General features: G+C 49.7%; 45 protein-coding genes (2 of these 45 cut by a window edge). 20 read left to right on the forward strand and 25 right to left on the reverse strand.

Annotated features, from left to right (window positions below; all coding sequences use genetic code 11):
• From BWI97_RS00220 to mtgA, 3 genes are all read left to right on the forward strand, one after another.
• On the forward strand, positions 1–521 hold the 3' portion of the coding sequence (locus BWI97_RS00220; RefSeq protein ID WP_094809834.1) for a bifunctional 2-polyprenyl-6-hydroxyphenol methylase/3-demethylubiquinol 3-O-methyltransferase UbiG. 250 nt of this gene lie to the left of the window's left edge; only the last 521 of its 771 coding nucleotides appear in the window; its start codon lies off the left edge, out of view; the stop codon is at positions 519–521.
• Between the two features lie 182 nt (positions 522–703).
• Positions 704–1,843: a radical SAM family heme chaperone HemW gene (gene hemW, locus BWI97_RS00225; protein ID WP_102199603.1), complete on the forward strand. Its 1,140-nt coding sequence runs from the start codon at positions 704–706 to the stop codon at positions 1,841–1,843.
• A 125-nt stretch (positions 1,844–1,968) separates the two neighbouring features.
• Positions 1,969–2,679, forward strand: coding sequence for a monofunctional biosynthetic peptidoglycan transglycosylase (gene mtgA, locus BWI97_RS00230; RefSeq protein WP_094816722.1), 711 nt, complete (start codon positions 1,969–1,971; stop codon positions 2,677–2,679).
• Here mtgA and BWI97_RS00235 read toward each other — a convergent pair.
• Complete coding sequence (locus tag BWI97_RS00235) at positions 2,676–3,263, reverse strand: Maf family nucleotide pyrophosphatase (RefSeq protein WP_102199604.1); 588 nt, start codon at positions 3,261–3,263, stop codon at positions 2,676–2,678. The genes mtgA and BWI97_RS00235 overlap by 4 nt on opposite strands.
• A 110-nt stretch (positions 3,264–3,373) precedes the next feature.
• On the opposite strand from BWI97_RS00235, the gene BWI97_RS00240 reads away from it, so the two are divergent.
• On the forward strand, positions 3,374–3,913 hold the full coding sequence (locus BWI97_RS00240; RefSeq protein WP_141217604.1) for a GNAT family N-acetyltransferase: 540 nt from the start codon (positions 3,374–3,376) through the stop codon (positions 3,911–3,913).
• A 3-nt stretch (positions 3,914–3,916) separates the two neighbouring features.
• Positions 3,917–5,824 carry a hypothetical protein gene (locus BWI97_RS00245; protein WP_102199605.1) on the forward strand — a complete coding sequence of 636 codons (1,908 nt, stop codon included), beginning with the start codon at positions 3,917–3,919 and terminating at the stop codon, positions 5,822–5,824.
• On the opposite strand, the gene BWI97_RS00250 is transcribed toward BWI97_RS00245, so the two are convergent.
• From BWI97_RS00250 to BWI97_RS00270, 5 genes are all read right to left on the reverse strand, one after another.
• Positions 5,825–6,694 (reverse strand): TraB/GumN family protein, encoded by an 870-nt coding sequence (locus BWI97_RS00250; RefSeq protein ID WP_158242650.1) that lies wholly within the window; start codon positions 6,692–6,694, stop codon positions 5,825–5,827.
• Positions 6,695–6,782: 88 nt separating this feature from the next.
• Positions 6,783–8,936, reverse strand: coding sequence for a S9 family peptidase (locus BWI97_RS00255; protein WP_102199607.1), 2,154 nt, complete (start codon positions 8,934–8,936; stop codon positions 6,783–6,785).
• A 147-nt stretch (positions 8,937–9,083) separates the two neighbouring features.
• Complete coding sequence (locus BWI97_RS00260) at positions 9,084–11,099, reverse strand: plastocyanin/azurin family copper-binding protein (protein ID WP_102199608.1); 2,016 nt, start codon at positions 11,097–11,099, stop codon at positions 9,084–9,086.
• 49 nt (positions 11,100–11,148) lie between these two features.
• A complete protein-coding gene (locus tag BWI97_RS00265; protein ID WP_158242651.1) occupies positions 11,149–12,981 on the reverse strand; it encodes a DUF1080 domain-containing protein in 1,833 nt (610 codons plus the stop codon).
• Between the two features lie 98 nt (positions 12,982–13,079).
• Positions 13,080–14,750 (reverse strand): sodium/sugar symporter, encoded by a 1,671-nt coding sequence (locus BWI97_RS00270; RefSeq protein WP_102199610.1) that lies wholly within the window; start codon positions 14,748–14,750, stop codon positions 13,080–13,082.
• Between the two features lie 222 nt (positions 14,751–14,972).
• Between BWI97_RS00270 and BWI97_RS00275 the strand changes: the two genes are divergently transcribed.
• Positions 14,973–15,587, forward strand: a complete 615-nt coding sequence (locus tag BWI97_RS00275) for a DUF4230 domain-containing protein (RefSeq protein ID WP_094816705.1) — start codon at positions 14,973–14,975, stop codon at positions 15,585–15,587.
• A 205-nt stretch (positions 15,588–15,792) separates the two neighbouring features.
• Here BWI97_RS00275 and BWI97_RS00280 read toward each other — a convergent pair whose 3' ends face one another.
• The gene (locus tag BWI97_RS00280) at positions 15,793–16,338 is read right to left on the reverse strand and encodes a hypothetical protein (protein WP_102199611.1); all 546 of its coding nucleotides are present in this window, start codon (positions 16,336–16,338) and stop codon (positions 15,793–15,795) included.
• Entirely contained in the window at positions 16,335–17,798 is a 1,464-nt protein-coding gene (locus BWI97_RS00285) for a M17 family metallopeptidase (RefSeq protein ID WP_102199612.1), read from the reverse strand. Before BWI97_RS00285 ends, BWI97_RS00280 begins: the two co-directional genes overlap by 4 nt.
• Positions 17,799–17,885: 87 nt before the next feature.
• Here BWI97_RS00285 and BWI97_RS00290 point away from each other — a divergent pair, with 87 nt between their 5' ends.
• The 3 genes from BWI97_RS00290 to BWI97_RS00300 all read left to right on the forward strand — a co-directional run bounded on the left by BWI97_RS00290 (position 17,886) and on the right by BWI97_RS00300 (position 22,907).
• A complete protein-coding gene (locus tag BWI97_RS00290; RefSeq protein WP_102199613.1) occupies positions 17,886–18,182 on the forward strand; it encodes a hypothetical protein in 297 nt (98 codons plus the stop codon).
• A gap of 133 nt (positions 18,183–18,315) precedes the next feature.
• Positions 18,316–21,294, forward strand: a complete 2,979-nt coding sequence (locus BWI97_RS00295; protein ID WP_102199614.1) for an FAD-binding and (Fe-S)-binding domain-containing protein — start codon at positions 18,316–18,318, stop codon at positions 21,292–21,294.
• Between the two features lie 314 nt (positions 21,295–21,608).
• Positions 21,609–22,907, forward strand: coding sequence for a hemolysin family protein (locus BWI97_RS00300; RefSeq protein WP_102199615.1), 1,299 nt, complete (start codon positions 21,609–21,611; stop codon positions 22,905–22,907).
• Positions 22,908–22,946: 39 nt separating this feature from the next.
• Here the strand turns inward: BWI97_RS00300 and BWI97_RS00305 are convergent, their stop codons facing one another.
• Positions 22,947–23,204: a hypothetical protein gene (locus tag BWI97_RS00305; RefSeq protein WP_094816697.1), complete on the reverse strand. Its 258-nt coding sequence runs from the start codon at positions 23,202–23,204 to the stop codon at positions 22,947–22,949.
• 202 nt (positions 23,205–23,406) lie between these two features.
• Positions 23,407–24,615, reverse strand: a complete 1,209-nt coding sequence (locus BWI97_RS00310; protein WP_102199616.1) for an acetyl-CoA carboxylase biotin carboxylase subunit family protein — start codon at positions 24,613–24,615, stop codon at positions 23,407–23,409.
• 134 nt (positions 24,616–24,749) lie between these two features.
• On the opposite strand from BWI97_RS00310, the gene BWI97_RS00315 reads away from it, so the two are divergent.
• Together BWI97_RS00315 and BWI97_RS00320 are read left to right on the forward strand one after the other, a co-directional pair.
• Positions 24,750–25,928 carry an MFS transporter gene (locus BWI97_RS00315; protein WP_094816693.1) on the forward strand — a complete coding sequence of 393 codons (1,179 nt, stop codon included), beginning with the start codon at positions 24,750–24,752 and terminating at the stop codon, positions 25,926–25,928.
• A gap of 4 nt (positions 25,929–25,932) precedes the next feature.
• Positions 25,933–26,112, forward strand: a complete 180-nt coding sequence (locus tag BWI97_RS00320; RefSeq protein WP_102199617.1) for a hypothetical protein — start codon at positions 25,933–25,935, stop codon at positions 26,110–26,112.
• 3 nt (positions 26,113–26,115) lie between these two features.
• Here BWI97_RS00320 and BWI97_RS00325 read toward each other — a convergent pair whose 3' ends face one another.
• Positions 26,116–26,916 carry a TerC family protein gene (locus BWI97_RS00325; protein ID WP_094816688.1) on the reverse strand — a complete coding sequence of 267 codons (801 nt, stop codon included), beginning with the start codon at positions 26,914–26,916 and terminating at the stop codon, positions 26,116–26,118.
• Between the two features lie 144 nt (positions 26,917–27,060).
• On the opposite strand from BWI97_RS00325, the gene BWI97_RS00330 reads away from it, so the two are divergent.
• Complete coding sequence (locus BWI97_RS00330; RefSeq protein ID WP_102199618.1) at positions 27,061–28,080, forward strand: SDR family oxidoreductase; 1,020 nt, start codon at positions 27,061–27,063, stop codon at positions 28,078–28,080.
• Between the two features lie 73 nt (positions 28,081–28,153).
• Here the strand turns inward: BWI97_RS00330 and BWI97_RS00335 are convergent, their stop codons facing one another.
• The 3 genes from BWI97_RS00335 to BWI97_RS00345 form a co-directional block, all read right to left on the reverse strand.
• A complete protein-coding gene (locus BWI97_RS00335) occupies positions 28,154–29,086 on the reverse strand; it encodes a homoserine kinase (protein ID WP_094816684.1) in 933 nt (310 codons plus the stop codon).
• 322 nt (positions 29,087–29,408) lie between these two features.
• Positions 29,409–30,272 carry a transglutaminase family protein gene (locus tag BWI97_RS00340; protein ID WP_102199619.1) on the reverse strand — a complete coding sequence of 288 codons (864 nt, stop codon included), beginning with the start codon at positions 30,270–30,272 and terminating at the stop codon, positions 29,409–29,411.
• The gene (locus BWI97_RS00345; protein WP_102199620.1) at positions 30,262–32,820 is read right to left on the reverse strand and encodes a circularly permuted type 2 ATP-grasp protein; all 2,559 of its coding nucleotides are present in this window, start codon (positions 32,818–32,820) and stop codon (positions 30,262–30,264) included. The genes BWI97_RS00340 and BWI97_RS00345 overlap by 11 nt, the downstream gene beginning before the upstream one ends.
• Positions 32,821–33,296: 476 nt before the next feature.
• Here BWI97_RS00345 and BWI97_RS00350 point away from each other — a divergent pair, with 476 nt between their 5' ends.
• Entirely contained in the window at positions 33,297–34,838 is a 1,542-nt protein-coding gene (locus BWI97_RS00350) for a SulP family inorganic anion transporter (protein ID WP_102199721.1), read from the forward strand.
• 132 nt (positions 34,839–34,970) lie between these two features.
• On the opposite strand, the gene thrA is transcribed toward BWI97_RS00350, so the two are convergent.
• The 4 genes from thrA to BWI97_RS00370 all read right to left on the reverse strand — a co-directional run bounded on the left by thrA (position 34,971) and on the right by BWI97_RS00370 (position 40,472).
• Entirely contained in the window at positions 34,971–37,424 is a 2,454-nt protein-coding gene (gene thrA / locus BWI97_RS00355; RefSeq protein ID WP_102199621.1) for a bifunctional aspartate kinase/homoserine dehydrogenase I, read from the reverse strand.
• 339 nt (positions 37,425–37,763) lie between these two features.
• On the reverse strand, positions 37,764–39,530 hold the full coding sequence (locus tag BWI97_RS00360) for an ABC transporter ATP-binding protein (protein WP_102199622.1): 1,767 nt from the start codon (positions 39,528–39,530) through the stop codon (positions 37,764–37,766).
• Positions 39,531–39,570: 40 nt separating this feature from the next.
• The gene (gene tsaE / locus BWI97_RS00365; RefSeq protein WP_094816674.1) at positions 39,571–39,996 is read right to left on the reverse strand and encodes a tRNA (adenosine(37)-N6)-threonylcarbamoyltransferase complex ATPase subunit type 1 TsaE; all 426 of its coding nucleotides are present in this window, start codon (positions 39,994–39,996) and stop codon (positions 39,571–39,573) included.
• A 14-nt stretch (positions 39,997–40,010) separates the two neighbouring features.
• A complete protein-coding gene (locus BWI97_RS00370; protein ID WP_094816672.1) occupies positions 40,011–40,472 on the reverse strand; it encodes a YkgJ family cysteine cluster protein in 462 nt (153 codons plus the stop codon).
• Between the two features lie 144 nt (positions 40,473–40,616).
• On the opposite strand from BWI97_RS00370, the gene BWI97_RS00375 reads away from it, so the two are divergent.
• Together BWI97_RS00375 and BWI97_RS00380 are read left to right on the forward strand one after the other, a co-directional pair.
• Positions 40,617–41,660 (forward strand): Gfo/Idh/MocA family oxidoreductase, encoded by a 1,044-nt coding sequence (locus BWI97_RS00375; RefSeq protein WP_102199623.1) that lies wholly within the window; start codon positions 40,617–40,619, stop codon positions 41,658–41,660.
• Between the two features lie 155 nt (positions 41,661–41,815).
• The gene (locus tag BWI97_RS00380; RefSeq protein WP_102199624.1) at positions 41,816–43,045 is read left to right on the forward strand and encodes a chorismate-binding protein; all 1,230 of its coding nucleotides are present in this window, start codon (positions 41,816–41,818) and stop codon (positions 43,043–43,045) included.
• Between the two features lie 57 nt (positions 43,046–43,102).
• Here the strand turns inward: BWI97_RS00380 and BWI97_RS00385 are convergent, their stop codons facing one another.
• Positions 43,103–47,893, reverse strand: a complete 4,791-nt coding sequence (locus BWI97_RS00385; RefSeq protein WP_102199625.1) for a translocation/assembly module TamB domain-containing protein — start codon at positions 47,891–47,893, stop codon at positions 43,103–43,105.
• 142 nt (positions 47,894–48,035) lie between these two features.
• Here BWI97_RS00385 and tsaD point away from each other — a divergent pair, with 142 nt between their 5' ends.
• On the forward strand, positions 48,036–49,034 hold the full coding sequence (gene tsaD, locus BWI97_RS00390) for a tRNA (adenosine(37)-N6)-threonylcarbamoyltransferase complex transferase subunit TsaD (RefSeq protein WP_102199626.1): 999 nt from the start codon (positions 48,036–48,038) through the stop codon (positions 49,032–49,034).
• A 2-nt stretch (positions 49,035–49,036) separates the two neighbouring features.
• Here the strand turns inward: tsaD and BWI97_RS00395 are convergent, their stop codons facing one another.
• Positions 49,037–49,375, reverse strand: a complete 339-nt coding sequence (locus BWI97_RS00395) for an ArsC family reductase (RefSeq protein ID WP_094816664.1) — start codon at positions 49,373–49,375, stop codon at positions 49,037–49,039.
• Between the two features lie 264 nt (positions 49,376–49,639).
• Positions 49,640–50,773: a bifunctional histidinol-phosphatase/imidazoleglycerol-phosphate dehydratase HisB gene (hisB, locus tag BWI97_RS00400; RefSeq protein WP_094816662.1), complete on the reverse strand. Its 1,134-nt coding sequence runs from the start codon at positions 50,771–50,773 to the stop codon at positions 49,640–49,642.
• A gap of 497 nt (positions 50,774–51,270) precedes the next feature.
• On the opposite strand from hisB, the gene BWI97_RS00410 reads away from it, so the two are divergent.
• The 3 genes from BWI97_RS00410 to BWI97_RS00420 all read left to right on the forward strand — a co-directional run bounded on the left by BWI97_RS00410 (position 51,271) and on the right by BWI97_RS00420 (position 54,655).
• Positions 51,271–53,007, forward strand: coding sequence for a DEAD/DEAH box helicase (locus BWI97_RS00410; RefSeq protein WP_094816658.1), 1,737 nt, complete (start codon positions 51,271–51,273; stop codon positions 53,005–53,007).
• Between the two features lie 318 nt (positions 53,008–53,325).
• A complete protein-coding gene (locus BWI97_RS00415) occupies positions 53,326–53,742 on the forward strand; it encodes a hypothetical protein (RefSeq protein WP_146010831.1) in 417 nt (138 codons plus the stop codon).
• Between the two features lie 298 nt (positions 53,743–54,040).
• Complete coding sequence (locus BWI97_RS00420; RefSeq protein WP_141217601.1) at positions 54,041–54,655, forward strand: outer membrane beta-barrel protein; 615 nt, start codon at positions 54,041–54,043, stop codon at positions 54,653–54,655.
• Positions 54,656–54,672: 17 nt separating this feature from the next.
• On the opposite strand, the gene BWI97_RS00425 is transcribed toward BWI97_RS00420, so the two are convergent.
• Positions 54,673–55,437, reverse strand: coding sequence for an O-methyltransferase (locus BWI97_RS00425; RefSeq protein WP_102199628.1), 765 nt, complete (start codon positions 55,435–55,437; stop codon positions 54,673–54,675).
• A gap of 89 nt (positions 55,438–55,526) precedes the next feature.
• Positions 55,527–55,913, reverse strand: a complete 387-nt coding sequence (gene apaG / locus BWI97_RS00430; protein ID WP_094816650.1) for a Co2+/Mg2+ efflux protein ApaG — start codon at positions 55,911–55,913, stop codon at positions 55,527–55,529.
• Positions 55,914–56,079: 166 nt separating this feature from the next.
• Between apaG and ung the strand changes: the two genes are divergently transcribed.
• On the forward strand, positions 56,080–56,745 hold the full coding sequence (gene ung, locus BWI97_RS00435) for a uracil-DNA glycosylase (RefSeq protein WP_102199629.1): 666 nt from the start codon (positions 56,080–56,082) through the stop codon (positions 56,743–56,745).
• A 231-nt stretch (positions 56,746–56,976) separates the two neighbouring features.
• On the opposite strand, the gene BWI97_RS00440 is transcribed toward ung, so the two are convergent.
• A complete protein-coding gene (locus BWI97_RS00440) occupies positions 56,977–57,345 on the reverse strand; it encodes a cyclic nucleotide-binding domain-containing protein (RefSeq protein WP_094816646.1) in 369 nt (122 codons plus the stop codon).
• Between the two features lie 130 nt (positions 57,346–57,475).
• Positions 57,476–57,671: the 3' end of a Crp/Fnr family transcriptional regulator gene (locus tag BWI97_RS00445; RefSeq protein ID WP_102199630.1), read on the reverse strand. It continues 512 nt past the right edge of the window; the window shows 196 of its 708 coding nt (coding positions 513–708); its start codon lies off the right edge, out of view; its stop codon occupies positions 57,476–57,478.

Genomic DNA, 57,671 nt, shown 5'->3' on the forward strand with positions numbered 1-57,671 from the left:
TTCTGCCGCCACTCAAAGACCTGCCTGACAATCATTTTGACTTCATCGTCACGTTTCAGGTTATTGAGCACATTGAAAACGATGACTTTTTTATTCGGGAAGCCCACCGCGTTTTGAAGCCCGGCGGAAAATTGCTGCTGACGACCGTCAACAGGAAATACTCCCTGACCCGGAACCCCTGGCACGTGCGGGAATACCTGGCCTCGGAACTCAAAAACCTGATCCTAAAATACTTTCCGACGATCGATACGCAGGGTGTACACGGCAACCAGAAAGTGTGGGAGTACTACGAGCAGAATAAAAAATCGGTGGAGAAGATTACGCGGTTTGATATTTTCAATCTCCAGTATCGCCTGCCCCGCCGCTTGTTGCAGGTGCCTTACGACGTAGCCAACCGTCTGAGTCGTAATCTGATTCAGAAGTCAGCCACCGGACTGGTTTCCGACATTACGTACAAGGATTATTTCCTCACCAACGACGCCGAGAATTGTTTCGACTTTTTTTACGTTGCAACGAAGTGAGTTCTGAGTTTGATGTTTAGGGTTTTGAGTTTAATGTTTGATTACCACAATCGAATTCTTAACCACAGGGCAATCAGTTTCATCAGGCTGATTACTCTGTGGTTACTACATTATGAGCCCTGGTCAGTGGTGACTCCTTCCATCCAACTCAAAACACGAAACACCTAAACACGAAACGCTTCATGCACTTATATATCCACGTTCCTTTTTGCCGGCAGGCGTGTTATTACTGCGACTTTCATTTCAGTACTTCCCTGCAAGGGCGTACGGAGATGGTAGATGCTATTTGCCGGGAAATCGAACTGCGGAAAACGTACCTGCCAGATTCATCGCTGGATACCATTTATTTCGGCGGCGGTACGCCTTCACTGTTGGAAGAAGCGGATTTTCAGCACATTTTCCAGACCATTCATCAGCATTTTCGGGTACATCCAGGAGCAGAAATTACGCTGGAAGCGAATCCAGACGATCTTTCGCGGGAGAAATTACAGTTGTTTCACCGCATGGGAATCAATCGGCTGAGCATTGGCATTCAGTCTTTCCATACGCCCCATTTACAACATCTCCACCGAATTCACTCGGCGGAGGATGCCCGTACCTGCGTGCGGATGGCCCAGGAAGTGGGCTTTGAAAATATTACGATTGATCTCATCTACGCCATTCCTTCTTCTGAAACCGATCCGCATGCCATCTGGCGAAAGGACCTGGCGGAAGCGATGGCTCTAGGGGTACCGCACATCTCAGCCTACTGCCTGACCATTGAGCCCCAAACGGTTTTTGGTAAATGGCTGAAAAGTAAACGGATTGCTCCCATTGATGATGAATTTGCCGCCGAGCAATTCCAAATCCTGCGGGATACCTTACGGGAGTACGGGTATGAACAGTACGAAATCTCCAACTTTGCCCGGCCCGGACGGCATAGTCAGCACAACAGCAGCTATTGGCTTCAGCACCCGTATCTGGGCGTGGGGCCTTCGGCTCACAGTTACGACGGACTTCGCACGCGTCAGTACAATCGCTCAAACAATCCGCAGTACGTAACGGCCCTTCAGCAAGGCCTGATTCCGGCCGAAATCGAGAACCTGACCGAACAGGATCTGGTGAATGAATACGTTTTAACCAGCCTGCGTACGCACTGGGGAACGGACGTCGAACGTATTCGTCAGCTTTCAGAAACCGGCTTGAGCGTGATTGAAGCTGCCCTTCCCGCACTCCAGCAGAACGGCTGGATTCGTCGGGAAGGTTCGATGCTATTTTTGACGGAAACGGGCAAATTATTCGCGGATCGCGTGGCCGAGGAGCTTTTCTGGGTGGAGGCTTAAGGGGCTTTTTTATGATCCCTTACTCGAAAACCGTCATTGCACTACTATTTTTGTTTCAACCCCTTGGTTGCTTTCGAAGAGAAGTACCAGTACAACCACGGGTTTGATCCACTAGCTATTGACGTATGCCCGCCTCGAAAAGCCCTGATACCTATCGTTCCTGGCCTCAACAAGTCCTTCGATTTTTCGGCAAAATACTGTTCTATTTTATTGTCCTTTCGATTGGCGGCACGCTGGTCTTTCGTTTCGTTCCCATTCCCATTACCTGGACGATGCTTGACCGAAAGATTACCAACGGAGGAAAATTATATTACGACTGGACTTCTTACGACGAAATTTCTCCGGAAATGGCTCTGGCCGTCGTCGCTTCAGAAGACCAGCGATTTCCGCAGCACTTTGGCTTCGACTTCGAAATGATGGGCAGTGCGTTCAAAAATAACCTGAAAGGCCGCCGCATCAAAGGAGCCAGTACCATTAGTCAGCAGGTGGCTAAAAACGTGTTTTTGTGGCAGGGCCGTAGTTATTTCCGCAAAATGCTCGAAGCCTGGTTTACGCTGCTTATTGAAGTGATCTGGGGTAAACAGCGAATTCTGGAAGTGTACCTCAACGTAGCCGAAACCGGCCCCATGACCTTTGGCGTCGAAGCCGCCGCTCAACGATACTACGGTAAACCGGCGGCCCGACTCACGCGGACCGAAGCGGCCCGCATTGCCGCCGTATTACCCAGCCCCAATCGTTTTCTCATTGCCCGGCCGTCGAGTTACGTGCAACGACGTACCAACAGTATTTCCCGGCAAATGCGGGCACTGGGCGGTAAATCTTACCTGATCTTCTAAACCGTTTGCAGAAAACCTGCTTCCACCAGCTGGGCGTATACCCGATGAATAGGCAGGCCCATTACGGTGAAATACGATCCTTCGATGCGATCGATGCCAACCATGCCGATGAAATCCTGTACGCCGTAGGCCCCGGCTTTGTCGAAAGGACGGCAGGCTTCCAGGTAGTAGTCGATCTCCCATTCGGTCAGTTCGCGAAAGTGAACGCGGGCAGTATCGGCAAAGCTCCAGGTTTGCTCGGCACTCATCAGGCATACCCCCGTGGTTACTTCGTGCGTCTGGCCGGAAAGCAGGCGTAACATTCGCCGGGCATCGGCCTCATCTATAGGTTTATTTAATATTTTTTCGTTGATTCGGACTACGGTATCCGCCGTCAACACCAGATTATTCTCCAGAAGGGAACGAAAGGCTTCTGCCTTTTTCAGAGCCAGAAAAACGGGTACGTCCTGGCTGGGCATATCCTCCGGAAAATCTTCTTCAGTGGGCAACACCTGTACCTGAAATGAAAACCCCGCATCCCGTAAGATTTGCTGACGACGCGGTGAATTAGACCCTAAAATCAATGGTTTGGAAAGAGAAAGCATCCTGTGTGTTTTTCTTTTAGCCGTATGATACCTGCTAACATTGGCCAGCCGTACGCTAAACAACTTATTGGATAGAACCGTTGTACTACGGTTCAGAACTAAGCTTGGTTATGATTGATATTGCAAAAGTACCGGTTCAGCTCCGACTGGGCACTAAAGACGATACAAAGGTTTTAACAAAACTCGCCAGTGAGACCATGCGGGAAGCCTTTGGTGAACAGAACGAGTCCAAACACATTGACGCCTATATCAGTCAGGCCTTTCACAAACTCAGCGTACAGGCTGAACTGGCTGATACCAAACATAACACCTTCTGGCTGGCATTTCAGGGCGAAGAACTGGTAGGGTACTGTAAACTTAACCGCAAATCCGAAAAGCCCCGGAACCTGAAAGGATACAAGGCCGTAGAATTACAGCGAATCTACGTGTATGATCAGTACAAAGGACAGGGCATTGGCAAGCAGCTACTCGACGCCTGTCTGGAACAAGCTCGTCAGGAAAAATACCAGGCCGTGTTTTTAGGCGTTTGGGAAAAGAATGAATCGGCCATTCATTTCTACGAACACATGGGTTTTGAAAAGATGGGATGGCACTACTTTCTGTTTGGCTTCGACCGCCAGCGAGACTATTGGATGGTAAAACATTTATAACCCTTGATCACTACGTTACGCATCGGATTGCTGGCTCTGTTTCTACTCGGAACTGTGGCTATTCCCTTTGCGTGCCGGGCTCAGAAACCCGTTCCTTCGGCGGCGGATTCGGCCAAAATCCTCACTCCCATTCAGCGGGACAGCATCCGGTTTACGAGACTTCGGAACTCCATGAAAAAGCGGAACTGGACGGGCAGTATCTACGATTTCCTGTTTAAGTACCCCTACAACACCAACGCCCAAAGTCAGGCCGTTTCTAAAATTGAGGACAACCCCTTCAAGCCCTATGCGGGAAAAACGATTCGTAACGTTGACATCAAGCAACTGGATGTATTCGGTCCTACCGTGTATGATACAGCCCGCGTAGCTACGCACTGGGTGGAGCGGCTGGGCAACCGACTGCACCACGATACCCGCGTTAACACCATTCATAAATCGCTGCTATTCTTCAAGTCTGGCGATCAGGTACAGCCCGACGTCCTGAAAGATAATGAACGGATTCTGCGGCAAACGCCGATTTTCCACGATGCCCGGATCTTTGTTTTTCCGGTGAAAGGCGAACCGAATCTGGTCGACGTACTCGTCATTACGCAGGATGTCTGGTCGCTGTTACCCGACGGTGGCGTAGGTGGGCCTACGAATTTTAACCTGGGTTTTGAACAGAAAAATGTACAGGGACGGGCTCATGCCTGGAAAACCTGGGTTTCATACAACGGCGAAGCCCCCTACCAGCCCTTCGAGTTTTACTCCCGCTACACCTTGCCATATATTGGCAGGTCGCTGACGACTACGCAATTCTACGCTGATTACTTTCGGGATCGGAAGCAGTTTGGAGGCCGTATCCAGAAGGATTTCATTCGCCCGGAAATCAAGTATGCGGGAGCCTTCGAAGTATCGTATTACGTTGAAAATAAGTTTGTTTTCATTGATCCCAACTCCGACACAACCGTTAAGTCGCACATCAAATACGCCTATCAGGATGCCTGGTTTGGTCGAGCCATCCGGCTGGGCTTCAAAGACAAGAAGCTCGACCAGCGGTCGCGTCTGATTGTGGCTTTACGAACCAGTGGCTATGGGTATACCAACCGGGATAATTTACCCGAAGGAGCCAAAAACCTCTTTCCGGGCTCACGGCAGTATCTGGGCAGCATTGGTTATTCCAACCGAAATTACCAGCGGGATGTGTTGATTTACGCCTTTGGACGCACCGAGGACGTTCCGGTAGGATTTCTGGCCTCGCTAACCTGGGGTAAGGAAAAATCGGATCTGGGATTACGTACCTATTCGGCCTTACGCCTGGCTCATGGCACCTACCTCAAGAACAAAAAAGCGGGCTACCTGTATATGCTGGGTTCGCTGGGCGGTTATCTGGAAGATGGCGAGATTCAGCAGGGCACCTTTAATCTGGAGGGCAATTACTTTAGTCCGCTAATGTCGGTCAAACGATCGCAGTTCCGGCATTTTATCACGGTTCGCTATACCGCAGGCATTAACCGCTTCCAGTATGAATATTTGACGCTCAACAATCAGGAAGGCCTTCGGGGCATTCGTAGTAACTTTTTAAGGGGTGATAAACGGCTGGTCATTAACCTGCAAAGTGTGTTTTTTTCCCCTTTTCAGATCTTTGGTTTCCGTACGGCCATGTTCCTGCAGGCGGATTTGGGCTTTCTTTCCTTCTCCAATAAGAATTTGTTCGCCAATACGTACCAGGGTTATGGCATCGGCTTTCGCTTCCGAAACGAAAACCTGAACTTCAACACCTTCCAGATTCGCATGGGTTATTACCCCAACATTCCCGGCAACCGCTCCCCGATCCGCCTGGAGGGCAGTGGCGAGTCAGTTCTACGCATGCCTGATTTCCGGATTGAAGCACCGGACCGTACGGATTTGTTCCGTACGTCCCGGCAATAGTTATTTAACGTTAGTATCTACAGTTTTTACCGTATATCCCTGCTCTCTAAGCAAAGCCAGTACGCCTTTCGGTCCACCCAGGTGGGCGGCTCCGACAGCGATGAAACTAGGTTTTTCGTGAATGGACTTCGTAATGACAGGAATCCAGTTGCTGTTTCGCTGCCAGAGCAAATCCTGTAGCTGATCTTTGAAATCAGGATCTTTTTCGCTGGCTTCGTACAGAGCTTCGATGTCCTGCTTGCGGTACAGCTCCAGCATGGCATTAAATTCTTCCTGCGAATGTCCGTACTCCCGAACGTATTTAACCAGTTGTTCAGCTCCCTTTTTAGGCCCGGGTTTGTCAATAACCGCGAATTGATCGGCCGCTTTTTCCAGGCCTAAAACGGGTTTTTTATCCGTGGTTGCTTTCTGCATGAAGACTATTTCTGGCGACCCGGGCGTACAGCCCAGCATTTTCGGATAGATCATGCTCATCAGTACAAAGGGCTTCATCTGCTTCATGCTTTCCAGATTCGTTTTCAGGGAATCTTTGAAAAACTGATTGAGGTAGTCGTAATCCGCTTCTGAAACCAGGTCTTTCAACGTTTGGCCTTTTAGGTACATGCTACTCATCATCGATGAGAGTTCCTTCGGATCATCCATGTCGATTTCGAGGTACAGTTGTTCGGTCCCCTTGAGTTTTTCCAGGGCTACCGGACTGATCTGTAAATCTTTCTGACACAGCAAGTGAAAGGTTCCGTAGAGGTACGAGGGTTTCGTCAGGCCCTTCCCGGATACCTCATAGAGTAATGAAGGCGTGGTTTTCTGACTGAACGCGTGGGAAGAAAGCAGCAGGAGCAGGCCCGCTCCGAGTTGTTTCAGGTACTTCATGGTGGGATGTTTAGGCGGTACTACTTCGAGCAGTTTAGCAGGAAAGATACGCCAGAAACGTTGCTCTCCTGCTAAACTCAAAATCATATTATTGCAAAGGCCAGCCAATCCGATCCAGGATAAAAGCGTACTGAAAAGCCACTTCCTTGAGGTAATCAAAGCGTCCGGTAGCCCCGCCGTGACCCGAACCCATATTGATTTTCAGTAGCGTCAGGTTCTGGTCCGTTTTGAGGGTACGCAGCTTGGCGACCCATTTGGCGGGTTCGTGAAAACCTACCTGGGAATCGTTCAATCCGCCCGTAGCCAGAATATTCGGGTAAGCCTGAGCTTTCAGGTTATCGTAAGGCGAATACTGCCGGATGTAGTCATAATCCGCCTTGACGGTTGGGTTGCCCCACTGCTCGTATTCCTGCGTCGTCAGCGGCAGACTGGTATCCAGCATGGTATTGATGACGTCCACAAACGGTACTTCGGCAATCACCACGCGGAACAGCTCGGGCCGCAGGTTCACGACGGCACCCATCAGAAGTCCTCCGGCACTACCACCCTGAATGACGAAACGGTCGGAAGCCGTATACTTTTCCCGAATCAGGTACTCGGCACAGGCGATGAAATCCGTGAAGGAATTCATCTTTTTCTGGAGTTTCCCATCTTCGTACCACTGCTCGCCCAGATCACTACCCCCGCGAATCTGAGCAATGGCATACACGAATCCCCGATCGACCAGACTGAATACATCGGAATCGAAGTACGCATCCGAAGAATACCCGTACGAGCCATAGCCGGTCATCAACACCGGATTTTTACCGTCCAGCTCCAGTCCTTTTTTGTGGACGACGGCCATCGGCACCTTCACGCCATCGGGAGCCGTGGCCCAGAGGCGTTTCACTTCGTAGGCCTCGGCATCAAAACCACCGGGGACTTCTTTCTCCTTGAGTTTCGTCGTAGCTCCGTTGGTCATGTCGTACTCGAACGTACTCATGGGCCGGTTGAGCGAAGTATACCCGTAGCGAATTTTGGTTGATTTGAAGTCGGGCAGGCCCATCGAAAAGGCCGAATACACGGGCTCCGGAAACTGGATGGATTTCGTTGCACCGGAAGTTAACTCCCGGATTCGCATTTCCAGCAAGCCTTCGTTACGTACTTCAATCACCAGGTAATTTTCGTACACATCCGTATCCTCAATTTTCACTTTCGGATCGTGCGGTACGATTTCCTTCCAGTTTTTCCGATCCGTATAGTCCTTGCGGGGCAGTTCGTAAATTTTCTGATTGAGATTCTGCTTGTCCTTGTACGTCAGATAAAAGTGCTGCGGATGGACATCGACCCCGTACATCACGTCTTTCTGACGCGGCATGAATACTTCAAACTTGCCTTCGGGCTGACTGGTCGGCAGTAGTTGTACCTCCGAAGTCGTATAACTGCCCGAGGAAAGGATGATAAATTCCTTCGATTTCGAACGACCGACACCCAACGTAAAAAGGGCATCTTTCTCTTCGTACAATAGCACATCCTTGGTTTTGGAACCCAGCGTGTGCCGATACAGCCGATAGGGCCGCAGAGCTTCGTCGTACCTGAGGTAATAGATGGTTTTGTTGTCCGTACCCCAGACGAAACCACTGATGTCTTCGATTTCGTCCGGCATGATCTGGCCCGTGCGGAGGTCTTTAATTTTGAGCGTAAACTCGGCGTAAGAGCCCGTGGTATTACTTTGGAAAGCCAGCAGGTTCTGGTCTTCGCTCATCTGGATTCCCGCCAGAATAAAGGCTTCGTGCCCTTCAGCCAGTACATTGCCGTCGAGCGTCACCTCTTCCGCAGCCGACAGACTGCCTTTTTTCCGGCAATTGATGGCGTACTGTTTGCCCGTTTCGGTGCGGGAGTAGTAATAGTATCCGTTGATGAATACGGGAACCGACTGATCATCTTCCTTGATCCGGCTCCGCATTTCCTTGTATAATTTTTCCTGAAAAGGCTTGGTGGGTGCCATCACCGTATCGGCGTAGGCATTTTCTGCTTTCAGGTACTGAATCACTTCTGGATTTTTCTTGTCCTTTAACCAGAAAAAATCATCAACCCGCTGGTACCCGTGTTCAGTAAACGATTGGGGTTTCTTGGGGGCGATGGGTGGTTTAGGATAAGCGTCTTGATTAGCCACGGGATTTAATTCTTTAGTGGATGAAGAGGTACAGGAAAAAAGAGCTGCACCCAAACTTAAAGACAGAGCAACGCAGAAAAGTTTCATGGGGGTAAGGTTTGACGAGGAGCACTACGAATCAGTACGTTGAAAAGGTACGTAGATTTTCCACTTCTGATAATTCCTTACCCTATTTATACAAAAAGGAGCCCTTTCACGGGGCTCCTTTTTAATGGGTATTACTCGAATCTAATGCTATTTCACTATCACTAGTTTCCCCTGCATCAGCGTGTGGTGACCGGGATACGTACAAACGTAGGTATACGTACCGGGCTGCGTGGGAGCCGTAAAGTACAGGCTTTCGGAGCTTTCCGGTTGCAACAGATTCGTGTGGAAAAGCACCTTGGGCGAGTTGGGTACGTACTGCATGTCGGGACCTTTCAGGCCTAAACCGATGGCCTTCTGCCCTACTTCGTCTACCGAACCCGGAGCGACGATAACGCAGTTGTGCGTCATGTCGTCGTTGTTGTTGAAGACGAGTTTCACCTTCGAACCCGCTTTTACCTGTAATTCCGTGACGTCAAATTTCAGTCCGGGTTTCGTACCAATCGTCAGTACCTGATCGGGTGCGGCCCAGTCAGCGGGCATTTCCGTCACGCGTTTTTTCGAATTAGTAGTCGCTTTTCCGGTCGAAGCCGTTTTGCCCGTACTGGCCTGCATGGCCCCGTGCTCGTGATTCATTGGAGCAGCCGTAGCTTTAAAAGGCGTAAACTGCGAGGCAGCTACCTGATCACCCGGAGCAACCGCATTCAGCGTATAGTAACCTACCGGGTGCAGAACCGATTCCTGATCAGCCGATTTCACGCCTTCGGGCTTGATTTCGTAAATGTAATGCTTGCGGAAACTACCGTCCAGTACCAGTCGGGCCTTGCGACCGTCCGCCGATACGACAATGCCTTTAATCCCACTTTCTTCGGTATTAATGATCGGACTGCCGTACTGATGGTGGTACTTGTAGGTAAAGCTGGCCACCTTGTAGTTGGCCGGATTAGCGGCCGTTTCCTTATCTACGGGTTTCGTAAATACAATCTCGAACCCATCGGGTTTGGAGTGAATCTCCTGCATTTCGAAGGGCGTTTTTCCCGACCATACCAGTCGCTGAATGGCGTACGGAGCCTTTCCGGTAGAAGACCAGCCCCGGCTCGTCATTCCGCCTACCAGCGAACCATCCAGTCCCCATTCCAGTCGCAACAGACCCGAAGCCCAGCCTTCCCGGAAGGGGAAACAGGCCCCCTGGTACTCTCCATTTACTTTTTCGAGTTGCATCCGCATCACTTTCGAGTGCCCCTGGTCACCCACGAAATACTGACCTTTGAAATGCGGTCCCAAATAGCCGTTCACGTCTTCAACCATACCTGCGGTCGAAATACCCATCAATACGTGTGGAAACCAGCAGGCCGGATACTGATAATGCGGGATTTTCTCGCCCGCCGTTGCTACTGGCTCGCCCGTATCAGGAAGCTGGTCTTTGGTGAGTTTCAACGGAGAAGCCGGATCAGAGGTCCATTTCAAACTCTCGCCGTGACCGTTGAAACTGCCTTTTTTCAATTGCGAAACTTTTCCCGAAGCGACCCAGTCGCCCTGGTTTTCTGAATAAAACAGATCGCCGGAAGAGTTGATCAGGTAACTCGAAGGTGAGCGAAGACCCGCCGAAATCGGCTCAATTTTACCCTCGGGTGAAATCTTGACCAGCCAGCCCCGCCACTTGGTCAGACTGGCTCCGTACCCCACCCAGCCTACGTTCAGGGTTACGAGCATATTACCGTCCGCATCAAACACGGGGCCGTAGCTATACTCGTGGTAGTTACCTACAATGGGCAACGACGTTACGGCTTCGTAAACGTCGGCCCGGCCATCCCCGTCTTCGTCCGTAATTTTCGTGAGTTCGCCGCGGTTCGAGGTATAGAAGGAGCCGTTGCGATAGGTCAGTCCCAGGGGTTCGTGCAACCCCTGAGCGAAGCGTTTGTAGTACGGTTGCGTTCCGTCTTTCTGGTACGGGTTTTCGATCATCCAGATTTCGCCCCGTCGGGTGGCTACGGCCATACGTCCGTCGGGCAGAATGGTCATACCTCCTACTTCCAGAATGGCATCTTCGGGCAGGGGCAACGTACGTAACTGATAGAAATCGTTTTCAGTTAAGGGTTTTTGGGCAAACGAAGCGTTTACCGCAAGTAACGAAGCTATGGCTAGGGAGCAGAATATCTTTTTCATAGGAATGCGTAAGCGATTACTAATGATCCTTTTGTCGGGGTCCGATGTCTTACCAAATCAATTCGTATTGCACGGATGGACTGCCGGACACGCGTAATTCCTGCCCGCCGTTGTTGGGCACTACCTGAGCTTTCGCTCCCGTTTGAACGTAGTAGTTACCATCAATCAGGTACAGGCCTTTGCTAAGAGCGGTAATCGTTTTTCCCTTCGCCAGTCGGTACGCCAGATTCGATCCATCCTTGAGCGAAACGGTGCGGCTCAAGCCCCGTCCATTTTCGTAAGGACGAATGAAATCCGTAAATTCTCCACCCGCCAGTTGGTACCGGAAGGTGGGATGGCCCACTTCGTCGAGTTTATAGCCTTTGTACACCAGCCCCGCCGTTGAATCGGGCGTGGTACTGCCCGCCATTCCCAGCGGACTTGTTCCCCACAGAGCCAGTACGGGTGATCCCAGCGGACTAGCCGTCTGGGCTTCACCGCGTTCGTGCCAGGCGTCGCTCATGTTGATAAACGCACCCCGCCAGCTCATCAGTACCGTGGCCTGATCGAGATCATAGCTGTAGTGTACACCTGAGGGATCGCCTAAATGCAATACGCGAAGTTTCTTGTGCCCATCGCCTTCATTGTAACCCGGCATGTACACAAACGAACGCACCTGCTCGACCTGATCGCGGGGGTGTACCGTAATGACGGGCACGGGGTCCGTATCGGGTACGGAGCCAAAGCCGTGTAATTCCTGCAAATGAGACCCTTTCCGCTGTACATACAATCCGAGTACTTTGGGGAGCCAGGATTTATTTTTGGCGTGGAGTAAGGTAAACTTATGTTCCCCGGCAGTCAGCGGTACATCGATAGTACGGGGCTTATCGAAGGACAATTCGCCATCGAACACCGTCCGGCCATCAATGATGAGTTGCCCCAGTTCCATCCATTGCAGAATAAACTGGTAATTATCCGCTTCGGGAGCCTGAATCGTTCCGTTGAATACAATCAGAAAATCGGATCTTCCGTCGGCCAGTACGCTGCTGAGTTTTTCGGCAGTACCCGTCCGTACGGGTTTCGCTTTCATCGTATCCAGCTTGGGAATGGTATTGAATTTACCCGTATAGAATGTATACTCAACCGGACCCACCGTGACGGGGGCCTTGTCGAGTAATTCCATCGTAATATTTCGCAACGCTACCGGACCATGATCGCCCTGGAAGGCCAGCGGTCCACGAGCTTTTTCATCCGTAAACAAAGCGGCCCGCGTGGGTCCGAATACTTCCAGATTCTGGTGAACAATCGTACCATTCAGTACTACTTTCACAAACCGGGCATTCGCGATTTTCTTGCCGGAGCCATCAAACTTCGGTGCCTCGAACTCTATTTCCAGGTGTTGCCACAGGCCGGGAGCTTTGGCGGCATTCATGCGGGGCGGGTGACCTTCGTAGCCGTTGGGCTTGCGGTTTTCATCCCAGCGTTCGTAAATACCCCCGCAGTCCGAAGCTTTCGGGTGTTGCACACCCCAGCTATCGTACAGCTGAACTTCGTAACGACCCATCAGGTACACGCCTGAGTTGGAACCCTGTGGTAACATGAAATCCAGACTCAGTTTCAGATCGCCGTGTTCGGTATTCGTCACCAGATAATCGGACTGACTGCTTCCCTTACCCGGCGTTCCCAGCAGTACGCCCGTTCCCTTTTGTCCTTTCAGAGCCGCTTCTTTGGGTGACCCCGTTACGCCTCCGACAATACTCCAGGTTTTGGTAGGGTTTTTAAAGGCTGATACGTCCGTCAGCGGTAAGGGGGTCTGAGCAGAAAGAGCCGTCCAGCAGCCCATACTCAAGCCCAGCATCCACCGCCACTTGGTCTCATTTTTCGGTAAAAAGTTAATTTTCATTGTAACTAGGTTTTTACAAAACGAGTATAATTTCATTTTACGCACGAACACCCCAGGTCATCCGGGGTGTTCGCAACGTTTGAAAACGAATTTATTCTTTACCAGAAGATCGCGTATAGAATAACGACCAACAGCATAATAATTGTAGCTCCAACGGCAAAAGTCGAATTCACTCTGAACATTTTGGAGTCGATCTCCAGGCCTTTGTTACTTGGTTTTTGCAGACCCAGCAGAATCATCACCGCCACGCAAATCAGGAATACAAAGCCCATCGTATCCAGGAACGGAATGGTATACACGCCGTCGGCCCCTTTCACGGCGAAGCCCAGCGGAGCCAGGAATTCCAGGTTTACCAGATTCGGCAGCGAGTACTTAAAGAACAACGAAAGCAGGAACCCGCCCACAATGGCGAATAAGGCTCCGGCTGAGTTCGTTTTCTTCCAGAAAAAGCCCAGAATAAAGGCAGCAAATACCCCCGGAGAAACCAGACCGGTCATCTCCTGAATAAACTGGAAGCCCCCTTTTTTATCGATACCCATGTACGGCGAAACCAGAATGGCGATAACCATAGCGACCCAGATCGTTACGCGACCTACGCCTACCAGTTGCTTTTCACTGGCTTGAGGAGCAATGTACTTTTTGTAAATATCCAACGTAAAGATCGTTGAAATCGAGTTGGCTTTACCGGCCAGCGAGGCTACTACGGCCGCCGTCAGAGCCGCAAAGGAAAGACCTTTTAAACCCGTAGGTAAGAGATTCAGCAGTACGGGGTAGGCGTGATCTTTATTGACTTCACCCGTGGCATCGAGCATTTCCTGCTGGAATAACCCCTTCTGGTACAGCGTATACGCCGCAATACCGGGCAGTACCACGATGATCGGCATCAGTAACTTCAGGAACGCGGCAAACAGGATACCCTCACGAGCCGTTTTCAGGTCGGCTCCCAAAGCCCGTTGGGTAATGTACTGGTTACAACCCCAGTAGTTCAGGTTAACAATCCACATCCCACCAATCAGTACCGTTAAACCGGGCAGTGAAGCGTAATGCGGGTGATCTTTCGGGAAGATCATGTGGAAGTGATCCGCTGATTGCGTCAGCATCAGATCGAAACCCTGCAATAGCCCTTCCGTACCGTTTTCCGTTGATACCAGGTTGATAGCCAGGTAGGTTGTGGCCAAACCACCCATGATGAGGAAGAACACCTGAATTACGTCGGTAAAGCCGATTACTTTCATCCCACCGATGGTGATGATGACGGCGAAAACAGCCAGCCCAATCATACAGGCCGTGAAATTCAGACCCGAGATCGTAGATACCGCTAAAGCACCCAGGAATAAAATCGATGTTAAGTTTACGAGCACGTACAAAAACAGCCAGAAAATGGCCATAATCATGGATACCGTGTTGTTGTACCGTTGCGTCAGAAACTGCGGCATCGTGAAAATCCGGTTCTTCAAATAAATCGGCATGAAGAAAACGGCGACGACAATCAGTGTAGCAGCCGCCATCCACTCGTAGGTGGCGATGGCCAGACCCATGGCGAATCCGTCTCCGGAAGCTCCGATGAACTGCTCGGCTGAGATGTTAGAGGCGATGAGCGAAGAACCGATGGCCCACCAGGTCAGCGACCCTTCGGCCAGGAAGAAATCAGTAGTAGAAATGTTGGCGGATTGCTTCTTTTTGTAGATGTAATAACCATATCCGGCCACAATCAAAAAGTACACCAGAAATACTATATAATCGAGGGCTTCCAGCTGTTTGTTGGGCATTAGTAAAGAGCATTAAGAAGTACAGTAGCATAAAAAATCCTCGAAAATTACTCTTTTCTCGCTGTTTCGCTTTATAGTAATAAGGATTTCGCGGAATAAGTCAATTATCACCGCTATATAACTGTATTTCCCTGCGTTTTGTACTATCATTTTTTTTACGAACCTTGTGAGGTGATAAGGGAACATTACCATTTTTCAAGTCATTCTATCCAACCTTCACCCATGGAATTTATCTCAATCGCCTTCATTGGTCTGCTCGGAGGTGCCGCTGGTTTTGGCGGAGCTGCTCTACTTGGCCGTTTTCGGAATGTTCGGGAAAAAGAAATCCGATCGGAATCGACGGTACTGCTCGAACGAATTGAGAAGGTATTCAAGGTCGTGCTGGCCGAAGGTCATTTCTCCGAAATTCACGACTATACGGACCGGAAAGACCTGTTTATGGGTCTGAAGGCGGGTTCGAAAAAAGCCCTGATTGTTACCAAAGCCAAGGTACTGGTCGGCTACGATTTTAGCAAAGTGCTGATTCGTTGGGAAGATGGCGAACGCCGAATGGTCATTGAATCGCTACCCGAACCGGAGATTCTCAGTATCGACTCCGATTACAACATTTACGACATTGACCAGGGCATGTTTAATCGCTTTAACAAAGAAGAATATACGAAGCTCCTTTCGGATGCCAAGCAGGTGATTCATAATAAAGCCGTCGCTTCGGAATTGCCGCAGGTAGCCCAGCGACAGATTCGGATTTTACTTAATCAACTGGCCGATACGTCGGGTTGGAAAATCGATTACCAGTTGCACGAAGCTCCAGCTTTGTTAACACAAAAGCCGCTCTGAAACAGAACGGCTTTTGTCTTCCCACTTGTTACGCGGAAAACACTGCTCCCAATTTCCGGTACAGAGACCAGCACACCGAAAATCGATTCCTTCCTAACGTAGCCATTGTTACGAGTGAGCACTGTTTTCACTGCAAAAGTCTCACCGAATCCCTGACTATCTCATGAGATCACTCGTGACACGGACTGACTTTTATCATTGAAAGCTATTCGATGGTATTGGCTCGCTGTACGTACTGACGAAGCGTTTCCCGCTGGGCCTGATAGGTTTCAACGCTTTTGTTGAATACTATTTTTTTAGAACCACTTCCGAGGATCGCCCCAATGATGGCTCCGGGGAGTAGACAGGCCGTTCCCAAAAACACCGACTTTGTATTCGCCGTCAGGCTAAGCAGACCTCCTTTTCTATCATCTCCCAACGCCTGGCCCCAAATGATCCCGGTGGCTACTCCTCCTAAAATGCCCAGTACAATCCCCCGGCCCACTTTTCCTTTTCGACGGATGCGTACGAACTCAAGCTGCTCGACGGGCATTCGAATCAACACCTCGGACGACCTGCGTCTTTTTAAATTCAACGTTGAGTCGCCCAGGCTTTGAAAAATGTAAGGGGTGTAGGGCCTGACCTCTGGTGATACGCGGGCATAAAACTGAACGATATACGGAATACGACTCTTCGCCAGTGAATCGGTGTACACCTGAGCCCAGGCCGTACTTCCCCCAAAAAAGAATAGTAATGAAATAATCACTCTCATACGGTAGCGGACGCCTCCTCTCCAGCAAATCGTTCCAGAAATTCAACCAATAGTCGTACGCCATAAGCTGTGCCCGCCCGCTGTGGAGCAAAATCCGTATCGCCATACGCCGTACCGGCAATATCCAGGTGAACCCAGGCGGGATGCTCATTGGTGAATACTTCCAGGAATTTGGCGGCAGCAATGGCCTGTGAATGCGGCAGTCCCGAGAAATTGCGGATGTCCGCTACATCGGATTTCAGGTGATCGGCGTATTCTTCCCACATCGGTAACCGCCAGAGCCGCTCGCCCGTGTGTTCGCCTGCTCGCTTGAGCTTTTTGCCCAGCGAAGTATTTTCGGTAAACATCCCCGCGGCATGATACCCCAGCGTACGAATAATACTGCCCGTTAGCGTAGCCAGATCAATGATCACATCGGGATTATAATTTTTGATGGCGTAGGCCAGACCGTCCGCTAAAATCAGTCGCCCTTCGGCATCGGTATCGGTTACTTCGATGGTCTTTCCGGCGTAGGAAGTAATCACGTCGCCGGGTTTCATGCTTTCGCCATCCACGCTGTTTTCGGTGGTGGGCACAATACCGATCAATCGAACGGGTAGTTTCAGGCGGGCAACGGCTTCCATCGTACCCAACACGGCGGCCGCTCCGCCCATGTCCGATTTCATCAGGTGCATATTTTCGGAGGGTTTGATGGAAATCCCACCCGTATCGAAGGTAACGCCTTTCCCCACCAGAGCAACGGTTTGACTGGCTCCTACCCCTTCATACTCCATGACAATGAATTCCGGTTCATTCCGACTCCCCTGCCCTACGGCCAGCAGAGCCATTAGCCCCAGCGACTGACATTCACCCGCATCGTATACCCGTACTTTAAAACCGTGAGCATCGCCCGAGTGCATGGCCCAGCTCGCCAGGGTTTGGGGCGTTTTAAAATTCGCCGGAGCATTGAGCAAGGGAAATACCCGTAGCTGCGTCTGAGCCAGGATTTCTCCTTTCTGGATAAAATCCGAAAGGTCTTCCGAATGCCGCAATTCAAGGGTTCCCGAGAATAACGGTGTCGGTTTCACTTCGTCCGTTTTATACAGCCCAAAATTGTAACTGGCCAGCCAGATGCCATTCACGACAAATTCGGCCCAGGCAGCTGGCAGGCTACTCAAATCCACGCCTACCGTTTCGGGCAATCTGGCTTTTTGCTTGAATACCAGCAAACGAAAGGCTTTGATCACTTCCGCTGAACCCGGATTTGTACCCAGACCCAACACGTAAATGCGAAGGCCCGTTGTCGTGAAAAAGGTGTGTACCTCTCCCTTTTTACCCGTTACTTCAGCCTGAAGAAGGGCCAGAGGTACCGCAGTTTGTTCGGTCAGTACGGCGAGCGTAGCTTCCAGCGTTTCACTCTGGACGGGAATAATCAGCGTCTGGATAGTCGCTGAAAAGTCAGAAACGGTCTGTATCTTCATAAATCAATTAGCATCGGGCAGAAAATGGGTAGTTACGCAGGTTTGCCTCAGACTTTCTGCCATATCCCGACAAATCTAAGATACTTTATGACATTCGAGGAATTTCAGCGTTCCCTGACGAACGATACGCCGCCCGCTTCACTACATCCGATTCTGGAAGGCCTCTGGTATGACGGAAAAGACGACTGGGAAGCTGCTCACAACATTGCCCAATCCGCCGAAGGCACACCCGCCTACGATCGGCTCCACGCCTATCTGCACCGTAAAGAAGGCGACACCTGGAATGCCAACTACTGGTACCGGCGGGCAGGAGCGGCCACCTATACGGGCAGTCTGCTGAGTGAATGGGAAACGCTGGTACGGCAAGAGCTTCAGCGGGGCTGATTTACTGGCTTACTTTTTTCAATTTTGCGAAGTCCCTTGGTATGCCAACGCGTAACTTTGTCTAAACGGATGAATTTTATCAGCCACTCACGCCGAAAGCAATACGATCGGCCTGGAGTTAAGTGAAGTAACCATGTCTGAAAAGATTGAAGCCTCCAGCTTCGGAGCGTTGCAACAAGCTTTTGAAGGGGAATTATATTATACCAAATCAACGGTACACGAAGCCCAGCGAATCCTGTATTCCACTGACGCCTCGGTATACCGGGAAAAACCGCTGGCCGTCGCCATTCCCAAATCCGTTACAGATTTAAAACATCTGCTGACGTTCGCCCGCAACCATCGAACGACGCTGATTCCGCGTACGGCGGGTACTTCGCTGGCGGGGCAGGTCGTGGGTTCGGGGATTGTGGTGGATTTATCGAAATATTTCACGCAAATTCTGGAAATCAACGCCGAAGAACGCTGGGCCCGCGTACAGCCCGGTGTCATTCGGGATGACCTGAATAAAGCACTGGCTCCGTACGGTCTGATGTTCGGCCCGGAAACGTCTACAGCCAACCGGGCGATGATTGGGGGCATGGTGGGAAATAATTCCTGTGGCTTACACAGTATCGTCTGGGGTAACACCCGTGATCACTTGCTGGCGGCTAAAGTATTACTATCGGATGGATCGGAAGCGGAGTTCAAAGCCTTGTCACCCTGGCGGTATGATTTAAAACGGGAGACTACTGAAACCTCGCTGGAATCGGATATTTACCGGGGTATTCATGACCTCTTATCCAATCCGCAGCATCAGCAAAACATTGCCGAGCGTTTTCCCAAACCTTCGCTCAGCCGTCGCAATACGGGTTACGCTCTGGATGCTTTGCTGAATCAGGAGCCGTTTACAAGTGGGTCTTCTGACTTCAACCTCTGTGCTTTGCTGGCGGGCTCGGAAGGGACGCTGGCATTGGCAACCGAACTGAAGATCAACCTCCTTCCTTTACCTCCCTCGGAAGTAGCGGTGGCCTGCGTACACTGTACGTCCATTCAGGAATCCCTTCAGGCGAACCTGGTAGCCCTCCAACACCGGCCCCTAGCGTCGGAACTGGTGGATAAATACATTCTGGATTTTACCAAAGACAATCCCGAACAGAGCAAAAACCGCTTTTTCATCGAAGGCGATCCCGCGGCCATTCTGATGGTGGAATTCATGGCCGAAACGCCGGAATCGCTTCAGCAGCAAGTCGACCAGTTGGTAAGCGATCTGCAAAACCGGGGACTAGGCTACGCAGTACCTGTCATCTACGGTGAAAAAACCAAACAGGTCTGGGACGTTCGCAAAGGGGGTCTGGGACTGATCCGGAATTTACCCGGGGATACCCAGCCCGTGAATTTGATTGAAGACTGTGCCGTAGCTCCCGAGGAACTTCCCCAGTACATCGCTGAACTCGAAGCTATGTTACGGCGGCATAACATTCACGCCAGCTACTACGCCCACGCCGGAGCGGGGGAGCTGCACGTGGAGCCCATGATCAACCTGAAAACGTCAGAGGGACAGGCCTTGTTCCGGCAAGTACTGGCCGAAACAGTCGAGCTGGTGAAGAAATACCGGGGTTCGCTGTCGGGAGAACACGGGGATGGACGCTTACGAGGCGAGTTTATTCCGCAGATGATGGGCGAAGAAGTATACGATCTTTTCCGCCAGATCAAACGCCTCTTTGATCCGATGGGCGTACTTAACGCGGGAAAAATCGTCGATACGCCGCCCATGAATCAGTTTTTACGGTACGAGGCCGATAAGCCCGTTCGCAAAATCAATACCTATTTCGATTTCAGTGCTCAGGAAAATATTCTACGGCTGACGGAAAAGTGTTCGGGTTCGGGCGATTGCCGGAAAACCGAGCTATCGGGTGGGACGATGTGTCCCAGCTTTATGGCTACCCGCAGCGAACGCGATACGACCCGGGGCCGGGCCAACGTCTTACGGGAATTTCTGACTAATTCAACGAAGAAAAATCCTTTCGATCATCCGGAAATCAAGGATGTGATGGACTTATGCCTGAGTTGCAAGGGCTGTAAATCCGAATGCCCGAGTAGCGTGGACGTTTCCAAGCTGAAAGCCGAGTTTCTCCAGCATTACTACGATGCCCACGGCGTACCTTTCCGCTCGAAAATGGTGGGGAACTTTACGGCTCTCTCGCGTATGGGCAGTCGGATGCCACGCCTGTACAACTGGGCCATGCAAAGCAAATTACCCTCGCTGGCGATTAAGAAAGTCATGGGGTTTGCCCCGGATCGCTCCATGCCGACCATTGCGGCTCAGACCTTGCGACAATGGTTTGCCGAACACGAATTCCGACTCAATACGACGGGCCGGGTGAAGTTCAAGCGTATTCTGTTCTTCTGCGACGAGTTTACCAACTACAATGATGTAGAAGTAGGTAAGAAAGCAATTCTGCTGCTGAGCGGACTGGGGTATAAAATCGAAATTCCCTATCACGTGGAATCCGGACGTACGTACCTCTCGAAGGGGATGGTGAAAGAAGCCCGGAAGATTGCGATTAAAAACGTGACCTTGCTGGCCGAAGTCATCAAGGACGGAGCACCCATCGTAGGATTGGAACCCTCGGCAATTCTTACCCTACGGGATGAGTACCTGGAGCTGGTCCCTACCGAATTGAAAGCTCAGGCTCAGGAAGTAGCCAGTCGGGCGTTTATTTTCGATGAATTTTTATCGCAGGAACTGGATAAGAAAAATATAAAATCCGATCAGTTTACGTACGAAAAACGACTCATCAAGCTGCACGGCCACTGCCACCAGAAAGCCCTGTCGAGCCTGACGCATACCAAGAAGATTCTCTCCTTACCGAGTCAGTACGAGGTTCACCTGATTCCTTCCGGTTGCTGCGGCATGGCGGGCAGCTTTGGCTACGAAGCCAAACATTACGAGGTTTCGATGCAAATTGGAGAACTGGTCCTTTTCCCAACCGTTCGGAATCAACCCGAAGAAGTAACCATTGCCGCTCCCGGAACCAGCTGTCGCCACCAGATTAAGGATGGAACGGGCCGCATTGCCCTTCACCCGGCGGAGATTCTTTGGGAAGCCTTTGTACGCAATGAAATTCAATAAAGGATTCAGGCCCTGAAATGATAAGCCGGACTGAATTCCGAAGCTCTGATTAGCCCCCTGAAAAATTCCCGAAATCAGGATTTTTTAGGGGGCTACTGCTTTCATTCAATGCCGAAAAAGCCTGAACTGGGGGTCTTTCATTGGGGATGTTTCATCCTTTGTCCGGTAAGGCTTCAACCTTCCAAAATTCTTGAAACGTTAAACCATTCAAACTGCCAACGCTTCCAGCCTTAAACTTTTTCAACCATTCCACCCTAAAATACATCTGGCAATGTTTTTTAGCGGATATTTGGCCTGAACTTTCCGGCTCATCCATGACCGAACTACTTATTTTATTTCTCCTGATTTTACTTAACGGTGTTTTTTCAATGGCAGAAATTGCTCTGGTTTCTGCCCGAAAAATACGTCTGAAAAACGACGCCGAACGCGGTGATAAACAAGCCCGCCACGCCCTTCAGCTCGCTGAAGCACCTGACACTTTTCTCTCTACAGTACAAATCGGAATTACGCTGATTGGTATTCTGACGGGTATCTACTCCGGCGAAAAGCTGGAAGGCGATCTATCGCTGTGGCTTCAGCAATTTACGTTTGTGGCCCCGTACGCCAATACTGTTGCCCGGGCCTTACTGCTGCTGATGATCACCTACTTTACCTTGGTCATCGGCGAATTGGTACCCAAACGGATTGGTCTAACCCGGGCGGAAAGCATTTCCAAGACGCTGGCCTTGCCGATGTCGTTGCTCTCCCGTATAACCTATCCGTTCATTTGGTTACTGTCTACTTCCACCAATCTGATCGTCAAAGTACTGGGCATTCGCCGGGGTGATGACAGTATGGTAACCGAGGAAGAAATCAAGGCCATCGTGAATGAAGGGCTGGAGCAGGGTACCATCGATGAAATTGAACAGGAAATTGTAGAAAACGTGTTTAATGTCAGCGATCGTCACATTGTATCGCTGATGACCCACCGTAGCGATTTAGCCTGGATTGATTTGCACGATAACGTCGAGCAGGTGCGAAAGAAGATTGAACTCGAACGACATTCCGTTTACCCCGTTGGGGATAAGTCGCTGGACCGGATGGTAGGCGTTATTACGGTGAAAGATCTGTATCTGGCCACGCCCGACACTCCGCTAAAAACGCTCATTCATAAGCCTTTGTTCTTACCGGAGAATATTTCGGCGTATCAGGTGCTGGATGAATTTCGTAAGTCCAAAGTACACCACGGTTTCATTGTGGATGAGTACGGTGTTCTACAGGGGATGGTAACGGTGAATGATATATTCGAAGCCATCGTCGGTCACATGCCCGATGCCGAAGTCATTGATTTTACGTTTGTGAAACGGGAAGATGGTTCATTTCTGGTGGAAGCCCAGATGCCTTTCATTGATTTTCTCAGTCGCTTAGGTCGACGGGACATTCGTGATTTTCTGGAAGAAGATTTCTCAACGGTAGCGGGCTTTATGCTCCATCACCTCCGCCGCATTCCCGTGGAGGGCGATCACATCAAATGGGATAACCTGACCTTTGAAGTCGTAGACATGGATGGCCAGCGAATTGACAAGATATTAGTTACGGAAGAAGATTCGGAGCGGAAAAATGAAAAGGGCTGAAACATACGTCTCAGCCCTGGGCAACCCTAAAATTTTCTGTTAGTGCGTATGTACATTAGAAGCATTCAAAAAAGCTTCCAGAGAAATGCCTTCACCTTTAAATCCGAAGCAGGGATACGCCGCAATGCCGCCTTCGGCATACAGCCGGGCCTGCAGGTACTTTTTGGTAGGATAATACGTCTCTAGTTCGGCTAGTCGTTCCTGGGAATCTACAATACCAAACCATAGATTTCCATCAAAAAAGAAAGCATTCGCGGGAATATTACTTCCGGGTGAATTAAGTAAGGCAGAACTCATATCTTTAACTGGTTGGATTTATAAAATATGCTCTTATAATAGGATAAGCTTATAGGACTAAGCTTCTATAGTTAAAGGAGTGCAGGTTAATTTCTGATACGAATAACCATAAACCTCTCAGCTTCAACTGAGCATTTTCTATTAACAACCTGTTTTACCCGTTATTTGGTAGATATTTCTGCCTTTTTGGTAAGCGTACGGTTTAATGACTGGGTGTATCCCGAACGGGAGCCGAAGCGTGCACTTCCGCGTAGATTTTCGTTGTGTACTGATCCAGTAATTCCAGAATCCGATCGCGGTTTTCGCTTTGTACGATCAGACCCACATGATATTCTTCCTGCATTCGCCACCCGATTTCAGGAGCTACATACTCACTCAAATCGGGCCACTGCTCACGGGCTAATGAAATGATAATTCCGGAGTACGCAGGCTTTAGTTCGGGCAATTCATAGGGCGTGCCTTCAACCGTAGCCGTTTCAATCCGGGCCCATTCCCGCCACAGGTTAATGCCACTGGCGGCTTCCACCATTTCGGCCAGATGGGCTCCTCCGACTCTGGAAGCTGTTTCGAGAAAGTAAAATTCTCCGTCTTCGTGGCATTGAATGAATTCGGAATGGCTGGCCGAGTATTCCAGGCCAAACGCCGTTAGCAGTTTTTCGTTGAAGGTTCGCAGGGCTCTCTCTTCGGCAGAACCAAAAGGGGTGGTAACGGAGCGGAAGACGCCCCCCCCGTGAGCGACCTCCATCGGTGTACTCAGGTATTGGCTGACCCAGTTGAACAGTACTTTCCCCTGATACGTCAGTGCATCGACGTGGTAGACGTGACCGGGCTTAAACTGTTCGACGAGAAACTCATGTCGTCGGTCGCCCAGGCTATGGATGACCTGCCAGAGTTCATCCTTATTCCAGACTTTCCGAATGCCCGCGGTAGAGGCTTCCCCCCGGGGTTTTACGACGACGGGAAAGGTGACGGAATCCGCAAAGGCATTGACTTCCGCATCGTTGAACAGGGCCGAAAACGTGGGTACCCGCAAGCCCGCTTCGGCGGCTTTCATTCGCATCGCCAGCTTATCCCGAAAGTACCGGGCGACGGTTTGCCCCATACCCGGCAGACGAAACGTTTCCCGGAAAAAAGCTCCTTTTTCAACATCGAAATCATCGAGAGCTACGATCCGGTCAATCTTGCGACTTCGAAGGACATACGCTAGTCCCTTTGCCGTCTCATTCAGATCCAATACTCCCTGATCTGGCGTTTCCACAAAAAATAACTCGTCAATATGGGATCGAAGCCAGGGTTTATGTTCGAGTTTTTTCTCCGTCAACAGGTACACCGTATTTCCGGCTTCCTTGCAGGACTTTAAAAATTCGTTTCCTTTAAAATACGTAGCAATACAGAGAAAGGAGAAAGGCATACGGAATGAGAGATTGAGGTTTTGCTGAAACGCGGCTCCCTGAATATACTGATTTTAGGTAAAAACTGTATCGATTCCCTAAAAAACCCGAACCGGGCTTCCCGGCCCTTGGGCATTTCAGTTACCTTTGCGGTATGGATTCCAGCCCCGGTCAATCAAGTATTTATAGCTTCCAATTTTGGCTTCTATGTGCCAGTAACTTCCTTTTCACCGCCAGCTTTAACATGATGATTCCCGAGTTACCCGGGTATCTTTCTGCACTGGGTGGCCGGGAATACGTGGGCCTGGTCATCAGTTTGTTTACGCTTACGGCCGGGGTTTCAAGACCTTTTTCGGGCAAACTAACCGATACGGTGGGTCGGGTACCGATTATGGCCTTTGGGTCGCTGGTGTGCTTTGTCTGTGGGTTGCTGTACCCCTTCATGAGTAGTGTATATGCCTTCTTACTACTACGGCTTTTTCACGGCTTTTCGACGGGTTTTAAACCTACGGCTACCTCGGCATACGTAGCGGATGTCATGCCCGAGGACCGGCGGGGTGAAGCCCTGAGTATGCTCGGTATTTCGGCCAGCGTTGGTATGTCGGCGGGACCACCGCTGGGGAGCTGGCTGACGGCGGCTTTTTCGATTGATACCATGTTTTACGTTTCGTCGCTGTTTGCCTTTCTGTCGATTGGTATTCTGACGAACCTGAAAGAAACCCTTGAGCGGCGGCAACGCTTTTCGCCGCGACTGCTACTCATCAAGAAAAACGAAATCTTTGAACCTCGCGTACTGGCTCCTGCGGTGGTGATGTTGCTCAGTAGTTACGCGATTGGATTAATTCTTACCATCGGTCCGGATCTATCACTTTCGGTGGGCATTTACAATAAAGGTCTGTTTTTCATGACCTACACCATTTCGTCACTGCTGATTCGGCTGGTAGCGGGGAAAGCCTCCGACCGCTTTGGTCGCGTCAAAGTATTACGGATGTCGATTCTGGTGCAGGTTATCGCGATGTTAGGCTTGGCCTTTGCGGATAATCTGTACATGGTACTGGCCATGGCCTTTCTCTTTGGCGTTCCCTGGGGACTGAACACGCCGGCTCTACAGGCCTGGACCGTCGATTTAGCCAATCCCCTGTACCGAGGTCGAGCCGTAGCCACCACGTATATCGCATTGGAAGTAGGCATTGGTATCGGAGCTTTAACTTCGGGCTGGCTACACAATCATTTACGAAACAGTTATCAGATCAATTTCCTGATTTGCAGCGTGATTACCTCGGGAGCGTTGGTGTACCTTACCTTCCGCAAATCACCCGCCCTGACGATGTAACCGTATGACTTTCACGGAATACCTTACCCAGAAAAAAATAAACGCCCAGGCATTTCAGCAAGCTGAACCTGAGCGTTTTAAAGAATGGGAGCAACTATTTGGACAAGTACATCCCGATAGTTTTACAGCCCAGAAGAAGTTCCTTATCAATCCGATTCGCCGCAAGTATGGCCTTTCGGCGTAGGCGTTATTCTTTCTCGCCCGTATCGGCATAGTCCGGCATTTCCTGATCATTCAGCCGGACCATTTCGGTATTCTTCCGCAGTCGCATGTTGATCAGCTCGACCGTCAGGGAGAAGGCCATCGCTACGTACAAATACGCTTTGTTGACTTCCTGGTGAAAGGATTCGGCCACGAGCATCATTCCGATGGCAATGAGAAAGGACAAAGCCAGGATCTGCAAAGTCGGATTTCGATTGATGAAATCGGCAATAATGCCCGAAAAGGCCAGCATGATGCCCATCGAGATGACTACGGCAATAACCATGATCCAGACATTTTCCACCAGGCCCACGGCTGTCAGGATACTGTCAATTGAGAATACCGCATCGACCAGTACAATTTGAATGATCGTCGCCATCAGACTGGAGTATTTAGCAGCCCCCAGCGAAGACTCCGATGATGCCTGTAACTTGTGATGAATTTCGAGCGTACTTTTCCCCACTAGAAATAATCCTCCACCCAACAAAATCAGGTCTTTCCAGCTGATTCCCACGGGTTCGGTCGTGCCATGTTCATGAATAAAAGGCACTTCAAACAATGGCGTCGTTAGTCGTAGCAGAGAAGTAATACCGAAGAGAAGAATAATCCGAAATACCATCGCCAGTAAGAGACCAATCGTACGAGCCTGCTTTTGCTGAGCCCGTTCAAGTTTGTCGACAATGATGGAGATAAAGATGATATTATCTACCCCAAGTACAATCTCCAGAAACGATAAAGTCAGCAAACTAATCAATACGGCCGGTTCGGCCAGGTTCGGGAATTCCATGATTCAGATGAATGTAATGCAAAGATTGGGGACGAAGTTTCATTAAAAGCTTTATTCCAGCAGCAAGATATGGGACTGTCGGTACAATTTAGGTTTGGAATGGATTTTTCATTCAGGAAATGGATATCAACCTTGGATTTATACATGGCACGCAAATCTCGTTTCTTCTCTCTGGCCCTGGGCGTGGGTCTTGTATGGGCAGCCCGCCAGTTGGTACGCTATAGCCGACGTTTTGACGTTCGCAATAAAGTAGTACTCATTACGGGAGGTTCGCGGGGCCTCGGCCTGGTACTGGCACGTCAATTAGCCACCCAGCAGGCCAAATTAATCTTGGTCGCTCGCGATGCAGACGAACTTCAACAAGCGGAAGAATCGATCGCCGACTTGGGAGCGGAAGTCATCTCCATTGTCTGTGATATGACGAACCCTGCCGAAGTGGAGGATATGATTGAAGAAAGTCTCAATTACTACGGTCGCATCGATGTACTCATCAATAACGCGGGTATTATTCAGATTGGCCCCGTAGATAACATGACGCTTCAGGAATACGACGAAGCCATGGAAACCCATTTCTTCGGTCCACTTCATGCCATTCGAGCCGTATTGCCGCACATGAAGGCCCGTCAGGAAGGGCGTATTGTCAATATCTCATCCATCGGTGGAAAAGTGGCCGTACCGCACCTATTGCCGTATTCGGCCAGTAAGTTTGCCCTGAGTGGACTCTCCAAAGGGTTACGTACGGAACTCCTGCATCAGAATATTCACGTAACGACCGTATATCCGGGTTTGATGCGTACGGGTAGCCCACGACATGCCATCGTGAAAGGAGAACATCAGAAAGAATACGCCTGGTTTAAAATCGCGGATTCACTTCCCTTGTTAACGGTCAGTGCTGAAAATGCCGCCCAGCAGATTATTGAAGCCTTAAAGCAAGGAAGAGCGGAACTAACGGTAAGTGTACCCGCCAAACTGCTGGCGGCTTTGGATCATCTGTTCCCGGAGCTGGCAGCCGACATCTTTGGCATTACCAACCGATTTTTGCCCCAGCCCGTACCTGAAGCGGCCAATCCCCGCAAGCACGGGTACGAAGTGGAGTCAAAGGTTACGCACAATGGCATAACCCAGCCTACCGATGAAGCCGCTGTGAAAAATAACGAGTTTTAGAAACTAGTTTTCAACACATAAAAAAGGAGAAACGGGTCTGCCGTTTCTCCTTTTTTGTATACCTATCGATTCGTTAACCAATTACAACCGGACCATTCTGGTTGATGCTGGAAACGTAAATTTCACTTTCAATTTGTACGCTGGCAAAGGCCCGTTGCATCGCCTCTCCCACTTTTTTAGCCGTATCCCGATCTTTGCTCAAGGCAAACATGGATGGACCTGCTCCAGAGATACTACAACCCAGAGCCCCCGCTTCAATCGCCGCGTGTTTCACCTCATCAAAACCTGGAATCAGGATGGAACGTACCGGTTCGATGATTACATCAACCAGACTGCGGGAAATCAGGCCGTAATCGCCCTTCATCAGTCCGGCTACCAGCCCCGCTACGTTACCCATCTGGGTGATGGTATTTTTCAGCGACGTTTCTTTGCGGAGAATATTGCGGGCGTCTCTGGTATTCACCTCGATTTGTGGATGGACGATGGTCGCAAATAACTCGGCGGGGGTATCAATCTTCACCACGTCGAGTTTAGGTTCGTAGCTGCGAATGGCAATAAAACCACCCAGCAAACTCGGAGCCACGTTATCGGCGTGGGGCGTACCGCTGGCAAACCGCTCGCCTTCCATGGCGAAAGGCAATAAATCAATCTGATCCATGGGTCGACCCATGAGTTCATTCAGAGCGAATACACCCGCTACGGAACTCGCAGCCGAAGAGCCCAGACCGCTACCCAGGGGCATTTTTTTCCGTAACTCGATACTAATCCCTTGGTTGGCATTGAGATGCTTGAGGTACGCCAGCATCGAAATACAGGCCGTATTTTTTTCCGGATCGAGTGACAACCGTCCCTGATCGCCTTCAATTTTTACGATTTCCAGGCCGGGCGTAACTTTTTTGCGGAGAATAATCTCATCGCCGGGGTTATCGACGGCAAAACCGAAAATGTCAAATCCGCAGGCCACGTTGGCTACGGTCGCCGGAGCGAAGACTTTGATGGATTCCATGAAGTAATTGAGCAAAACGGCCTTTTCAACGCGAGCCGTCCCAAAGATAGAGGGTGAGAAACTTCAAACAAAGGTATGGGGAAGGTTTGGGGGAGTTTGATAGGGTTTGAGAAAGTTTGAGGTTTGATACGGTTTAAGGTTTGAAAAAAGTTTAAGGCCGTTTAAGTGTGTTTAAGGTTTGAATCAATTCATCGTAGTACTAGCCTCAACCTCTAGACCTTTTAAACCTACTCAAACCACATTCAAACTACTTTAAGCTTTAAACCCTTTTCAAACCTTAAACCGTATCAAACCTTAAACTCTTTTCAAACTTCAAACCCTATCAAACCGGAATCACATCCACGCCTACTTTAAACGTCTGTTTTCCCGTACTGAAAACGATTCCCCTTAGCGGAGAGACGTCCCCGAAATCGCGACCCCAGGCGGTGGTGATGTGTTTTTCCTGCGGTACCAAGTCATTGGTAGGATCAAAATCGCACCAGCCTACACCCGGAGCGTATACCGAAACCCAGGCGTGCGTGGCATCCGAACCCTGTAGTTTGGTTTTGCCCGGCGGGGGCTGCGTTTCCAGATAACCGCTAATGTACCGGGCCGCAAAACCCAGACTGCGAAAACAGGCAATGGCCAGATGGGAAAAATCCTGACAGACCCCCTTCCGCTCTTTCAGCACGGTTTTGAGCGGCGTATGAATCGTCGTAAAGCCAGAGACGTATTTGAACTCCGTGTAAATTTTATGACAGAGCTGCCGGGCACTCTGGTAAAAGGACTGATTTTCAGAAAAACAATCGGCCCCAAAGTTGCGAATTTCTTCATCCCACTGCACAAACGAACTCGGAATCATGTATTCCAGCAACTGCGTTTTCAATGCATGATTCGTGCGTAACTGCTCCTTCACCTCCCGATTGGTCATGAATAAATCGGTAATGATCGACGAGCGGGTTTCGATCATACTCGTCGCCAGCACGGTCAGCTGCGTATGCGGCTGATGGATGGAAAAGTGGTGCAGGGTATTACCAAAGTAATCCGTCCGCTGACTAATCTCATCGGGCATCGGCGTAATCTGCAAAGCGAAATTTGTACAATTCTGACGCGGTGAAATCTTTGGCATCAGGCAGGCAATGCCGTGATAGTTATTCACATTACCCGTATACGTATACTGCGTTTGATGAACCAGTTTATAATTCATTTTCAAGGTCCATTATCGTTTCCGTAATCGAATGCTGCGTAGCCGTATGGTTAAAGTACAGATTGGCCGTAAAATCCGATACCGACAAAATCAATCCGTATACTTCCGCTAGCAGTTGATCCAGTTTTTCGTAGGGCATGGCATCGCCACTCACGGTACTCAGCTCGGCTACATCGATGAGTTGAATTTGCGTGGAAGCTCGCAATACAGCTTTCTGAGCATCATTCAACCGCTCGGAAGCGTGGGGCAACTGAGCAATGGTCTGTTCGAGGGTCTGTAACAGGTACGCTAGTGAGGAAGGCACCTGTTTATCCAGCAGAACCATATCCAGCATGTATTCCATCTCGTAATTGGACTTGTAGGCCGAACGGTAATTGACCAGAGCAAAGTGGTTCATCAACGTGGCTTCAATGAGTTCGTGCTCAATAAACCGTTCGGTTCGGGCACTGAAGATGGAACGCATGATCACAATCTTGGACAAAATGCGTTCAATCAGTTTGCCCGTTTCAAACAGTAAAAACCCGTTGTTTCGCGGTAACGATTCACTCACAATTCCATAGAATGTGAACAGGCTGTATTGCAGCGTATTCAGGGTATTCTGAATGTCGTTCGGATTCTGTTTGGGCTGAATCTGCTTGAGTTTCTGAGCAATATTTTCGATCACGTCGATGGTACGCCAGGTTACCTGATTCCAGCGTTCGCGTACGACAATCATGGCTTTCAGGAACGAGTCAATCGTGGAAGCGATCGTACCGCGTTTAGCCTCGTTGGCAATACTGTCCGTAATAATCGCAAACGGATGCTTGTATGATTCTGCGTTTTCGTTCGAAAAACCGGGCTCAATTCGAATCAGCCGGGATACGGTTTTGAGCAGGATTTCAATGTGCTCAGTCTTGGTCGTCGTCCCGAAATTCCGCTGCAGATTCAGGGAATTAAGCGTAATGATCAGAAACGTGGTTGCCGCCATGGTTCGCTCCCCGTAGCGAGCCGCCCAAAACAGATTTTCGGCACTACGACTGGGCAGGGACGTCTGGGATTTCTGGAATAACTGCCGGGGCAGCCGAATACGATCCGGAATGATTTCCGTTTCATCCGACACAATCCAGGTATCCTTGGCGATTCCGCCGTACTGATTGGAAAAGGTGAATTTATCTTTCACCGGTGAACTTCGCGTCAACCCGCCCTGCATCACCTGATACCCCGCCGGAGTGGCCGTCAGAAAGGCCCGAATGGCCGCGTACCGGGGTTCAATTCGGTCATTGACGAAAGCAGGTGTCGTTGAGAAACTGATCTCTTCCTGAGCTACGTATTCGCTCGGGTGTTGGAGGATCTGGGTTCGTAATTCCTGTAACTGATCGAACGTAAGCTGTCGTCCGTACACGGAACGGAATACCTGTTTGCGATTGGCTTTTTTAATGATGAGGCGGTGTAGATTCTCCAGCACATACTGCCGCTCTTTGGTCTGCCCACACCACCAGGTTGCTACGGACGGTAACAGCAGTTCTTCCTTCAAAAAGTACCGACTGACCGAGGGTAAAAAGGAGTTGAGAGCCGTATTCTCCAGAATACTACTTCCCGGCGGGTTAATCACCATCACATTACCATTCCGGATGACCTGTAGTAAACCGGCTACGCCCAGTTTAGAGCCGCCACGTAGTTCCAGGGGATCGCACCATTCATCGTCCACCCGGCGAATGATGATGTCCACCCGCTGCAAGCCCTCAATGGATTTCACCCAGACGTAGCCATTCTTGACGGTAAGGTCATTGCCTTGTACCAACGTAAAACCCAGGTACGAAGCCAGATACGCCTGCTCGAAGTACGTCTCGTTATTAGGGCCCGCCGTGAGATACACCACATTGAGCTGATCCGTTTTTTCCCGGAACACCCGAAAGATGGCCTGCTGAATGTGCGTAAAAAAGGGTGAAAGTCGACTAACGTACTGTCTTTCGGCTAGCTCAGGCATGACCTTGCTAATGATCTGCCGGTTTTCCAGGGCGTAACCCGAACCCGAAGGAGCCTGCGTACGGTTGTCGAGTACCCACATTCGACCGTCCGGACCACGGGCCATATCGGCGGCGTACATCACCAGCTGGTGTTCGGTGGGCAGTTTTACATCCTGACAGGGACGGAAAAAACCCGTATTCTCAAACACCAGCTCGGCGGGTAGAATCCCATCTTTCACCAGCTTGCGTTCGCCGTACATATCCCGGAAGATTAAATCCAGCAGGATGGCCCGTTGCTGCAATCCCTTCGAGATGGATTCCCATTCGGACTTCTGAATCAAAAAGGGAATGGGATCCAGTTTCCAGGGACTATTCATTCCTTTGGGATCTTCGTATACATTATACGTTACCCCGTTTTCCCGAATTTTATTCTTGATCTCCTGTAAGCGGTTCTTGAGCTCCAGGTTTCCAATTTTCTCCAACGACTGAAATAATTTCTCCCAGTGCGGCTTAATACTACCGTCGGCATTCAATATTTCATCGTAAGAACTCAGCTGCGTTCGGTATGAATCCAGCAAGGAGTGAATCGTATCTGCTACCATAATGTACACGGGCTTCTGGCCTTACTAACTGTCGATTCCAGCCCTCACCTCTGCCTTATGCCCGGCCAAAGGTACGAGTTTCCAACTACATGGTTCTGTTTCGAAACCTAGGATAAAACCAGATGTCGAAATTTTATTCTACACTCATACCATTTATTGATATATAATTTTGATTTACAAGAATATACAGGCATTTACCACTAAATCACTAGTTTGATCTGTACGTACCTACCCTTCATTCATCAATAGAATTATACCAGGGATTTTGTAAATACTTTGGATGAATGGGCCAACTAAGCCGTATCGGTTTTGATTTTGCTTACCTTTGTCGCGAATGACATCGCACGTATTTCCTGCTTCCCCCATCGTAACCCTTACTCCACCCTGAAGTAAGGCACTCCCCTTTTCTATACCCTTCCTGGATCACTCATGCCGTCGAAGCTGCTTTGCTTCGTCCGGTTTACTATTCATTTCCCATGACTACCCGATTAAACCTGTTCGACTTATCGCAAAAAGTCGACTACAAAACGGAATTGCTTTCGGGCCTTACCGTAGCCCTGGCCCTGATTCCCGAAGCCATTGCCTTTGCCCTCATTGCGGGCCTTTCACCCCTCACGGGCCTCTACGCGGCCTTTACCATGGGTTTCGTTACGTCGATTTTTGGGGGCCGCCCCGGTATGATCTCGGGAGCTACCGGAGCCGTAGCCGTGGTGATTGTCAGTCTGGCGAAATCGCACGGGGTTGAATACATTTTTGCTACCGTCGTGCTGGCCGGAGTTATTCAGATGGCGGCGGGGCTATTACGGCTGGGTAAGTTCATTCGGCTGGTACCGCACCCGGTCATGTTCGGGTTTGTGAACGGGCTGGCGATTGTGATTTTTCTCGCTCAGCTGGATCAGTTTAAAATAAGCGATGCCAGCGGCACCCTACGGTGGATGCAGGGACCAGCCTTGTGGCTCATGCTGGGACTGGTAGTACTGACCATGCTTATCATGTGGGGACTACCCAAACTTACGAAAGCGATTCCCGCCTCACTCACGGCGATTGTAGTCGTGTCGGCGGCCGTTATTGGCTTACAGATCGATACCAAAACCGTAGGCGATATTGCTTCGGTACAGGGAAGTTTGCCGCCCTTTCATATTCCGGCGGTACCTTTTTCGCTGGAAACGCTGCAACTTATTCTACCCTACTCGTTCATTGTGGCGGGTGTAGGGTTGATTGAAAGCCTGCTAACGCTTAATCTGATTGATGAAATTACCGAAACCAAAGGTCGTAGCAACAAGGAATGTATGGCTCAGGGACTTGCCAATATTGTCACCGGATTATTCTCGGGCATGGGCGGCTGTGCGATGATTGGTCAAAGTCTGATCAATATTTCTTCGGGAGCCCGGGCCCGACTATCGGGAATTGTTGCATCCGTGATGCTGCTGGTATTCATCATGTTCGGAGCCAGTTTGATTGAGCAACTACCGATGGCGGCCTTAACCGGTGTACTGATCATGGTTTGTATCGGAACCTTTGAATGGGCCAGTTTCAAAACCATCGGCAAAATGCCCACTTCCGACGTATTCGTTATCGTAGTGGTAACGCTGGTGACGGTTTTCCTGCACAATCTGGCGTTGGCCGTTGGCGTAGGCGTTGTGATTTCGGCCCTGGTGTTTGCCTGGGAAAACGCCAAACGCATTCGGGCCCGGAAGTACGTGGATGAGCAGGGAACGAAGCACTACGAGATTTTCGGTCCACTGTTTTTTGGTTCGATTCACGCCTTTAATGAAAAGTTCGACGTCAGCTCCGATCCGCAGGAAGTGGTGATTGATTTTGCGGAGAGTCGCGTAGCGGATATGTCAGCCATTGAGGCCCTGAATACGCTGACGCGTCGCTACCGGGTGGCGGGTAAAACGGTACATCTACGCCATTTGAGTCCCGATTGCCGAAAGCTTCTACAACAGGCGGAATCGATGATTGAAGTGAATATTCTGGAAGATCCGACGTATCGGGTGGCTTCGGATTTAGAGTAGAATTAATGGTTGATAGTTATTAGTTGGTGGTATGTTTCCGCTTTCGTGCTAGCGAATGAAAATGACTTGGTAGATTCCATAAAAAAGCGGGCTGATTAGAAATCAGCCCGCTTTTTTATGTTTCACTTTTTCTTAGGAAAGGTAACTGCCGATGGAAACGATGTCGGCGAATACACCGGTGGCGGTTACTTCCGCACCGGCTCCAGGACCTTTGATGACCAGCGGTCGATCGTGGTAACGCTTGGTTGTGAAAGAGATGATGTTATCGGCTCCTTCCAGCGAATACAGCGGATGCTGGGGTCCTACGGATTTCAGTCCAAGTTTGATTTTTCCGCCTTCCAGCGTCGCGATAAACCGGAGCTTCTCGCCTTTGGCATCGGCGTCATCGACCCATTTTTCGAAAACGGGATTACAGTTTTCCAGTTCAGCGAAGAAGTCGTCCACGGAGGGAGCCAGTCGGCAGCTTTCGGGCAACAGCGGCGTAATTTCAATGTCTTCGAAATCCGCCTGCATTCCGATTTCCCGGGCCAGAATCAGGATTTTCCGGGCGACATCCTGACCACTCAAATCATCGCGGGGATCGGGTTCGGTATAGCCTTTGGCTTTCGCTTCGCGAACCACTTCGGCAAAGCGTAAGCCCGGACGGAAATTATTGAAGATATAACTCAGCGTACCCGAGAATACGCCTTCGATTTTCAGGAATCGGTCACCCGAAGCAATGAGTCCCTGCAAGGTGTTAATGACGGGCAAGCCCGCTCCCACGTTGGTTTCATACAGGAATTTCACCCCTTTCTTCAGGGCCATGCGGTGACGGCGGGCGTACTCCTCGTACGGAGCGGCGTTGGCCGTTTTATTGGGCGTAACGATGGATACCGATGCTTCCAGCAATCCTTCATAGTAATCGACAATGGCTTTATTAGCCGTACAATCCACGAAGATACTGTTGGGCAGGTTCAACGCTTTTATTCGTTCGATGAAGGCCGACATATCCGCCTTTTCACCGTCAATGTCCAAACGTTCTTCCCAGTGTTCCTTTGAAATACCCCCTTCGTCAATAACCATTACCCGACTGTTCGTTACGGCAATGAGGCGAAGTTTCAGATTCCGGTATTTCCGCAGGTAACTTTCCTGCTGCGAAAGCTGATGCAACAGCGTTTTACCAATCAGTCCCGTACCCATCAGGAAGAGGTTCAGGGTTTTGACCTGATCGGCGAAGAAGCTTTCGTGAATGACATTCAGAGCTTTCGATAGATCTTTCCGCTCGATTACTACGGAAATGTTCAGCTCCGAACTGCCCTGAGCCGTTGCCACGATGTTAATCCCGTTCTTTCCGAGTACCGAGAACAAGCGACCCGACACACCCGTGTGTTGCCGCATGCCTTCACCTACGACAGCAATGACGGAAAGGTCTTCCTGAATGTCGATTCCCTCCACGTCACCGATACGGAGTTCACTGGCGAATTCCGTTTCCATGATTTCCCGTACTTTACCGGAAAACTTGGGATCAATGGCAAAGCAGATCGAGTGTTCGGAAGAGGCCTGCGAAATCAGAATCACCGAAATTTCGTGGCGGGCCAGTACCGTAAACAGCTTGGCCGATACCCCGGCTACGCCAATCATACCCGACCCCTGCAGGTTGACCAGAGCCAGATTGTCGATGGAGCTGATTCCCGTGATGGTGTACTCGTGCGGGGGAGCCTGCCGGGTTACGATGGTTCCCGGATGTGAGGGATCAAAGGTATTGAGAACCTTGATGGGAATGTTGGCTTTGAACGCCGGCGTCAGGCTGGGCGGATAAATCACCTTGGCACCAAAGTGCGTCAGTTCCATCGCCTCGGCGTAGCTGACCACCGGAATGGTAAAGGCATTGCGTACCTTCCGGGGATCGGAGGTCATCATACCCGGTACGTCCGTCCAGATTTCAATGACACTGGCGTTGAGAGCCGAACCGAAAATACTACCCGTATAATCGGAGCCACCGCGACCGAGCGTCGTCGTCACGCCATCTTCGGTTGAGCCGATAAAGCCCGTAATGAGCTGGAGGTTTTTATTCTTGGTAAAATGATGCTGAATCAGATGATTCGTCAACTCAAAGTTTACTTCGGCCTGCTGAAACGAAGCGTTCGTTTTAATCAGCTTGCGGGCATCGAGAAAATCGCAGTCGACCCCCTGATCTTTCAGCACTTCGGTCACCAGCGTCGTCGACAGGCGTTCACCGAAACTCACGAGCAGATCGGACGTACGCGGTGAAATTTCCCGAATCAGGGTAATTCCCCGCAATAAGTCTTCGAGTTCATTGAATAAACCCATGACATCGGCAATGACCCGACTCCGAAAACGTGGTCCAATGAAATGGTTAATGACTTCGAGGTGACGATCAGACGCCTTTTTCAGGACGTCCCGGTACTCGTCATTACGGGCGGCCCGGTTGCCCATTTCCAGCAACTGGTTGGTAAAGCCACCCATGGCTGAGAAAACCACGGCTATTTTTTCACCGCGTTGAAGACTATCATGAATAATGCCCAAAACCGACTCTATGGCTTTGATGCTTCCTACGGAGGTGCCGCCGAACTTTAGAACTTTCATACGCTAATCAACGACTTTACAGCCGTGCCGGATAAGTAGAGGAGCCCTTGGGGGTGACTCATAAAATAAGAGAATCGCAAAGATAACCGAGACGATTGGTTCGCAGCTGAAGAATTCTAAAAACTACGCGTTTGCCGGTACTAAACGTAGGAGAATGCGGGAGTAGAGCAAATTTCTTAGGCTAAACATCGCCTACAAATTTGGGCATCCGTAGCAAATGCTACGGATAACTTGGGAAGGCGGGATTTTTAAGGTAAGGCGATGGCTGGCTATTATTAAAAAGAAAACTTCCCGGAAGTAATGACTCCCGGGAAGTCCGTACTGGTTATGAAACGGGGCTTACGCCACTTTCTCCATTTTTTCCTCCTGATGCCACCACAGTTCCATAAAGCGGGGACCATTGTAGCGTAACCAGTCAAACGAACCTTCTTCAATGATTCGGCCCTTGTCCATGACGTAAACGTAATCGAAGTCGCGTAAGAGGTGCAGGCGGTGCAGCGAGGAGACGATCGCCTTTTCGGGAAACGCCTCGAACATCCGCTGATAAATCAACGCTTCCGTTTTTGGATCGACGCTGGACGTCGGTTCGTCGAGCAATACTACGTGACTGTGCTGAGCGGCCAGAATTCCCCGGGCCAGAGCCAGCCGCTGTTTTTGTCCACCCGACAGGTTGACTCCTTTTTCCTGAATCTGCGAGTCGAACCCCTGCGGCAGTTGCTTCACGATTTCGTGGAAATGAGCAATTTCACAGACTTCCCGCAGTTTCGCTTCCTCGAACGGCAGACCCAGCGTGATGTTATAGGCAATCGTATTTTCGAAAATTTCCGGCTCCTGCGGGAAAAGCGTTACGGAATCGTACAAGGCTCCCAAATCCGGATACAGCTCGCCATCGATGGCCATTTCGCAGCCGGGCTTGGGCTGGTACAATCCCCGCAACAGGGCGAGCAAAGTACTTTTGCCACTGCCACTTTCCCCGATCAGGGCAATGCGTTGTCCCCGCTGAATTCGCAGGTTCAGGCCTTTCAGACCCGTCACGCGTTCGTCAGACTGGTGGGAAAAATGAATATTTTTTAGCTCAATCGCCTGCCAGTCGGGAGGTATCGTTTCAATGGCTTCCGGACGGTGATTATTTTCGTAGGCCTCGGCAATGTCGTTGGCCGTTTGCAGGTCGGTATTGTAGCGAACGATGTCCGTATACTGCCAGGCTACATCCTGAAATACGCTCGTAAACTGGTTCACGTAGCCGAGCAGCGTGACCAGTCCACCCACGTAAAAAGCCTGTGACGGATCGCTGTTCTGATAAATGTAACCCAGCGTAATGACACCGTAAATCAGGCTAATCATCATTTCAGCCGTGAACCATTTCCATTCATTAATTACGACGTTTTTACGAAAGGCTGGAAACAGCTTCGATACCTTTTGCATTAGTCCGGTTTCCATACTGTTTTCCAGCCGTAAGGTAATCACGGTAAGAATGTTGGAAAGGCTGTCAAAGAGCGTGGCAGATACCTCGTGTTCACCCTCGTTGACTTCATTCAGCGTCCGAACGAAAGGCTTATCAAACATAAAAATGATGCGTAGCGTCACGATACCAATGCCTACCCCGATCATGCCAAATAGCGGGGAAAAGTACAGCATGGCTCCCAGTGACAAGGCAAACTTCATCAGGGCGTGCAGGTACGTAAAGCCGTTCTGGAAAAAGAGACGCAGGGCTTCGTAGGCCTTCCGAATCCGGTTGATCGTGGCTCCCGAGTGGTGATCTTTATGCCATTTGACGGGCAAATGCAGGGCCTGGTGGTATCGTTCCTGTAGAAAGTTACGGCTTAGATTAAAAGCCAGTTCCCGCTCTACCACGCGGGCCGGACCGTGAAACGCCCAGAAAACCAGCCGCAGACCGATATACCCCAGGATGTACCAGAGGGAATACCGCAGGGCATGCACACCGTCTTTTTGAAGCTGATTAACCAGCCAGCCCAGCATCAGGGGTAAACTGGCATTGACTAAATTGGAAAGAATAAACAGCGTATACACGCCTACATACCGGCCTCTTTCATGCCGGGCATACTGCCACGCGGTACGCAGCAGCGAAACATAAGGATTACGCATGGGGGAAAAAAGGATACCTTAAAAACGGAACGTCCGCGTATTAGCTCTGCACGCGAATCGTTCGGGAATCGTCGGGGTTAGGGATGATGGACACCAATAAAGCATCGGGGGGCCACAGGTTCGGAATCAACGAGGGCCATTCAACAAAACAGTACGCTCCTGAATCAAAATACTCTTCTACGCCCAAATCCAAGGCTTCAATTTCTGACTTAATCCGATAGAAATCAAAGTGGTACACCGTTTCACCCGCTTGGGTGGCATATTCATTCACCAAGGCAAAGGTCGGACTCTGTACGGTCTGGCTTACGCCCAGTACCCCGCACAACGCTTTGATAAAAGTGGTTTTGCCCGCTCCCATCTCGCCCTCAAATAGCCACACGGTACGCTCCTTCCCATACGCCAGCACCTGACGGGCGGTTTCTGAAAGTTCCGAAAGCGAAGGGCAATGAAATTCCTGAATCTGCATGATGGGAAAGGGCCTCAGGCCGGTACTAGGTGCTGTAAACGATCAACGATGGTAGCCACAGCCGGACAAATCGTCGTATTTGCTAACGTCAGATCCAGAATCTGAACCATTCGCCGTCGGTCGGTATGGGGGTACTCCCGACAGGCTTTGGGGCGTACTTCGTAAATCGAACAGTAGTTATCGCTGCCTAAGAAGGTACAGGGCGAACTATTGAGTACGTAGTGCCGATCTTCGTCCAGGTGTAAATATCGGTCAATCAAATCCGAGGGGCGAATCCGCAGGTGTTTGGCGATGCGGTCAATATCCGTATCCGTAAAAATGGGACTGGTCGTCTTACAGCAATTGGCACAGGCCAGACAATCGACTTCCTCAAAAACTTCTTCGTGCAATTGCTCAAAAGCTTCGTCTAATTTTTTAGGTTTACGGGCCTTGAGCCGATTTAAATACCGCTTATGTTCCGCGTAACGCTCATTCATTGTACAAAAATAATAGATTAGTTTTCAGTTTATTGTTTTCGGTTTACAGTTATTCTTTGAAAATCAGTGGCTCCTTTTCCCCAGGCCCGGGGGTATACTTTTACTAACTGAACACTGTAGACCGAAAACTGACCACTTACTGCCATGATTCGTACTGCTCTTGCTGGTTTCGGAGATTCTGCTCATTATCTCCACGCCCCCTTTATTCTGGCGAATCCCGCCTTTCAACTTACGCACGTCTTCGAACGTTCCAAAAACCGGGCAGCGGAGGCTTATCCTTTTTTGCAGACGGTACGTACGTTTGAAGCTCTGCTGGAAAACCCGGAGATCGATCTGATCATCATCAATACGCCCAACGATACCCACGCGGACTATACCCGAAAAGCGTTGCAGGCGGGCAAACACGTCGTTGTGGAAAAGCCCTTCACGCCTACTGTCGAAGAAGCCGAAGAACTGATTGAGCTGGCTCGGGAACAAAACCGGGTACTCAGCGTATACCATAACCGTCGCTGGGACAGTGATTTCCGTACGGTCCAACAGGTACTGGAATCCGGCGAACTGGGCGAAGTGCATACCTACGAAGCTCACTTCGACCGGTATAAGCCCGTTTTAAATCCAAAAGCCTGGAAAGAAACCAATTCTGCCGGTAGTGGAACTCTTTACGATCTGGGTTCGCACATTCTGGATCAGGTTCTGGTACTGTTCGGTCGTCCGCAATCGGTATGGGCCAACATTTGGACGCAACGGGAAGGCTCCCAGATTGATGATGCTTTTGATTTACACTTGAATTACGGTCGGTTACGGGTACGCTTACGTTCAAGTCTGCTCGTGCAGGAGCCTGCTCCCCGCTATACGCTGCATGGTACGCACGGGAGTTTTCTCAAACCGGGTATTGATATTCAGGAAGATCAGTTGAAGGCGGGTGAGATCATGCCGGGTCACCCCAACTTTGGTGTAGAACCCGAATCACTCTGGGGCTTGCTGCATACGGATGTAGACGGACAGAGCATTTCCCGAAAAATGGAAAGCTTACCCGGTGACTGGGGCATTTTCTACCAAAACGTAGCGGATGCCATTACCGATGATGCCGAATTGTTTGTGAAACCCGAGCAGATGGTTACGCAGTTGAAAGTCATCGAAGCGGCTTTTCAAAGTACACAAACGGGCCAGACCGTTCATTTGTCCTAAATTTTATTTCCTTCCCGAAAGTGCTGACTTTCGGGGAGTTACTCTTCTTGAGCGTACTCTTTACACACATCCCTACGTCAATTAATGACTTTTTAAGGAATTCCCAGCACCATTTCGCACTGCGAATAGTTATACTTATATCGTGAAATGGAGTTATGGAAACAGTTCATACTGAGAATATTTCAATTCGTACCCACTCATTATCCAATCTTTGGCGTACGGCTGAGCGTGGCGGTTATCCGGCAGCCTTGTGGCGATTACCGCGAGCTTCAGAAAAACAGCTGATTATTGATTTATCGAGCGAAGACCGTCGTCTGAAAGCCGATCTGGAAGAATTGCCTGCTGGGTTTGCCATCAGTCCTTTTCTAAATCCGGAAGGCGAGCAGACGCGTTTTTTGCGGGCTGATCTTTACTTTTCGTTTGATGCGGAAGAAACCCTGATTGCCGAAGAAATCACTGCATCGGCAGATTTCTGGCGTATTCAGGCGTTTGAAGATGATGCCGACGATGATTCCGAAGACGTACCCGAGTATCACCTGAAACCCATTCCAATGGACGGAAATGCGGGTTCGGAACGGGAGAAGTTCGAGGAAGCCGTTCGGCAGGCCGTTACGGAAATGAAGCTCGGAGCTTTTCAGAAGGTCGTCCTTTCCCGGCGTAAATGGGTGGAACTGCCTGCCCGTTTTGATCACGTGGCTGCCTTTCATCGACTTTGCGAAACCTATCCTAATGCGTTTATTTCGCTCGTTTCCTTACCGGAGTCGGGTTGCGTCTGGCTGGGAGCAACGCCCGAAGTGCTCGTCAGTCAGGATCAACAGGGCATCTTTCGAACGATGTCGCTGGCGGGTACACAATCCGCAACGGACGCTCGGCAGCAACCCGTTTCCCTGGAACATGCCCGGTGGTCGGACAAGGAGATTGAAGAACACGCGTTGGTGAGCCGGTATATCATTGAGTGTTTTAAGAAAATTAGGTTGCGGGAATACCAGGAAAGTGGCCCCAAAACGGTCAAAGCCGGTAACCTCCTGCACCTGCGTACGGATTTTCAGGTGGATACCCAGGCCGTTAATTTTCCGCAGTTGGGCACGGTTATGCTGGATTTGCTGCACCCCACTTCGGCGGTTTGCGGTACGCCGAAATCCTCGGCCCTTCGCTTCATCGAACATTACGAAAACTACGACCGAAGCTATTACAGTGGCTTCCTCGGTCCGATTAATATTCACAACGAATCCCATTTGTTCGTCAACTTACGGACCATGCAGATGGAAGGCGATCAGGCCGTTTTATACGCCGGAGCGGGCATTACAGAAAACTCAATTCCGGAACAGGAATGGCACGAAACTGAAATGAAATGCCAGACCTTACTCGCCGCCCTGGCCTTGTAAGTACCTTACGATTTTAACGCAAAGCGGCCCGAACCAAAGTTCGGGCCGCTTTTATTTTCAGGGCTTATAGGCTTCCGTCGTACGGGCGGGTTGCCGGGTCGTATCGGGTCGGGTTGTATCCGTTGGAGTCACGGCGGACGGTGTTACTTTTTTCTTCGGGAAGAAATAATTGAAGCTTTTCGTATACAGTACACTACCCCCTACCGTCGGCGTATTCTGGTTGATGGTACTTTGCAGGAATGTGTTTTGCGGGAAACGGCTAAAGGCTTTCAATCGCCAGCGGGCGTCGGGTGTTACAGTCCATTCCGCGGCCCAGTCGCCAATGAGGTTCGCATTCTGCGTGCTGTACACCGATGAAAACCCACCGTCCCGACTAATCGTCAGGCCATTCCCGAAATTATACGATACGCGGGCCCGAAGCTGATCGGCCAGGTTTTGATTCGAACCAATCACGTTCACGGTATTGATATCCACTTCCACGCCATTGGCTACTTTGGAAAGGATGTCACTCAGCACGCTGGTACCTGTTTCCGCCAGCAAATTCAGTACGTTGATGTCGCGGAACGCCTGCGAGTTCTGCGGAATCAGTCGTCCCGAAAACAGGATACTACTCACCTGATTGTTTAGCTCCTGCTCATCATTGGCAATGCGGGCTTCAAAAGCCTGTACTGAACCGGAGAACTGTGGTTCCAGTGGGTATTCTTTAATTTTTAACCCAAAGCCAACGTTTGGCTTCATCAGCCGATCTTTCAAACTGATCGTCACCTCCACCGGATACGCCCGCCGGGCCTGAGCCGAAGAAGTCTGATCATTGCTCAGGTTCATGATGGGCGTCAGGGAAGTGAGTTTGGTATACGAAGCTTTAACGTCCACGTAGGCTTCATAGGGATCGCCGTACCAGCTAATGCGACTGTTGGGCTGAATGGCAAATTCCTTGGAAACCAGTGCTTCGTACTTGTAATAGTACTTCCCTTTTTCCAGCTCATACGTTCCCCGCATGGCGAATTCGCCTTTCGTATCTACTTCCAGATTCAGGTTACTGTGTCCGTAGGCCTCCAGTCGGTCACCCGTTCGACGATCGAGTAGCAGAATACATTTGGCATCGGGCGTAATATTGAAGTTGAAGTCCATTCGAATGCCCGTACGCACCTTACGGGGCAAATTCAGGTCCTCTTCCTTCTTCTTAATGGCCAGATTTACAAACTGGATGTAATCCGTGTTACTTACCTCCGAAGCATTATCAATCGGAATGGTGATTTCTGTACCGGGTCGAGTGGTGGCGTTGGATTTTACGATCAGGTTATCCAGTGAACCCACACTTTCCACGCTCACATCGCCCGTTACGTAAGCTTTACCATAAAAAAGTTTGTTATCCTTACTGGTCGTATTGAGCACTTTAAAGTTTTTCAGATTAGCCTTTAAATCCATGGCGTAACTGCCATTACCGCCCGAATACATGCCCAGCCGGAGCTTACCCGTATTGCCTTCTTCGTCACTTATGCCCATCTGGGCCTGAATTTCGCCCCCCCGGAAACGGATGGTATCGGAAAAAGCCAGCCGTACGCCCAGATAATCGAAGCGAAGTTGTCCACGTTTCACGTCTACCAATCCCCCCAGTTTCGGATCGCGGGGGGTACCACGGATCAGGAGTTTCCCACTGGCCTGTCCTTTGATTTCCGAGAAAAGGTCTTCCGTAAACGGTTCAAAAATCTGTAAGTCAGTTCGGTTCAGCGTGGCAACGAGGTCAAGCGAATTGTCATCCTGCTCGGGCGAGTACGTCCCCTTTACGTTTAGAATCGGGTTGTTCATCCGATCGACGCCCATATTGATATTTACCCGTTGATTGGTACGGTCCCACTGCGACGAAGCCGTTACGTTGCCAATCAGAAAACCTTTATATACGAGTTCATCCACGTTCAGGTTACCGTCCAGATTAATGTTTTCGTAGGCATCTCGCATGGATAATTCTCCATTGAGCGTCCCTTTCACGTTTACCTGTAAAATCGGTTGGAGCGTAGCCAGGTTAAAGTCCTGAGCCTTGAGGGAAAGGGTTTGTAGTGGATCCCTGGAAACCAAGCCGTTAATGGCAATCGACTGCTCCACATTGCGGAAGGTCAGATCACTGACCTGAATAGTTGAACCCGTCAGCCGAATCCGGTTCTCTGTATTCACGTTCCAGTCCTGATCCAGAATCCGGACCCGGGAACGGCGAAAGTGCAGATCGGTCCCTTCCGGCCGGAAAAAAATATCCCCGTTCAGGTTAAGTCGGTTGGTACTTTGCTGTTGCCGTAGACGACTGGTAAAGGCAATGTGATCTTTTTCCCAGGAAGCTTCCACCTGTAAGGCTTCCGTTGGGGCCGCTGAATAGATTTGCTGCTGTTGGGAGGTAATGACTGCTGAAGCCAATACGTCGTTCTGATTAGCGTATTTGGACGTGTTGAGGTCTACTTCGGAGTGGTAGAACTTATACTTTTCAATCAGTAACGTATCAACTTTGGCGTTCAGCGAAAATACCGATGTCGCTCCCATCGTAAAGGCTCCTTCTACCCGCGTATTCGGCGAAAGATAGCCGCCGGGATACAGAAAAGCCATCAGCGGTCGGGCGTCTTTAAAGTCAACGGAGTAATCCAGACTGTAGCGGTCGATGATGGACGACTTTTTGGCTTTTCGGCGGTAATAGTCCTGTCGGGTGGAGTCCAGTTCCGTGAAATAAATTTTGTACTCTTCTACCAGATTGGGTAAGTCTTTCAGGGCTTGTGACAAGGCAAAGGGCCCCTCGACAGTGGCATTCAGAATATCCGTTTGCAGGGAAATATACCGACTGCTTACGGGTTTGGGTACGAAGAGATACAGCGTATCAATGAGCAGGTTCCGGTCGCCTTCTTCGAGCATTCGCGTCAGATACGTATTTTTCAGGCGGGCGACGCCGTACATCTGATCCAGCTCAAGCCCCGTCCAGACGACGTGCACTTCCGATTGTAACCGCATGTCTTCTTCGGATACACCCAGCGGATGCAACATGGCCCGGCTGATGGTGCCGTCAATGTCGAAGTAGTTGCGTTTCTGACGCAGGTCGGCTTTCCCTTCCAGATCGAATACCAGATTGGTATCCTTCATGGCTACTTTTCCCTCAAACAACCCGAGTTGCAAGGCTCCGTCCACGCGGATATTCCGGTAGTTATAACCCTGGAATCCAACCTGTTTAACGTCCGTATTAAGCCTGACTGTTGCCGTTTCTTTATCGAATCCGGCCCCTTCAATCTGGCCCTTCAAATCAATCGTTTGGAGCAGTTTGGGATCTTTAATTAAATCGCCCAGGGCAAAATCGGCGAGTTCAATATTGCCTTTGTACGTTGAATTTTCGATGTCATCGGCAATCTTCATACTCAGGTCAGGCACGATCGTGCCGAGTCCGGTTTTCAGGATTCCCTTCGCCCGAAAATCATTGTAACGACCCGCGAAAAGTCCCTGATAATCCAGCGTACCAAATTCTTTAATGGTTTCTTCGGCGGTTTTTCCCGTATACTGAGCCAAATCCTGAGCGTTCGTTACAAACTGACTCAGGCGAAAATCCATATCCGACGTTTCAAAATCGGGTAAGCCTTTAAAGGCAAACGTACCCGCCGCCCGACTTTGCTTGCCGTAACGCAGGTCGGTAGCGTTGAAAACAAAATCCCGAACGGTTCCGTCGAAGTGTCCCGACGCCTGCCAGCGGTCGTTAAACTGGTATAAGGAGGAGGCAAAGCGGGCCAGGTCATTGGCATAAACGACGCTTTGACTGAGATCGGCAATGATGCGTACCTTCTCGTTAAAGTCACCTAAATCCCGGCTTCTTTTGTATCGGAATTCGATATGTTTACGCAGCGTCGAACGATTGACGTGTACGAGTAGATTTTCAAACCGCATCTGCTGGGCGGAGAAAAAGAACTTCGTATCGAACTTATGAATACGCAACTGAGCGACGCGGTCAATCCCCCGTAACTGCGTAATGTCGGCAGCAATGGTATCTGCAAAAACCAGGAAGTTTTTAACGTTGCCGTTTAGCTCATGAATGACAAAGTGATTGTAATCAAAGGTGCCTTTTCGTCGGAAAGGTTCTTTGCGGGGATCGTCGTAGTGAAATTCTCCCCCTTCCACCAAGCCCTCGCCAATGGTGAAGGGAATTACTTTCGGCGGGCCTTTCCGAGGCGTTTTAGGAGCCGTAAGCCGGTCGATGGCATTGATGAAACCATCGATGTTTAAATCCCCGTTGGGTTGTACGACCAATCGGACGTCGGGACCCACCAGTTTGACCTGATCGAGATGGATGTTGGTACTGGCCGAATCAATGAGTTTGAATAACGCCAGATTGACTTCTAATCGCTTGACGTCAATCATGGGTTTACGAAGCGTATCCGGAATGGAAACCTGTTCCAGAATAAGATTATCGGGAAAGCGATAATTCACGCGGCCAATGCTAACGGGATAGTGCGTCTGCTCGTAGAACCACTCCGTAACGTATCGCGTCAGCCTGGTCTGAATGGCTGGAATGCGTAGAAAGGCCATCAGGCTAATCGTAAACCCAAACGCCAGCGTGAGGATTATGGTCGCGTTACGGAGTACAATGGGGGATTCCCGGGCGATGCGAGGCAGGACCCAGGCCCGTAGCCGGGGAACAAAAATTAATAAAAGTACTCCGAGGGTAAACAGGGGTAAGCCGATGAACAGCAGTTTACGTTCCAGATTCTCCTGCTCGGCTTCGGTAAACGTAACCCACGAAAACCGAACTGCTATCGCTAGCCCGATGAAAGCTACCAACGCCAGGGTTAGCAGGGTTCGAAGGGTGAAACGGAGGAGCGATCGCATCATGGGAAATCGGTACAAAAAGCTAAAGTTATACAGGGATCACGTGACAAAACCTGTCATTTGAACGTTTACCCCGTACTTTTGTTGACTAAATACTTATTTAAAATTACAAACCACCCCGCTTGTTCGGGTCGTTTCGCTCTCTATGGTCTTACTCGCCATTGAATCTTCCTGCGATGAAAGTTCAGCTGCCGTACTGATTGATGGTCAGGTTCGTTCGAACGTCGTTGCTACGCAATTAATTCACCAGCAATACGGCGGTGTAGTACCGGAGTTGGCTTCACGGGCTCACCAGCAACACATTGTCTCAGTCGTAACCGAAGCTCTAACGCGGGCCGAAGTTACAAAAAATGACCTGAACGTCATTGCTTTTACCCGTGGTCCGGGATTACTGGGTGCCCTCTTGGTAGGTACCTCCTTTGCCAAATCACTGGCTCTGGGACTAAACATTCCGCTGGTCGATGTGCATCACATGCAGGCCCACGTACTGGCTCATTTTCTGCAAGATCCGCACCCTTCATTTCCTTTTTTGTGTCTGACCGTATCGGGTGGACATACGCAGATTGTCCTCATTCGGGATTACCTGGACATGGAAGTCATCGGCGAAACCCAGGATGATGCGGTCGGCGAAGCCTTCGACAAAACGGCCAAACTGCTGAATCTGCCCTACCCCGGCGGCCCTTTGATTGACAAATACGCTCAAACGGGTAATCCTGACCGCTTTGCTTTACCCGACGTAGATACACCCGGCCTGAATTATTCCTTCTCGGGTATCAAAACGGCCATCCTGTATTTTCTTAGGAAAGAAACGGCTCAGAATCCGAACTTCATCGAAGAAAACCTGGCCGATATTTGTGCCTCCGTACAGGCCACGCTCATCCGAATCTTACTGACCAAACTAAAACGGGCCGCCCGCGAAACCGGCATTAAGGAAATTGCCATTGCCGGTGGTGTTTCGGCGAACTCGGGTTTACGCAGGGAATTGCAGCAAACGGGAGAGAAACTCGGCTGGAACGTGTACATTCCTAACTTCGAGTACTGCACCGATAATGCGGCTATGATTGGTATGGCCGGGCATTATAAGGCGTTACGGGGCGAGTTTTGCCCGCAGACCGTATCTCCGCTGCCCCGGATGGAATGGTAAACCTATTTAAAGGTAGTTTCGTAAACGTCCGGTTTGAAACCCAGAGCCACGATTTTCCCTTCGGCTTCAATCAAGGGGCGACGAATTACGGATGGTTTTTCCAGCATCAGAGCAATCGCCGATTCCTGATCGGCTGGCTTTTCGGCGAGTTGTTTCCACGTAGTTCCGGCTTTATTGACCAGTTCTTCCCAGGACTTTTGCGTGAGCCAGCGTTCAATCGTTTCCCGCGTAATACCCTGTTTTTTGTAATCGTGGAACTGGTAGGTAATGGCATGATCGGCCAACCATACGCGGGCCTTTTTCACGGTATCACAATTGGGAATGGCGTATAACGTATACATTGTTTTCTGAGGATCAAGTCAGGTTTATACTAAAAAGAGCGGCCCGTAAGGCCGCTCTTTTCTTAAGGTTTGGTATTCCTACTTGCGAGGTTCCCGCTTCTCCAGGTATGCTCCAATGTAGAAAGACGTGGCCATCAGCAATACAAAAAACGCGATGGGTACAAAAGTGGGCAGAGGAATATTCAGTAACATATGCGTATGTGTTATCTAGTGTTTCGAAAGCAATGATCACAAAAGTAAGCCACAAAGCTTAAACTCTAAAGTTTACAGGACGCCTTTTGTACTGGGCAGATTATTAAGCTCCCGGATTTCCCGCCGTACGGCCATCTTGATCGCTTTGGCCCAGGCCTTGAAAATAGCCTCAATTTTATGGTGCTCGTTGTCGCCTTCAACCTTGATATTCAGATTAGTAAGTGAAGTATCGGTAAAGGACTTGAAGAAGTGATGGAAGAGTTCCGTGGGCATATCGCCAATTTTCTCCCGTTTGAAAGTAGCATCCCATACCAGCCACGGGCGACCCGAAAAATCAATTGCTACCTGAGCCAGTGCTTCGTCCATAGGTAACAGGAAACCGTAACGGGCAATGCCCCGTTTATCGCCCAGGGATTTGCGGAACGCTTCACCCAGGGCCAGTGCCGTATCTTCGATGGTATGGTGTTCGTCAATGTGCAGGTCACCGTTGACTTTAATGGTCAGATCCAAACCGCCGTGTTTGGCCAGTTGATCGAGCATGTGATCAAAAAAGCCGAGTCCCGTCTGAATGTTGGCCTTACCCGTACCATCCAGATTGAGTTCAACAAAAATCTGGGTTTCTTTCGTATCCCGCTGTACCTGTCCGATGCGGTCAGCCAGCCGTACTTTGCGGTAAATTTCATCCCAGTCGGGCGTAATCAGAGCTACATAGGGCTCCAGTTCCGGCGTAAGCAGGCCGCGTTCCGATTCTTTATTACCGGGTTCTACCAAAATAGCTTTCGCGTTCAGGTTTTTCGCCAGCCGTATGTCCGTCAGCCGGTCGCCAATCACGAAACTGTTGGCCAGATCGTAACTCCCGTCCAGGTACTGCGTGAGCAGGCCAGTACCTGGTTTACGCGTCGGCAGGTTTTGTTCCGGAAACGAGCGGTCAATGTGAACGGCGGAGAAGACGACTCCTTCGTTTTCCAGCGTTTGCAGCATTTTATTCTGCGTCGGCCAGAACGTATCTTCGGGAAAGGAATCCGTACCTAATCCGTCCTGGTTGGTTACCATCACCAGTTCGTAATCGGTTTCTTCGGCTATTTTACGTAACGCGGAGATGGCTTTGGGCAGAAACTCCAGTTTTTCGAGGGAATCAATCTGAAAATCGGTCTGGGGTTCTACGATCAACGTTCCGTCCCGATCAATAAATAAGGCTTTTTTCATGCACGCGATTTTGCCACAAATTTGTAGCCGAAACAGCTAATTACCCACACGTTCCCGCCAGTATTTCATTCCCAGGGGTTGCAAGGGCCATGGAACCCTTTTGAAGGAAGCCCGGATTTTGATCTAAATCATGGAAAAAGTAAAGTGAATGGTATATTTCTTTGATTATACTGAACATTTCCCCTACATAGTACAATTTACTTGCAGACCTGAACTCTTTCAGCGTATTTTGCATTGTATTTCTAGCGGCAGGGAAACATCTGCTTGCTGAAAAGGCCTCCCGTCTGCCTTGCTCTGATTTGGTTCGCGTGCCGAACCCTCCTTTGTAGCTCACACTTTGGTCATCAGAAGCCCGACGGATGTGTAGGCATCGTTGTGGTTTATTTTACATCATTTAAAACCGACTGTACCGCAAACTTCTGTTTGTGAGGTCTTCGGAAACAGGCCCTGCCTGTAGATGACCGGAGCACAAGGAACTCTTGTGGTATTATTAATTCATGGAGAATCAAATTTTATTTGCTGACCTCGGTCTTTCTGACGAGGTGATGCAAGCCGTCACGGAAATGGGTTTCGTGGCACCCTCGCCTATTCAGGCCGAGTCTATTCCTCATCTGCTGGAAGGCCGTGACGTCATTGGCCAAGCTCAAACCGGTACCGGTAAAACAGCTGCTTTCGGTATTCCTTTAATCGACATTATTGATCCGAACGAGAAAGTCGTTCAATCCCTGATTCTGTGCCCTACGCGTGAATTAGCCGTACAAGTTTCTGAAGAACTTCGTCGCTTGGCTAAATTCAAAAGAGGCGTTTGGATTACGGCTATTTACGGTGGCGATAGCTACGAGCGTCAGAACCGCGATTTACGCAAAGGCTGCCAGATCGTAGTAGGTACGCCGGGTCGGGTAATGGATCACATCGAACGTGGTTCCCTGCGTCTGGATCATGTGAAATACATGGTACTGGATGAGGCGGATGAAATGCTGGACATGGGCTTCCGGGAAGACATTGAAAGTGTACTGGCTGACTGCCCTGAAGATCGCCAAACGGTCTTCTTCTCAGCTACGATGCCGAAACCAATTATGGATCTGACCAAACGATATCAGAAAAACCCACAGTTGGTAAAAGTTACGAAAAACGAAGTTACGAACGCCAATATCGAACAAAGCTGGTACGCGGTGCGTCCCGATGCAAAGTTCGAAGCCATGTGCCGTCTGATCGACTTCCACCAGATCAAATTGATGCTGGTGTTTAGTAATCAGAAAGCTCGGGTCGATGAAATCGTTGAGCAATTCCAGATGCGTGGTTACGCAGCAGAAGGTCTGCACGGCGATATGCGTCAGGCGGCCCGTACGCAGGTAATGAGCAAATTCCGCGGCGGTACTACGCAAATTCTGGTTGCTACCGACGTAGCTGCCCGTGGTATTGACGTAGACGACGTAGAAGCCGTTTTCAACTACGATGTACCGATGGATTCGGAATACTACGTACACCGGATTGGTCGTACGGGTCGTGCTGGTAAGTCAGGTAAAGCCTTTACACTGGCTGCTGGAGCGGAAAAATACCGTATCCGTGACATTCAGAACTATACGAAAGTAGAAATTACGCGGGGTAAGTTGCCCACGTTCGCGGATGTTTTCGCGATCAAGAAAACTCGTTTCATTGAACGCGTACAGCAAACCATCGAAGAAGGTACGTCTGAATTTTACGCCGATGTACTGAGCACGCTGGAAGAAGCCGGATATGAGCCTACAGCCATCGTTTCTGCCTTAGCTCAACTTAACCTGGGTGGTGTAAAAACGACTGAGGATAATCTGGAAGAACAACCCCGTAACAAATTCGAAGGCCGTGATGCACGCGGTGGAGACCGCAATGGTCGCTTCGGAGATCGTCGCGGTAATGAGCGTTTCGGTGACCGCAAAGGAAGCTTCGGCGAACGTAACGGAAACACCCGTGACCGTGTGGATCGTGAAGGCAAACCCTTCCGCCGTGGTGCCGATGCCGGAATGGTTCGTCTGTTCATCAACATCGGTAAGAATTTCAAAATTACGCCTAGCCACATTGTAGGAGCCATTACGGGCGAAACCGGTCTGCCCGGTAAAGTCATCGGCCAGATCGACTTGTTCGATAGCTACTCTTTCGTGGACGTTCCTAAAGAACACCAACAAACGATCCTGAGTGCTCTCGATGGCAATACCATTAAAGGCAAACGGGTGAATGTGGAAGTGGCGAAAGGATAAGTTTAGTTGTCAGTTTCTAGTGTACTGTTTTCAGTTTTAACTTGACAACTTGAAATAAAAAAGCCTCTGTGACGAATCGTTGCAGAGGCTTTTTTCATGTTTAAAAATTGCTTGCTTCTCGCTTAATTAGTCAATGAATATTATTTACAAAATATTAAAACATTGATTTTCAATACTATATAAGCTTAAAGGTTTTTAAAAACTGTAAATAGCAAACTGAAAACTGTACACTCCCCTGTTAAAGAAAGTTAAGGCTTTAAACGTGCGTTGAGGTATTTGTTCTTAGTCCTGAATTTGAACAAAAAACGAAAGAACACCATGAAAACCTCCTTTTTCTCCAAAGCCTTTTTTGTCGCCGCTACGCTAATGATTGGTACTGCTGCCTGCACGCAGGCCCAGCCCTACGGACGTTACGATGATCGGTATGATCGTCGCGATCGGGATCGTTACGAAGATCGCCGCTATAACAACCGGGGACGCTTTAATCCTGAATTTCGGCAGCAACAACAAAATAGAAGAATCGATCAGGGTATCCGATCAGGGCAATTAACCCGCCGGGAAGTACGGGATCTAAAACGCTTGCAATCGCAAACGGATCGGGCTATTTACGCAGCTCGCTCCAACGGATATACTTCCCCCCGCGAACGAGTCCTCATTAGTGACTTACAAGATCGAATCGACCGGGCCATTACCTGGGAAAGACGCGATGGCCAGGGATACCCGAACCGCTGGTAAAATATTGGGAGCCCTGGGGACGTGTGATTGGATAGAAGGGATATGGCTTCCTTTTAAATTCGAGTGATTGGTTTGACAGGTGAGCGGAGTGGTCGGTGAATTTTCGCCGACCACTTTTTTGTTTTATCCTCCCGAGAAGCAGGCAGGATACTTCCCCACATAAGTCTTATTCTCTAATAAAACCCCAAAATGTAGACATTCCTACCCGATCTGTTAAAAGCCCCCGGGCCTCTTAGAGGGCTTGGCACTTTTTTTTGATGATGATGTACGGATTAATTACCTAAACAACATTATCTCCATGAAAGCAATTCGTTTATATGCAAGTTTGGCTCTGGTAGCCGTACTGGCTTCCTTCAGCTTTAACTCATTTGGACAAGTAGGTTTTACTTTACACGGAACAGCTGCGGCTCCTAACCTGGACAATGCAGAAGTTAAACCAGGTGTGGGTGCTGGTTTGAAAGTGTTCCTTGGCCCCAATGTAGCCGTAGGTGCTGCCGCCAAGTACATTGCCATCTCCTACGATTATAACCAGAACGTAGGTAACAATCTGGAAAACCGTGGATCACTGGTGCCTCTGACGGGTACTCTGGACATCTTCCTGACCAGCGGTGTGGTTCGTCCTTACATTGGAGCAGAAGCAGGTGCTTACTTACGCACGACGAAAGTAAACCTGGCTGGAAGCGAAATTTACAAGTCTACTGATACCCGCTTCGGAGCGGCTCCTAAACTGGGTCTGGCTTTCGCACTGGGTGGCGTAGGTTTGTTTGCTGAAGGTAGCTACAATTTCATCTTTGGTAGCAAAGACGGAAGTGCCAGCACTGGTACCGTAAACAACATTCGTTGGGAAAACCCCAGCAAACTTTGGGCAGTTAACGTAGGTGTTACCTTTGGTTTCCCCCGTACAAACAACTAAGTAGCCCGTTTCACCCCTTAGAAACGAAGGACAAAATGCTGGGTTGGTTGTTTCTTTCGAAAGAAAACCAAGCCCACAAAAAACAAGTCGATCGTTACTGTGACACTTGGATGAGCCTGGATTTCGGTCCAGGCTTTTTCCATTTCCTTGGACCAGTGAATATCGTCAAAGACAAAAACACTATCGGCATGAGCCTTACGCAGGCAGGTCTCAAAGTACCGAACGGTGGGCTCATACCGATGATTGGCGTCGAAAAAAGCAAAATCAATTTGGGTAACCTGCTCGACTTGGGCTTTCAGTGTTTCATCCAGATTTCCCGTTACAATCGTTACCTGAGAAGCCGACTGTAAATTACCAGCGGCCACGCGGGCGGTTTCCGGGCAGCCCTCGAAGCTATAAATTTTACTTTGGGGAGCAGCTTTCGCTTCGTACAAAGTAGTGATACCCAACGATGTTCCCAGATCAAAAATGACCTCGGGCTGAAAGTGGGCAATGAGGCGATAGAGTAACTGAGAAAATTTAGGCGTTTTCTGAGCATTCCTGGCAATAGTCGAAATTTTACGCCTTGGAGCATTAGTACGGCGGGAGCCGGCTCCGTAATCCACAATTTCAATTTCATCCGTCCGAGCTTTCATGGCTGCACGAATGCGTTCAATCTCTTCAAAGACCGGCTGCTTTTCCCGGGAGCGAATCACTTGGGTATATAAATCAAAAACGAACGGTGAATGCAAGCCATGTTCGTTTCCGGCGGTAAACAGGTACCGAAGGTAAGAAGCAATCAAAATGGTTCTTGCTTGTCGCGGTCGGATCTCCTTCGCTCAAAGCTTCAATTAAAAGTGGTACGAAACGTAAAACGGGCTATTCGTAAAGACTAGTTTAGCTTATACGGTACGATCAACAGGAATTCCGGAATCTGAACCAGAAACTCGCGACCGTCGTACATGCGTTCCATCAGGTAACTACCCGCCATTTTGCCCATGGTGGTTTGCAGGTTACTACCGGATACATACTCATGCACTTGTCCGGGTTCGAGAACGGGTTGCTGGCCAATAACGCCTTCCCCCTCTACTTCGCGGGTTACACCATTGGAATCATAAATGAACCAATGCCGGCGACGCAGCCGAATCGTGTGATCGGACTGGTTTTCGATACGTACGCGATACGTAAATACAAAATGCTGCAGGGAAGCATTGGAATGATCGGAAATGAATTCCGTAATCACACTAACTTTGATGCCTTCCGTGATGGCCGTTACCATAATCGTGTCCTTGTTTGACGAAACTGCTGAAAGCTAATCAAATCGAAATTAACCGTCAGCAAGATACGGGGCAAATCCTGGAATTGATTTTTATATTTTTTAATCCCGGGGTATTCTTGCTTACGCGTTGAGTATCCTAGCTTCGACTTCTCTAATTAACTGCCGTATGAACGTTCAGATTGCCGAATCGTGGAAACCTTATTTGCAACCGGAATTCGAAAAACCTTATTTCGGTGACTTAGTATCTTTCATCAAAAATGAGTATGCCACCCAACGGGTTTACCCACCGGGCAAGCTGATGTTTAACGCGTTTAATCACTGTTCGTTTGAAGATACAAAGGTGGTCATTTTGGGTCAGGATCCTTACCATGGCCCCAACCAGGCCAATGGGATGGCATTTTCTGTCAATGAGGGTATCCGGATCCCACCCTCTCTGGTCAATATTTTCAAGGAAATTAAAGACGACTTAGGCAAGCCAATTCCCAAATCCGGCAACCTTACCCGCTGGGCTGATCAGGGTGTGTTGCTGTTGAACGCTACGCTTACCGTACGCGAAGGACAGGCGGGTTCGCACCAGGGCAAAGGTTGGGAAACCTTCACTGATGCGGTAATCCGGATTTTGTCCGAAGAAAAAGAAAATCTGGTATTCCTCCTTTGGGGAGCTTATGCTCAGAAAAAAGGGGCCGTCATTTCGCCCGATAAACATTTAATTCTGAAAGCCAAGCACCCTTCGCCCATGTCGGCCAACTATGGCGGCTGGTTTGGCTGCAAACATTTCAGCCAAACCAATGCTTATCTTCATAGTAAAGGATTACCGGAAATTGATTGGTAAGGTGGGGTGATTACTTCGTTTTCTTTGGCTTTTACTTGGCCCGCTGGTACGATTGTACGAGCGGGTTTTCTTTGTCTGGGTTTCACGTGATCCCCCCTCAGTCTACACACGTCTGTATAATCGATCAAAGGCTTTGAGAAAAGATTGAACGTTTGTATAGATTCAACGTATAGATACTTGGCGGATTATCATGTTGTGTAGGGGATTCCGCTCAATCTTTCTCAAAGCCTTTCATTCATAACTCTTCTGCATCAAATCCATCTGATCGCATAGCTTGATCATGAAGTAGCGACGGGCCATCCGATGTTCCTCCATAAAGTGCTCGATTTCCTGTTTGTCAAACACCAGCAAAATGGATTCGTCATTCACCTTTACGGAAGCCTGATGCTCCACGTTCAGCAAAGCTTCGTGTAATCCTAAAAAACAGCGGCTCTGGAGGCGATGGTTTTCTTTCCCATTTTCGGGTAAAATTTCGACCGATCCGTCCTTGAGATAAAAAACAAACTCAGCAAGCTGTTCTTTCCGGTACAGATATTCGCCTTTGTGGGCGTACAACTCCGTACCCCGAGCCAGTAATAATTTCTCCGTATCTAGTAGCATGGTTCTTCGTCTGGCTTTTCCCAACCGGGAAGTAAAGCTCAATGGTAAGGCGAAGTTGCTGGAAATCAGCCTCGTTTGAAATGATAAAAATCAGTGGTTTCAGTGATGTGATTTAGTGGCTTTCGCACGTCTAATCGTATAACTGACTGATTTTCAACAGACGATCGGGCTTTAAAATCGTAATGGTACTACCATGCGAACTCACGATCCCTTCTTCCTTGAATTCAGACAAAAAGCGGATGACCGTTTCCTTGGCCGTACCCACAATCGCCGCCAGATCTTCCCGGGAGATGGCGATACTGAACAGATCCGCTACCTCGGTTTTA

This window comes from Siphonobacter sp. BAB-5405 (genome assembly GCF_002872335.1).
Classification (GTDB): domain Bacteria; phylum Bacteroidota; class Bacteroidia; order Cytophagales; family Spirosomataceae; genus Siphonobacter.

What these genes read in the sequence shown, in the direction of transcription:
- BWI97_RS00310 (WP_102199616.1), bottom strand. Translation starts at nt 24,615, where the DNA reads ATGCCTTTCTCCTTTCTCTGTATTGCTACGTATTTTAAAGGAAACGAA.
- BWI97_RS00410 (WP_094816658.1), top strand. Translation starts at nt 51,271, where the DNA reads ATGGAGAATCAAATTTTATTTGCTGACCTCGGTCTTTCTGACGAGGTG.
- BWI97_RS00420 (WP_141217601.1), top strand. Translation starts at nt 54,041, where the DNA reads ATGAAAGCAATTCGTTTATATGCAAGTTTGGCTCTGGTAGCCGTACTG.
- BWI97_RS00340 (WP_102199619.1), bottom strand. Translation starts at nt 30,272, where the DNA reads ATGAATTATAAACTGGTTCATCAAACGCAGTATACGTATACGGGTAAT.
- BWI97_RS00440 (WP_094816646.1), bottom strand. Translation starts at nt 57,345, where the DNA reads ATGCTACTAGATACGGAGAAATTATTACTGGCTCGGGGTACGGAGTTG.
- BWI97_RS00250 (WP_158242650.1), bottom strand. Translation starts at nt 6,694, where the DNA reads ATGAAGTACCTGAAACAACTCGGAGCGGGCCTGCTCCTGCTGCTTTCT.
- tsaE (WP_094816674.1), bottom strand. Translation starts at nt 39,996, where the DNA reads ATGCAGATTCAGGAATTTCATTGCCCTTCGCTTTCGGAACTTTCAGAA.
- BWI97_RS00385 (WP_102199625.1), bottom strand. Translation starts at nt 47,893, where the DNA reads ATGATGCGATCGCTCCTCCGTTTCACCCTTCGAACCCTGCTAACCCTG.
- mtgA (WP_094816722.1), top strand. Translation starts at nt 1,969, where the DNA reads ATGCCCGCCTCGAAAAGCCCTGATACCTATCGTTCCTGGCCTCAACAA.
- BWI97_RS00415 (WP_146010831.1), top strand. Translation starts at nt 53,326, where the DNA reads ATGAAAACCTCCTTTTTCTCCAAAGCCTTTTTTGTCGCCGCTACGCTA.
- hisB (WP_094816662.1), bottom strand. Translation starts at nt 50,773, where the DNA reads ATGAAAAAAGCCTTATTTATTGATCGGGACGGAACGTTGATCGTAGAA.
- BWI97_RS00345 (WP_102199620.1), bottom strand. Translation starts at nt 32,820, where the DNA reads ATGGTAGCAGATACGATTCACTCCTTGCTGGATTCATACCGAACGCAG.
- BWI97_RS00260 (WP_102199608.1), bottom strand. Translation starts at nt 11,099, where the DNA reads ATGAAAAAGATATTCTGCTCCCTAGCCATAGCTTCGTTACTTGCGGTA.
- BWI97_RS00295 (WP_102199614.1), top strand. Translation starts at nt 18,316, where the DNA reads ATGTCTGAAAAGATTGAAGCCTCCAGCTTCGGAGCGTTGCAACAAGCT.
- BWI97_RS00325 (WP_094816688.1), bottom strand. Translation starts at nt 26,916, where the DNA reads ATGGAATTCCCGAACCTGGCCGAACCGGCCGTATTGATTAGTTTGCTG.
- thrA (WP_102199621.1), bottom strand. Translation starts at nt 37,424, where the DNA reads ATGAAAGTTCTAAAGTTCGGCGGCACCTCCGTAGGAAGCATCAAAGCC.
- BWI97_RS00335 (WP_094816684.1), bottom strand. Translation starts at nt 29,086, where the DNA reads ATGGAATCCATCAAAGTCTTCGCTCCGGCGACCGTAGCCAACGTGGCC.
- BWI97_RS00305 (WP_094816697.1), bottom strand. Translation starts at nt 23,204, where the DNA reads ATGAGTTCTGCCTTACTTAATTCACCCGGAAGTAATATTCCCGCGAAT.
- BWI97_RS00290 (WP_102199613.1), top strand. Translation starts at nt 17,886, where the DNA reads ATGACATTCGAGGAATTTCAGCGTTCCCTGACGAACGATACGCCGCCC.
- BWI97_RS00280 (WP_102199611.1), bottom strand. Translation starts at nt 16,338, where the DNA reads ATGAGAGTGATTATTTCATTACTATTCTTTTTTGGGGGAAGTACGGCC.
- ung (WP_102199629.1), top strand. Translation starts at nt 56,080, where the DNA reads ATGAACGTTCAGATTGCCGAATCGTGGAAACCTTATTTGCAACCGGAA.
- BWI97_RS00370 (WP_094816672.1), bottom strand. Translation starts at nt 40,472, where the DNA reads ATGAATGAGCGTTACGCGGAACATAAGCGGTATTTAAATCGGCTCAAG.
- BWI97_RS00320 (WP_102199617.1), top strand. Translation starts at nt 25,933, where the DNA reads ATGACTTTCACGGAATACCTTACCCAGAAAAAAATAAACGCCCAGGCA.
- BWI97_RS00330 (WP_102199618.1), top strand. Translation starts at nt 27,061, where the DNA reads ATGGCACGCAAATCTCGTTTCTTCTCTCTGGCCCTGGGCGTGGGTCTT.
- tsaD (WP_102199626.1), top strand. Translation starts at nt 48,036, where the DNA reads ATGGTCTTACTCGCCATTGAATCTTCCTGCGATGAAAGTTCAGCTGCC.
- hemW (WP_102199603.1), top strand. Translation starts at nt 704, where the DNA reads ATGCACTTATATATCCACGTTCCTTTTTGCCGGCAGGCGTGTTATTAC.
- BWI97_RS00380 (WP_102199624.1), top strand. Translation starts at nt 41,816, where the DNA reads ATGGAAACAGTTCATACTGAGAATATTTCAATTCGTACCCACTCATTA.
- BWI97_RS00395 (WP_094816664.1), bottom strand. Translation starts at nt 49,375, where the DNA reads ATGTATACGTTATACGCCATTCCCAATTGTGATACCGTGAAAAAGGCC.
- BWI97_RS00275 (WP_094816705.1), top strand. Translation starts at nt 14,973, where the DNA reads ATGGAATTTATCTCAATCGCCTTCATTGGTCTGCTCGGAGGTGCCGCT.
- BWI97_RS00300 (WP_102199615.1), top strand. Translation starts at nt 21,609, where the DNA reads ATGACCGAACTACTTATTTTATTTCTCCTGATTTTACTTAACGGTGTT.
- BWI97_RS00375 (WP_102199623.1), top strand. Translation starts at nt 40,617, where the DNA reads ATGATTCGTACTGCTCTTGCTGGTTTCGGAGATTCTGCTCATTATCTC.
- BWI97_RS00270 (WP_102199610.1), bottom strand. Translation starts at nt 14,750, where the DNA reads ATGCCCAACAAACAGCTGGAAGCCCTCGATTATATAGTATTTCTGGTG.
- apaG (WP_094816650.1), bottom strand. Translation starts at nt 55,913, where the DNA reads ATGGTAACGGCCATCACGGAAGGCATCAAAGTTAGTGTGATTACGGAA.
- BWI97_RS00255 (WP_102199607.1), bottom strand. Translation starts at nt 8,936, where the DNA reads ATGAAACTTTTCTGCGTTGCTCTGTCTTTAAGTTTGGGTGCAGCTCTT.
- BWI97_RS00235 (WP_102199604.1), bottom strand. Translation starts at nt 3,263, where the DNA reads ATGCTTTCTCTTTCCAAACCATTGATTTTAGGGTCTAATTCACCGCGT.
- BWI97_RS00350 (WP_102199721.1), top strand. Translation starts at nt 33,297, where the DNA reads ATGACTACCCGATTAAACCTGTTCGACTTATCGCAAAAAGTCGACTAC.
- BWI97_RS00265 (WP_158242651.1), bottom strand. Translation starts at nt 12,981, where the DNA reads ATGAAAATTAACTTTTTACCGAAAAATGAGACCAAGTGGCGGTGGATG.
- BWI97_RS00240 (WP_141217604.1), top strand. Translation starts at nt 3,374, where the DNA reads ATGATTGATATTGCAAAAGTACCGGTTCAGCTCCGACTGGGCACTAAA.
- BWI97_RS00285 (WP_102199612.1), bottom strand. Translation starts at nt 17,798, where the DNA reads ATGAAGATACAGACCGTTTCTGACTTTTCAGCGACTATCCAGACGCTG.
- BWI97_RS00360 (WP_102199622.1), bottom strand. Translation starts at nt 39,530, where the DNA reads ATGCGTAATCCTTATGTTTCGCTGCTGCGTACCGCGTGGCAGTATGCC.
- BWI97_RS00315 (WP_094816693.1), top strand. Translation starts at nt 24,750, where the DNA reads ATGGATTCCAGCCCCGGTCAATCAAGTATTTATAGCTTCCAATTTTGG.